The organism is Flavobacterium sp., assembly GCF_049590715.1.
In the GTDB taxonomy this organism is placed as follows: domain Bacteria; phylum Bacteroidota; class Bacteroidia; order Flavobacteriales; family Flavobacteriaceae; genus Flavobacterium.
On sequence record NZ_JBAWDL010000132.1, the window covers coordinates 1 to 56,473 of the forward strand.

Consider the following 56,473-nt stretch of genomic DNA (forward strand, 5'->3'; position numbering starts at 1 on the left):
GGAGGGGGCGTAGCGTTTGCAACGCGGTTTAATATGAGAATTAACGTCATTAATAAAATAAATCCCCTAGCCCAGATTACAGCGGCATCCTTTTTATTTTTTCTTTAAAAAAATAAAAAGATAGAGCGGAAAGCTGGAAATAGCTCCAAGAAAAACAATAACTCATTCTTATTTCTCGCTAACTTTTGTGTTTGCTTCCACTAAGTAATTATTAGTTTTTATTTTAAAATCATTTTTATGAATAGTTTTTTGCCAAATCCCTTTTGTTAAGTTACTTTTGCATCAGTTTTATAAAACTTAATGAAAACGGCATTGAATACGGCTACAAATACATTTTCCCTTAAAACGGTTTTCACGGATTTTAAAGAAATCACTAAAGCAGGTTTAGCTATTAGTGTTTTGTTTTCTTCGATTGCGGGATACCTATTGGGATTCAGTGAGGAGCATCCTTTTCAATGGTCGGTTTTGATCATGCTTTGCATTGGTGGGTATTGTATGGTTGGGGCTTCAAATGCTTATAATCAGGTTATTGAGAAAGACTTGGATAAATTGATGGATCGAACTAAAAATCGTCCAGTTCCTTCGGGAAGAATGTCTTCGAGAAATGCTTTGATTTTAGCCAGTTTGCTTACTTTGATAGGATTGTCATTATTGTATATGATTAATCCCAAGTCGGCTATGTTTGGTGCGATTTCGATTTTTCTATACACAAGTGTTTATACGCCTTTGAAAACAGTGACTTCGTTGTCGGTTTTTGTGGGTGCTTTTCCAGGAGCGATTCCTTTTATGTTAGGATGGGTGGCTGCTACGGGAGATTTTGGAATTGAAGCGGGAACGTTGTTCTTAATTCAGTTTTTCTGGCAGTTTCCTCATTTTTGGGCTATTGGTTGGTTTTTGTATGAGGATTATGAAAAGGCGGGTATTTTTATGTTGCCTACTGGAAAAAAAGATAGAGGAACAGCTATGCAAGTTATCTTGTATACCGTTTGGTTGATTATAGCTTCTTTGTTGCCATCACTGGGATATACAGGGCAACTTTATATAGGTACAATTGCTTCAGTTTTAGTGTTTTTATTAGGATTGTGGATGTTGTATTATGCTGTTAATTTGTATAAATTGAGAACAGCTAAAGCGGCAAGAACATTGATGTTAGTTAGTGTTTCTTATATTTCATTATTACAGTTAGTGTATATATTAGATAAATTTTTAAGATAATTATGAGTATGACAATGAGTGTTAGTGAACACCAAGAAAGAACGGCAAGATCATATAAGATGATTTTGTTATTTGCTATTATTAGTATGGTAATGATGTTTGCGGGACTTACAAGTGCGTTCATCGTTAGTAAGTCAAGAGTAGATTGGTTGAAGGATTTTAGCTTCCCTTCGGCTTTTTTTGGAAGTACAGCTGTAATTATAGCTTGTAGTGTGGCAATTCATTTGGCTAAAAAGGCGATCCAAAAGGATAATCGTCAGCAAACAACAGTTTTTTTATTAGCGACATTGGTGTTAGGGTTACTGTTTGTTGCTTTGCAATTTACTGGGTTTTCTCAGTTGATTGCTATGGGGTACTATCCTACAGGAGCATCGAGTGTTATTACTACAACTTTTATGTATGTAATCGCTTTTGTGCATCTATTGCACCTTGCTGGAGGGTTAATTTCATTACTAATTGTAATTTATAATCATTTTAAACAAAAGTACAATTCAACTCAAACTCTTGGTATAGAACTAGCTGCAATCTATTGGCATTTTCTAGATTTATTATGGGTGTGTTTATTTGTATTTTTATATTTCTTTAAATAAGAAAAAAACGTAAATTTGGAAACTTTTTAACGAATAACTTTTATGGGAGCGACAGTTACTACTGCAAATAGTCAAGACAAAACATGGGGAGGCGGAGCTAACGAGCCAATGGGAGCGAGTTATGGTAAATTAATGATGTGGTTTTTTATCCTATCAGATGCCTTAACATTCTCTGGATTTTTAGGAGCCTACGGTTTTTCTAGATTTAAATTTATTGAAACTTGGCCATTGGCCGATGAAGTGTTTACACACTTTCCATTTATGCATGGGGTATCTGCTCCAATGTATTATGTAGCATTAATGACTTTTATTTTGATTTTTTCATCTGTAACAATGGTTTTGGCTGTTGATGCAGGGCATCAATTAAAGAAAAATAAAGTTGCTGTTTACATGTTTTTAACCATCATTGGAGGTTTTATCTTCGTTGGCTCTCAAGCTTGGGAATGGAAAAATTTTATTAAAGGTGAATATGGTGCAATCGAAACGCATGGTGGTAGCTTATTACAATTTGTTGACAAGGAAGGGAAGCGGGTAGCTTTGGCTGATTTTGCAGCAACTTTGCCTGAAACGAGAGAGCGTCATGCATCAAATAATGGAGCTTGGTTTGTGAGTGAACCAGATTTACCTTCTTACTCAGTTGAAGAAATTCAAGCAGGTTTCAAAGCACATCCTGATTTGTTGATTAGAACGGAAGTAATTTATGAAGCTGATGCCGCTTCTGCTGCAGATCCTAAAATCAATCACGATTTAACTAAGATAAAACATAAAACAGTATTGACAAGAGCTGAGTCTGAAGTGAGATTAGATCAAGCACAATATGTTGTTGAAGGAGCTAGTTTAATCAGAAATGAGTACGGTAGTAAATTATTTGCTGATTTCTTCTTCTTTATTACTGGTTTCCACGGTTTCCACGTATTTTCAGGAGTAATTATCAATATTATTATTTTCTTTAATGTTTTAATAGGAACTTACGAAAAACGTAAAAGCTACGAAATGGTTGAAAAAGTGGGGTTATACTGGCACTTTGTAGATTTAGTTTGGGTCTTCGTATTTACAGTTTTCTATCTAGTTTAATTTTTTTAAAAGTATTATTATGTCAGACGCACATGAATCTAATATAGGTCTTATCTGGAAAGTATTCGGGATATTATCTGCGGTAACGATTGTAGAAGTAATCTTAGGTATTTATAAGCCAGAATCTTTACACTTGAATCATTTTTTAGGAATGAATTTGTTGAACTGGATTTTTTATATTTTAACCATATTTAAGGCTTATTATATTGTATGGTCTTTTATGCACATGGGTGGAGAGAAGAAAAGTTTACAATGGGCAGTTGTGTCGCCATTGATTTTCTTAGTTTTATATTTGTTATTTATCCTTTTAACAGAAGGTGATTATATTTATGGGGTTTTTAAAGATTCAACAATTAAGTGGAATTTTTAACACTATATTAATTCAAACTAAAGGTATTCGTTTTTCGGATACCTTTTTTTTTGTTTACTTTTGCCAAAGAAAAGCTTGAGCTAAAAGAAATATCCGGAAATTCGCAGATTTTTTCTTTAATACTTATGTTTTGTAATTGTAGAGTAAATTTGCGCTATTAATGTTTTAAGTGGCAGTATTTGCCTTTTATTTTTATTATAAAAATTAGCGAATCTGCGGTTGAATAATTATGCGTTTATCTGTCCTTGTTAGCTATTAATTTTTTTATAATGAAAAAAAATATTGTTCTTTTTGTCCTTTTTGTTTTGCCCATTGTTGCTTATTTGTTCTTTGCTTCAGGGGTCAATAGTTTTACAAAACTACCTGTGATTTCAAATAAAATTCCTGATTTTGGACCATGGGAGTCACTTCGAGGAGAGAAAGTAAGTTTGGATAAGAAAATTACAATTCTAGGTTTTGGTGGTGCGGAAATTTTGAAAAACCGCGGTAACCTGTTTAACTTAAATGAAAAAATTTATCAACGTTATCATACTTTTAATGATTTACAATTCGTAATGGTTTGTCCACTTGGTACCGAAGAAGATATTAAGCACATTTTAGATGCCTTAGACGAATTTACAGATGTTTCAAATTGGCATTTTGTATTCACTTCGCCTGAAAATATAAATAATTATTATAGTCAACTAGGTTTAAAAGGTACTCTTGATGCTCATTCAGGGACTCCAAATGTTTTTATCGTGGATAAAGAAAGAAATATCAGAGGCCGAAATGGTACCGATGATTATAAAGAAAGTTACAATACTTTTCATCCAGCTGATTTGAGTAATGAAATGCTTGACGATTTCAAAATTTTACTTTACGAATATCGTGCAGCACTTAAGAAGAATAATAACGCTTCCAAGCAACTTTAATTTATTACTATGTTTAAAAATAAATCCTATATAGGAATTTCATTTATCATTTTAATTTTCGGTATTTATGCTGTTCCTAAAATTATAGAAAGACTTCAATCAGGCCATGTCATCAAAGGGAATAGATTAGATAATGTTAATTCTGGTTCTAATACAGGGGATAAATTAGTTGAAATTGGTTCTGCTCCAAAGTTTGAGTTGGTAAATCAAAATAATGTCAAGATCAGTGATAAAAATTATTTAGGGAAAGTGTATGTTTTAGAGTTTTTCTTTACAACTTGTCCTTCGATTTGTCCAAAGATGAATCAAAGTATGTTAATTCTTCAAGATAAGTTTTTTGGGAATCCTAATTTTGGAATCGCTTCAATAACGATTGATCCAGTACATGATACTTCCGAAGTTTTGAAATCACATGCTGAATTACTAGGGGTTAAATCATCCAATTGGCATTTTTTAACAGGGGACAAGTCACTGATTATGAATTTAGCTAATAAAGGTTTTAATCTCTATGCTGCCGAAAATGAGAAAGTAGCTGGAGGTTTTGAACATTCTGGGCTTTTTGCTTTGATTGACAAAAAAGGAAATATCCGTTGTCGTAAAGATGAATTTGGTAATCCAATTTTATATTATGATGGATTAGAAAAAACTGGAGTAAGAGACATACAGCAAGATATTAGCATATTATTAGCAGAATAAAGTATTTGAAATGAAAAATCAAGATTTAGAACAAAAGTATAATAAGTGGATTGTTACTTTATCAGTTGCTATTCCATTAGTGGTGGCTTTACTTTTTGGAGTGAATTTAAGAAAGTTAGGCTACGATGTAGAACCGTTGTCTTTTCTGCCACCTATATATGCAACTGTAAACGGAATTACAGCAGTTGTTTTAGTTCTTGCTGTAATGGCTATTAAAAAAGGAAATCGTCGTTTACATGAGAATTTAATGAAAACGGCTATTGGCTGTTCGATTGCTTTTCTAGGAATGTATGTTGCCTATCATATGACTTCTGACTCTACTAAATTTGGTGGAGAGGGGATGATTAAATATGTATATTATTTTATTTTAATAACGCACATTATCCTATCTATTGTTATTATTCCTTTAGTCTTGATTACTTATGTTAGAGCATTGGCTCAGGTTTTTGATAAACATAAAAAGATAGCTAAAATTACTTTTCCTATTTGGTTGTATGTAGCAGTAACAGGTGTGATTGTTTATTTAATGATATCTCCTTATTATGTTAACTAAAGTTAGAAGTCAGAAGTTAAAAGTTAGAAGTGAAAATAGTAAAGTGAAAATTCTATTTTCTATTTTCTTTTTTTTGTTTATTGAGATTTCATCTTATGCGCAATGTGCAATGTGTAGAGCTGCATTAGGGGGTGACGCTAATAACGCTCAAGCCGAAGCTGTAAATGACGGAATAGTGTACTTAATGGCTATTCCTTATTTATTAGTAGCTGGAATTGGTTATGCTGTTTATAGAATGAGAAAGAAATAAAAAGTAATTTTTATTTTAAACCATCAATGTGAATGTTAATAGCCCCATTGATTTTTATGAATGCAAGTATAGCATTGTTGGTTAACTGCATTTTTTGGAATTGAATATCTTCCATTTTTCCATTCACATAAACTCCTGTCATTGGGGAGTAATTATTAAGATAGCTCATTATAGATTTTTTGCCTTCCTCTAAATTTGGTTTTATAGAGTAGCGACAACTTTCTTGGATTTTTCTCAAAATAATACCTTGAGCTAGCCAATTTGCAGTTCTCATTACTTTACTTTTAGTGTCTAGAACATAATCTAAATTGTCAAAGTATATTTCTTTTTTCTCTTCATTGTATTTAGGTAGTCCTGCTAAATAGATTGAGCCATTTACTGACCCTAAAACATCTAATGCAATGATCATTTTGCCGTTTTTATGCCAAATGTTCACTTCTTTGACTTTTATTTTTTTACTTCCAGATCCAAATTCTTGTCCTGAAAAATTTTTAGTTATTATTTTGGATGCATCATAATAGCTTGAAATAGCAATGATATTGGCTGTGATTTGATTCGGAATTTTGGTAACTGCTTTTAAGATTATTTTTGAACCATCAAATTTTGTCTCTGGTTTTGAACCAATAAGTGTTTCTATATGGCATTTTAATCCCATATCTAATATGAAGGAATCATTTTTTAATTTGCTGTCACTAGCATAAATTTCGATAGGGTTGATTCTTGACCAGGTTTCATAAGCTTCATTTATTTGAAATGGTTCGCTAATTTTCTGTAAAGCAGAAATAATATTTGGTTTAAAATCCATTGATTTTTCAATTGCCTCGTCTATTTTATTTTCAATTTTTGTTTTGAATAATTTTATAGTTGGATTAATGAGGTAATTAATGGGTATGTTTTTGCCAAAAACACTCATAGTTGGATTTTCGTTCCAATCTAGAGATTTTATTTCGGTTTTTGTTTTTAGTTTCCAGTTAGTAAGTGCTACGGTACTGGATAAAGTGATTTTTCCATTTAAGTTGAATTCTCGTATATTGTACATTTCTACACCTACTTTTTTAGTACCTAGTCGGTATTTTACTTGAAGTTTTAAAGGGATTACAGTTGTTATTGTGTTTGTCGTTGATGCAGTATTTTCGTTTCGGATGCTTATAGGCGCTTGTTTCCATATTTTTATTTGCAAGTCATCGTCTTCAATAGAGTTGTCTTCGTAGATTAGCCCATTTAGGTAGTTGTTGACACTGTTTTCAATATCTTTTAATTTGACATTAATAGGCATGTTTATAAAAGATGGGGTGTTTTCGTAGACGATGGGACTGGCATCATCTGGCTCAGGTTTTAATGCATTTATTTTGTTAGTTGTACTACAGGATACTATTAATATTGAGGTAACGATAAAGAGTAGTATATAATTGAATGATTGCATTTTTTATGATTTAAGGTATCAAAATTAGCTATTATAACAGTATATTTTAGTTTTTATTTGATACTTTTTTATTTTACATCTAGCCGTTTGGGATTTTGTTTATTCTGTGATGAGTAAATCAATTTTCTTTCTAAATAGTATTTGATGTTTCTTGTTATTTATGTTAATTAAGCAAGGTTAATATGGTAGTAGCGTAAATACAATGTTTTTCATCTACGTTAATTGTTTTTAATCGATTGTTTTTAAATATCACTAAAACTGGGTATTGTAGTTGTGTAAACGAATGCTAATCTTTGTTGAAAAAAACTTCGTTTTGCCTGCTGTTTTGATTGAAAAAAATGAATAAATTGTAGGTATAATAGAAAGGTTTATCTGTTGGTTAAACTTTACCATATTTTTAAAACCATTTTGAATTAGTAAGCTTGAAATATCTTTTGACTTTTTAGTAAGGATTTTGATATTTTGTTGGTTTTAGACTTCCGTTTAGTTTTCTAAACGGAAGTTTTTTTTAGTTTTCATCTTGTGTTATGTTCATTTTTGTATGAAGATTAGTTCTAGATCTTACAAATAATTAAATTTGTTAAGTATCTTTGAGCTACTTCGATTTAATAAAAGCATGAAAAAAAAATTTTTATCCATTTCGTTTTTACTTTTTGCATTTCACCTTACGTTAAATGCCCAATCTAAAAAATGGTCTTTAGGAGACTGTGTGAGTTATGCTTTAGAGAATAATATTTCTATTCAACAAACAGCATTAGATAATCAAACAGCTTCAATAGATAAAAAGCAAACATTTGGAAGTTTTTTGCCCTCTTTAAATGCTGCAGCATCTCATTCTTGGAACATAGGTTTGAATCAAGACATTACCACTGGAATTTTACAAAATAAAACAACTCAGTTTACTTCTGTGAGCGGATCTGTTGGTATTGACATATATAAAGGTTTGCAAAATCAAAACAACCTTAGAAAAGCGAATCTTTCCATTATAGCAGCACAGTATCAGTTAGTCAAAATGAAAGAAGATATTGGGCTTAATGTTGCCAATGGATATTTGCAGGTTCTTTTTAATATAGAAAATCTAAAAGTTCAAAAAGAACAATTAAGGATTGATGAAGAACAATTGTTACGTACTCAAGAATTAGTAAAAGCAGGTACACTTCCTCGTGGTGATTTGCTGGATAGTAAAGCTACCATAGCGTCGGATAAACAAAAAATAGTCAATGCCGAAAATTCACTTTTAATCTCGAAATTAAGCTTAACGCAATTATTACAATTAAAAGATTTTGTAAATTTTGAAGTAGTTGAAGAAAATACTCTTAAAACAGAGAATAGTATTTTGATAAATACCCCAGCAGTAATACTTGAAGTTGCGAAAGAGCAAAGAACGGAGTTGAAAATTGCTCAGACTAATTTGGCTATAGCCGAAAAAAACTTGGTTATTGCTAAAGGAGGTTTTCAGCCCACATTAAAAGGTTTTTATAATTTTAATACAAGAATTTCATATGCTGATATTGCATTAAGAGATGTTAATGGTGCTGTCATCGGAGTTCAAGGTGCACCTCCTTTTTTTGATCAATTTAATGATAATAAAGGTCAGTCTTTTGGAGCGCAATTAAATGTGCCTATTTTTAATGGCTTTTCTGTTCGAAGTAATGTAGAGCGTTCTAAAGTGAGTCTGGAAAAATCTAAAATTGCCTTAGAGCAACAAAATTTAGATTTAGAACGTAATGTGTATACCGCATTTACAGATGCTAAAGGAGCTTTGCAGTCTTATGAATCAGCATTAGAGGTGTTTCAAGCAAGAAAAGAATCCTTTCGCTATGCGCAAGAGAAATTTGAAGTAGGTTTGATGAATTCCTTTGAATTAAGTCAGTCACAAAATTTATTTACCAATGCTCAGTCAGAAGTATTGAGAACTAAATACGATTATATTTTTAAAACTAAAATATTGGAATTCTATTTTGGAATCCCCATTGTAAAAAAAGAATAAATCATGTCAAAAAAAACAGTATACTATTTTTTAGTCATTGCAGTTGTTGTTATTGGTGTTTTGTTATTTCTTGTTAAAAAAGGAATAATAGGAAACAAAGATAATGGAAAAGAGGTAGAAATTATAACGGTTAGTCATAATACAATTGTTGAAAAAGTAGCAGCGACTGGCAAAATTCAGCCCGAAATCGAAGTGAAAATTGCTTCCATGGTTTCAGGTGAAATTATTGATTTGCTTGTTAAAGAAGGACAATTAGTAAAGAAAGGTGAGTTGTTAGTTAAAATTAATCCCGACTTATACACTTCAAGTTTAAATAGAACCAAAGCAGGACTTTCTTCATCAAAATCAAGTTTGTCACAAACTGATGCTCAGTTTAAAGAGTCAAAATTGAGTTATGAGCGTAATAAAACTTTATTTGAAAAAGGAATTATTTCCAAAGCGGATTGGGACAAGTCTGTTGCTACTTATGAAGTAGCAAAGGCGACTAAGCAAGCCGCTTATTTTAATGTACAAAGTGCTTTAGCGTCCGTAAACGAGGCTCAGGATAATTTAGGTCGTACTTTGATTTATGCGCCTGCTACAGGAACGATTTCGATGCTGAATGTAGAATTAGGCGAGAGAGTGTTAGGAACGCAACAAATGGCTGGAACGGAGCTTTTGCGTGTGGCTAATTTGAATAATATGGAAGTTGAAGTGGATGTTAATGAAAATGATATAGTCAAAATAAAGGAAGGCGACGATGCAACGATTGAGGTTGATGCTTATTTGAAAAAGAAATTTAAAGGGGTGGTTACTAGTATTTCTAATTCAGCAAGTAGTACTTTGTCAGCCGATCAAGTAACTAATTTTAAAGTCAAAGTTCGAATTGTAAAAGAGTCGTACCAAGATTTATTAGTAGGAAAATCAGCAACCTATTCCCCTTTTAGACCTGGAATGACAGCTACTGTAGATATTGTAACCAAAACGAAATCGAACGTATTGAATGTACCGATTAGTTCCATCGTAGTAAAATCAGATACCACTTCTACGAAAGTTTTAGAAAAAGAATCGGTGCCTTCTAACGATGAAAAAGTAGTAAAAAAAGATAGAAAATTAGAATGTGTTTTTGTGAAAACGGGTGATAAAGCCAAAATTCGAATTGTGAAAACAGGGATTCAAGATGATTCCAATATAGAAATACTTAGTGGATTAAAAAAAGGAGAGGTAGTTATTACGGGGCCTTATAATACAGTTACTAAGGACTTGAATTCCGGAGATAAAGTGTTGATGAAGAAAAAGAATGAGGCTAAATAAGATTATATTTGCCGTCTTGTTTAAAAAAAAGAAGAATGAGTTATATTCTAAATATTGAAACTGCTACTAAAAATTGTTCTGTAGCTCTTAGTAAAGAAGGGAAAACAATAGTATGTTTTGAAACGGCCGAGGAAGGTTATTCTCATGCCGAGAAATTACATGTTTTTATAGAACAAAGTATTAAAGAAGCTGGAATTGATTACAAAGATTTATCTGCTGTTGCCGTGAGTCAAGGGCCTGGTTCTTATACGGGACTTCGTATTGGAGTTTCTGCAGCTAAGGGACTCTGTTATGCCTTGGGTATTCCTTTAATAGCAATTGATACGTTGCAGTCATTAGCGTCACAAGTAGGTGTTAAAGATGGCTTAATTGTCCCAATGCTTGACGCCCGACGAATGGAAGTGTATAATGCCATTTTTACTTCCAACTTAGAATATATTAGAGCTACTCAAGCAGAGATAATTACGGAGGAATCTTTCAGTGCAATCCATGAGAAAATATATTTCGTGGGCGATGGTACTCAAAAATGTATGACTGTTTTAAAAAAGGATAACTTCATTTTTATAGAGGGTGTGATTTTTCCTTCAGCAAAAGAAATGTGTGTTTTGAGTTATCAAAAATATTCTCATAACGACATTGTTGATGTGGCATATTTTGAACCTTTTTATCTGAAAGATTTTATGGTTACTTTGCCTAAATCTAAATTATGATTTAGCTGCGGCTGACATTTCTCTGATAAAAGGTTGAAATGGAATTCCAGCATTATCTAAAGCAGTTTTGCAGTTTTCTAGAGTTTGAGTGAAGACAATTCCATAATCCTCATTTTTAGCCCAGGGTCTTACAGCTAGTTCAAGGGCGCTATCTGTTAAGTTTTTTACAAATACTTCGGGCTTAGGGTTTTGAAGAACATTAGGGTTGTTGTTTAATAAATCCAGAATAATATCTTTTGCTTTTTTTACATCTGCATTATAGGAAATCGAAAAAGTCAAATCTGCTCTTCGGTAGCCTAGCATGGAGTAGTTTATGATAATTCCATTTGATAAAATGCTATTGGGTATAAAAACCACTTGGTTATTGGCGGTGATGAGTTTGGTTACAAAAATCTGAATTTCGGTTACAGTTGCAATAGTTCCTTGTGCTTCAATCAAGTCACCATCTTTAAAAGGTTTAAATACAATAATCAACATCCCGCCAGCAAAATTAGATAGAGAACCTTGGAGTGAAAGTCCTACAGCAAGTCCCATTGCTCCAAGAATAGCAACAAAAGATGAGGTTTCAATTCCTAGTTTTGAAATAAAGGTTACAAATAGTAAAATACGCAATGCCCAAAGGATAATGTCTGATGTAAATTGAGTTAAAGTTATATCTAGATTCCTTTTCAGCATTATTTTTTTGACTAATCTGTTGAGGAATCGAATGACATATAAACCAATAAAAAGAATTAGAAATGCAGATATTAGTTTGGGGGAATAGGCAATTATTTCGTTGATTATGTTGGTGCTATAATTGGCGATGTAGTTTGGATCTAAATTCATTTTTTTTGCTAATAAAAAACCTTCTGCAAGAGAAGGTTTTGAGTTTGTATTACAAAAGTAATAATTCGTTTCTTTAATTGTCATTATTAAAACCTAAAATAAGCTTTCGGATTTAAACAGACTCTACGTTTATTTTTTCGTCATTTAGCATGCTTCTTAGCATGTTTTCGATTCCACTTTTTAAAGTAAATGTAGATGAAGGACATCCGTTACAAGCGCCTTGCATAATTACTTTTACGGTTCTTGTAGTTTCGTCATAAGAATCAAAAGCAATGTTTCCGCCATCAGCAGCAACAGCTGGTTTTACAAATTCTTCTAAGATGTTGATTATTTTTTGAGAAGTTTCATCCAATGAGTCAAAGTTAGCTTCTTTAGTAGCTTCGTCTTTTATTGTATTTGGTATGAAGGTTTCATCCAACACGGTGCCTCCGTTTTCAATGTATTCTTTGATGAAAGTTCTTAGTTCTAAAGTGATCTCGTCCCAACCAATAAAGTCATATTTGGTAACGGAAATATAATTTTCATCGATAAAAACTTCTTTTACATAAGCATATTTGAATAGTTCGTTGGCTAGTGGTGAAGCTTCTGTTTGATCGATGTTTTTAAATTCAACCGCATTTTTAGTCAGCATTCTACTAACTACAAATTTTAATGCGGCAGGATTAGGGGTTGATTCTCCATAGACTGTAATAGGTTGTTTTTTAGGCTTGTTTTCTTCTACATTGATGACAGCACCGCCATTTGTAATAAACTTCTCTATTTGTTCAGCTACTGCTTCTTTAACATCTTCCCATTCTACAATGCTAAATTTTTCTATAGCAATAAAATTACCTGAGATGTATACTGTCTTTACAAATGGAAGGTAAAACAATTGCTGTGCTAGTGGAGATGCTTTAGCTTCATCAATATTTTTGAATTCAAAACTTTCATTTTTAGTAATGAAATTTTCAAACTCAAATTTTAATATAGTTGGATTTTGTGTTTCTTTGATAAGAACTTTTGTCATGATTATTAAATTTTTACAAATTTACTAAAGTTATTTTCTATGTTTAACTATATTTGGGAAATTAATAGATAAATTAACTTTTTTTGTTGTTTCATTATCTTTATCATTTTTTGTGTATTTCAAAGTAGTCATTTTTTTAAAAAATAGTATCAATGTTTCTAAAATTTAAATTTGTTTTTGTTTTATTGTTAATGTCAACTTATACTTTTTCGCAAGAAGGAATTGCGGTATATTCGGACTATTTAGCGGATAATTATTATTTAATCCATCCCTCAATGGCTGGAGCTTCTAATTGTGCAAAAGTGAGATTAACTGCGAGGAAGCAGTGGTTTGGTCAAAATGATGCTCCAGAACTTCAAACATTAAGTTTTAATGGGAGGATTACTGATAAAGCAGGAGCTGGAATTATAGTGTATAATGATAAAAACGGGTATCATTCTCAAAAAGGAATTAAATTGAGTTATGCTTATCATTTAATGTTTTCAAGAGATCGAGTGGATTTGAATCAATTATCTTTCGGGATAAGTGCAGGTTTAGTGCAAAGTCAGTTGGATGAAACTTCTTTCAGGAATTCATCTAACTTTGATCCAATTGTCAATGGCACTATCGTGCAAAAAGATTCGTATACTAATTTTGACGCTGGAGTTTCTTACAATTATTTAGATTTTTATGCTCATGCAACGATTAAAAACCTTATTGAAACAAGAAGAGATATTTATACGGAATTTGAAAGTGATAATCTTAGGAAATACCTTCTTAGTGCAGGTTATGTTTTTGGAAATAAAGATGGCGTTTTATGGGAACCTTCAGCTTTGCTACAGTATACAGAAAAAACCAAAGAAAAATCATTTGATGTAAATATGAAAGCATATAAAAATATGGATTTTGGAACTATTTGGGGTGGACTATCTTACCGTAGGAGTATTGATGCACTTTCTTCTTCTCAACATCTTCAATATATTACGCCAATAGTAGGTGTTAATTATAAAGATTTTATGTTTGCTTATACATATTCGAATCTTACTGGAGCAACTAATTTTGATAATGGAGGGTATCATCAAATTACTTTAGGTATTAACTTATTTTGCAAACGTGAGCGGTACGATTGTAATTGTCCAGCGATTAATTAAACTTATTTTTTGTTATGTTGATTAAAACGGTTAAAGGTAAAACACCACAAATACCAGAAGATTGTTATGTAGCTGAAAATGCAACTATTGTTGGTGATGTTACTTTTGGCGCCTCTTGTAGCGTTTGGTTCAATGCCGTCATTAGAGGTGATGTTAATTTTATTTCTATAGGGAACAAAGTAAATATCCAAGATGGTGTAGTTGTTCATTGTACCTATGAAAAACATCCAACAATTATAGGGAATAATGTCTCCATTGGTCATAATGCTATTGTGCACGGTTGTACAATTCAAAATAATGTATTAATAGGAATGGGTGCCATTGTAATGGATAATTGCATTGTTGAAAGTAATTCCATAATTGCTGCAGGTGCAGTTGTGACTCAAAATACTATTGTAGGTTCGGGTTCGATTTGGGCGGGTGTTCCTGCTAAAAAAGTAAAAGACATAAACGAATCTGATTTTGCTGGTGAAATAGAACGTGTTTCTAATAATTATGTTTTGTATTCGAGCTGGTTTAGAGAGGACTAACTGTTTGTTCAACTTCTTAATTTGAAGTTTGGAAGAGTTATTTAATCATATTCTATCATTCATTCATAGTTGTTTTCTTTTGCATTATCTTGTTTGTTGTAAGCTTGGTGTGTTAGTGCAAGCTTGTTAATCCGTTAATAAAATTTTAAAACTCCATAATATATTGTTGTTAAGTTAAATTATACTTACTTTCACGCCAAATACATTAGCCTTAAATAATCTACAATGAATAGTTTTGATTGGAAAAATTTAATAGACCCTCTTTTTTATATCCATTTTGATGTAAACGGAATAAAAATGGGTATTTACATAGTGTTGTTTATCGTCTTCGCTGAAACAGGTCTTTTTGCTGGTTTCTTTTTGCCTGGTGATAGTTTGCTTTTTCTTGCTGGAATATACAATCGAGAATTGATAGAAAATATATTTTTTATTAAAAGTGATTTTGTAAATGTTTTTCTATTATCAACCTTTGTTGCATTGGCTGGGATTCTAGGAAATGTAATTGGATACTGGTTTGGAGCTAAAAGCGGATATTATTTGTATAACAAAGAAGATAGTTTTTGGTTTAAAAAGAAATATTTAATTCAGTCTAAAGATTTTTTTGAAAGACATGGCGGGCGAGCGATTATATTTGCACGTTTTTTACCTATTTTTAGGACTTTTGCTCCTATTGTAGCTGGTATTGTTACAATGGAGAAGAGAAAGTTTATGTTCTTTAATGTAGTGAGTTCTTTTCTTTGGTCTTTTACATTGATTTTTTCAGGGCATTATTTGTATGGTTTCTTATTAGAACATTATCAAATAGATTTAAAAAAACATATAGAAGTAATTGTAATAGTACTTGTATTATTAACCTTGTCTCCAGTATTATTAAAATTAACTAAAAAATCCACTTCTACGGAAGAATAAAAACACATTATATAAAAGAATATAGAAGCTGGCTCAAAATATAATTTTGAGTCAGCTTTTTTGATTTAAGTTTTTTGTTTTATTCAAAAGGTAAATTTTTAAGTATTCATTCTCTTTCTTAATTTGTAGACAAAGTTTTTTTTAAGCTAAGCTCTAATTATGTTTTTTATCTTTATGAAAAGAGAAATTGCTCATAGTTCATAAATCCCTACAGAGTTTTGCTAATGTAGGTCTTATATTGATAGGGCGCTATTTGTTTTCTTGAAATAACGATGTAAAAAAAGGTAATGATCTTTATAAATCACTACCTTTTTTATTTTAAAATTCTGGTTTATTCTTGAATTGGCACTTTTACAAACTCTGAAATTAATTTGCCATCTTCTGAGAATCCTTCTATTAAGACTTGGATTTCTCTTTGAGCGGCTTTTGGAAATTTAAGTTCATAAGTAGAACTGTCTTTTATCATTATGGTTGGAGTCCAGTTGAGGGTTCCGAAATGAAAGAATTCTTTTTGAGTTTCGAATGTGGCATTTTTAAAATTAATATTCTTAGTAAAACCAGTAGTTACTATTAATGAGGTGTATTTTGCTCTAAAATAATCATTCTTTTTATTGGCACCTTGTTTGAGAAATATTTTGATGCTGCCTTCTGCACTTGCGGAGGTGTCAGATGATCCTGTTTTGTCAATGTAAATTTCATCTACATCCGTTAAGTCTAAGCTGTATAAGAGGTTGAAGTCAAAAACTAATATATTGTCTAAATAAACTGCGGGTGGATTGTCACTAAATGAACCTCGAGTATTTCGTATATAGGCTGTATTTTCTTCGGGGTCTATTCCTGTTCTATAACCATTTCTACCAATGAAATCAAGTACGTTTCCAAATTCAGAATCATCAATTTTGAATGCTGTTGCATTAATACCCATATCATTTTTATGGTTGAAAACTTCTTTTTTGAATGTGTTTTTAATAGTTACTCCTTCTAAGTTTATTATATCTTCATCAAAAATAGATTTTGTAAACGTAAAATTATTTTCAGATTTTTTTTCTATTGGACATGGATTTTTTTCAAATCGAAGAGGTAGCATAAACTGACTCTCATTTGGTTTAACCCTAGCTTCCATTTTAGTGTATTTAACAACACTTTTTTCGTTAATCATCTGCAAAAGAAAAACGGTAGAATCCTGAGCAAAAAAGTTATCAAACTTAAATTCACCATTAGGCTCAATATTAGATTCTTCAAAAACATTGTCTTTTAAAGAAATAAGAGAAATTTTATATTTAGATTTTGAGTTTATTTCTTTTTCAACTTTACCGCTAATCGTAACTCCTTTGTTAAAGCTGAAATTTATATTAGGAATTTTATTTTTGATGTTGTTCCAAACAAATTTATTTTGGATTTGGTTGATCATTAATGCTTCCATATCTTGTTTTCGATTCTCATTTTTTGGGTCGAAATAGGTGTAATTATCTTCTTCAGGTTTTTCTAAATAGGCATTAAGATTAAAGGTTCCTTGAATTGTTTTTTTATGTGTGACACAATTATTAGTTTCAGGAAGTATACTAATACTTATGTTAGCTTGTTTTGCATCTGTTTTTCCTAATAAAATAATACTGTCATTAGCAATAGTTTTTGCTTCAAAACTAGTAGTCGTTTTTTCTGTATTATAATGATAAATGAGTCTTTGTGTAACTTCATTCAGATTTTCGTCAATTAATCGGATGCTGTTTACTCCATTAGCCAGGTATTTTTTGTCAAACAATAAAACATGTTCAGGTTCATCGTTATTGAATGTAAATTCTTTTTGGATTGATTGAGCGTCTTGGTGAATCAGGATAATATATTTTTTATTTTTATAAAGTTCTAGTCCTTTTTCATTTGTTTTTATAGCTACCGCAAGAATGTTTTTAGGTAAGTTGTTGTTGTAACTTATTGTGATTCCTGTTTCCTTTGAAATAGGTAAAGGTTGGGAGATATTTAGCTTGTCGGTTTTTATTTTTAAGCTATAGGTTTCGTTTTTATCTGGAATTAAATAAAATATACCATTCCCCATTTTATTAGTACTAAAATGAGAGATTTCATTTGATTTGGAATCTAAAATAACACCATCTTTTACTTCAATCCCTTTTTGATTACAGTCTACAATCTTTACCCCAATAGTATTGTTTATTTCATTAATAATACTGCCACCTTCTGGAAAAAAAGCAACGGTAGTTGTTTTCCAGTTCGGTTCATTAGATGGCATATTGTATGGTTCGTCTTTATTAATGATTTCAACTGCTTGTGTGAAAGAGTCATCTTCATTAAAATTGTTCATCCAATTGGTGTAAAAATGGAAGTGGTATTTTCCTGACTTGAATTTATTACTTAAATGAATTCCTCCTGCAAAAGTACCTTTGGTTGTAAAGAGTAATTGTTTTATTACAATTTGATCTTGTTCGTCATATATGACTAATTGTACATTCGTTGTATTAGGATTTGGGATATTGTTATTTTTGCTTAAGACGTATCCTTTAAAAGCAATATCTTCATTGGTTACATAAATGTCTTTGTTAAACTGTACGTGAATGTTTTCTCGGTCATACTTGAAATAGGTTTCAATGATGTTTTTAATTTTTTCTGGATTATTTGGGGGTGTTTTAATTTGAGAGTATGATTGTGAAAATAACAATAAACATAAGAATGTAATACTTAATTTCATATGATATAGAAGGATATAGTTTATAATGGCGAAATATAGGATTTTAAAGTAAATTTAAATGGATTTTAATAGCTGTCTTGTTAAAACAATCTTAATATTATTATTAATAACTGAAAGATTGATACACTAAGATATTAAATATGAAGAAAGGTTTAAGTATAAATTTATTATTTTTTAGGTCAAAAAAAATCCGTTCAAAAATGAACGGATTTTAATGTGATTCTATTTTTAAAAAATATTACATCATACCTGGCATACCGCCACCATGAGCATGACCCGATGGGCCTTCTTCTTTAATGTCAATCAATGCACATTCTGTTGTTAAAATCATACCTGAAACTGAAGCTGCGTTTTCAAGGGCAACACGAGTTACTTTTTTAGGGTCAATGATTCCTGCTTTCAACATATCTACGTATTCATTTGTTTTAGCGTTGTATCCAAAATCCCCTGATCCTTCAGCAACTTTAGCTACTACTACAGAACCTTCAAGACCTGCATTCTCAACAATAGTTCTCAACGGAGATTCAATTGCACGAGATATGATTTGGATTCCAGTAGCTTCATCAGCGTTTTCTGCTTTAAGTCCTGACAAGGCAGCTTTTGCTCTTAATAGAGCAACACCTCCACCCGCAACAATACCTTCCTCTACGGCAGCTCGAGTAGCGTGTAAGGCATCGTCAACACGGTCTTTTTTCTCTTTCATTTCTACTTCTGATGCAGCACCTACATAAAGTACAGCAACACCACCAGCTAATTTAGCCAAACGCTCTTGTAGTTTTTCTTTGTCATAATCAGAGGTAGTTACTTCCATTTGACCTTTGATTTGGTTAACACGATTTTTAATAAGTTCAGCCTCACCAGCACCGCTTACAATAGTTGTGTTGTCTTTATCAATTGTTACTTTACTACAAGAACCTAACATTTCTAAAGTAGTGTTTTCTAAAGTATAGCCTCTTTCTTCAGATATAACTGTACCGCCTGTTAAGATGGCAATGTCTTCTAACATAGCTTTTCTTCTATCTCCAAAACCTGGTGCTTTTACAGCAGCAATTTTTAAGGCTCCACGTAATTTGTTTACTACTAATGTTGATAATGCTTCACCATCAACATCTTCAGCAATAATCAATAATGGTTTTCCTGATTGTGCAACTGGCTCAAGAACTGGTAACAATTCTTTTAATGAAGAAACTTTTTTGTCGTATAAAAGAATGTAAGGAGACTCTAGTTCTACTTCCATTTTTTCAGAATTAGTTACAAAATATGGAGAAAGATATCCTCTGTCAAATTGCATTCCTTCTACAACGTCTACAAAAGTATCCGTTCCTTTAGCCTCTTCTACAGTAATAACACCTTCTTTTCCCACTTTTGCGAAAGCAGCGGCGATTAATTCACCAATAACTTCATCGTTATTAGCAGAAATAGAAGCGATTTGTTTGATTTTATCAGAATCAGAACCTACTACTTTAGCTTGTTTTGCTAAGTCAGCAACAATAGCCTCAACAGCTTTGTCAATTCCTCTTTTTAAATCCATTGGGTTAGCTCCAGCAGCTACGTTCTTCAATCCTTCTTTAACGATAGATTGAGCTAAAACAGTTGCTGTTGTAGTTCCGTCACCTGCTAAATCATTCGTTTTAGAAGCAACTTCTTTAACCATTTGAGCTCCCATGTTTTCTAATGGGTCTTTCAATTCGATTTCTTTTGCAACCGAAACACCATCTTTAGTTACCGTTGGTCCACCAAATGATTTTCCAATAATTACGTTACGACCTTTTGGTCCTAAAGTTACTTTTACAGCATTTGCTAATGCATCCACACCACGTTTTAATCCGTCACGTGCTTCTATATCAAATTTTATATCTTTTGCCATTTTGTTTTTTTGTTTTCCCCACCCCGCCCTCCCGAAGGGGAGGGAGCCGAGATGGGTGTTGTTTGTGTTAATTTTATTGAATGGACAGGTTCCTGTCCAAACTTTTTTATTTAGTCTCCCTCCCCTTGGGGGAGGGCTGGGGAGGGGATTTAGATTATCGCAAGAATATCGTCTTCACGCATAATCAAGTAATCCGTGCCTTCTAATTTTAACTCTGTTCCAGCGTATTTTCCGTAAAGAACAGTGTCTCCTATTTTTACAGTCATTTGGTGATCTTTCGATCCATTTCCTACAGCGACAACTGTTCCTTTTTGCGGTTTTTCTTTGGCAGTATCTGGAATAAAAATTCCTGACGCAGTTTTAGTTTCAGCAGCTACTGGCTCAATAAGAACACGGTCCGAAAGTGGTTTAATATTTAATGCCATGATTTTTATTTATTTTAAAAGTTTAAAAATTATTTTGATTGCTTTTTAGTGTTCAGAAATTGTGCCACTCCATTAGAACTGACATTTTTTCTTAAAGAAAATGCCAGCTTTGACAGGCTGGCATTTTAATTTGAATATGTATATTATTATTTTGCAGGAGCAGGAGTTACTGGTGCATTCTGAAGTGGTGCAGCAGCTTCCGTGTTGTCAATGATTTTTGAATCTGTGTCGCTTAGACTTCCTGTGAAACTCAAACTTGATAATAGAATTAAAGCAATTAAAACAGTTGCTAATGTCCAAGTACTCTTGTCTAAAAAGTCTGTTGTTTTTTGTACTCCACCCATTTGAGTAGAACCACCTAATGTAGATGATAATCCACCACCTTTAGGGTTTTGAACCATAATTACTACGATCAATAAAAAGCAAACTATTGTGATTAAAACTAAAAAAATTGAAAATGTGCTCATTGTATATTTAATTATTTTGTTGTAAAATTTTAATATCCGAAATACGGTCTGCAAAGAAACTACTTTTTTCTGGATATTTCAAAATTAATATTTCATAAGCTTGAATTGCTTTTTGATATTTTTTTTGTTCCAAATAAACCCTAGCCAATGTTTCGGTCATTAAGTACGAATGATCCTCTTTATTAATGTCTATCTGTATGTTAGGTGTACTGCCACCTTTGACAGGAGAAATCTTTGGACTGGTTTCTATAAACTTATCTATTATAGCCGCTTTTTTCTTTTTTTCTTCGGTTATTTCTGGTGTTTCTGGTGTTGTTGGAGTTTTATTTTCTCTATCAATAGGTTGTATTGAAGAAAGTTGTAGCCATTCTTGAAAAGAGTGTTTCTCAGATTTAACAAATTCAAGCGGCGTTCCTAACGCTAATTTTTCTTCGGGTGTCGGAGGTTCGGATTCTTTTATAGAGTTTAAAAGGGAATCTTCTAATGTATTGGTTAGAGTCTTTTTCTCCGTTGAAACAATCTCACTATCGACTTTTGGGATGTTTAAAAGTTCATCTACTTTGTTAAACAATTCTTGCTCAATTACTGTAAATGAATCCGAAGTAATGAAGTCAAACAAAACGCTTCTGTCAGTCGTATGTGCTGCTGTTACTTTTAAAGCGTAATTGTACTTAAAGCTATTTTGATTATATAATCCTTTTAACCGAAGTGCTCTTGCACTTTGAAAATAAGGGAATTCATCTAATACATTTTGCAATATTAAAGTTTCCTTTTCAGCAATGGTATTGGGTTTGTTTAGTAAATAAGTATAGTCAGTTACGTTCATGAGTATTGTGCTCGTTTGTTTTATTAACAATTAGTAACGTTAATTACCACTTAGCTAATGATTCGTTGAAAATATCTTGTGTGATTCTTTCAAAAATATCTTTCAAAGCATTGCTTAATGTTGCTCCAGTGAGTTGTGTTGTTGCAGGATAATCAAAATAAAACTCAAAAGTTTTTTCGAAATCATCTTTTTCCGTTTTCTTGTTCCTGAAACGTACGTTTATTCTAATTTTTAAACGGTTTTGCGATGCTTGTTGATCAGCAGTGGCAGTCATAGGACTGATGCGGTAATCTACAATTTCACCTTCATAAGTAAGATCAGCTCCGTTTTTTACTAGTGTTAAGTTGGTTTGATTTTGAATTAAATCCTGTAAGGTTAATGTGAAAGTCCGGTCGATTCCAGGTTCAATTAAATCCGCATTGTTTTGGAAGAAATTTACTTGGAATGTTTTAGCATCTATTTTTCCTGTCCCAGTAAAGTTGTAAACTGAACAACTATTGAAGGTGAAAAGACAAATGATGGCTAGTATAGAATATATTTTTTTCATAAAATTTTTCATAAAATTTCGATATCCAAGTTTTTGAGATCGTATATTCTAAATCTCAAAATTCTGGTTTTTTTTAATTCTTCAAATATAGCAAATTGGAATTTGGATTTTTATAGCTTGATTTTGTTTTTATAAATCAAATTGTTTGATCTTTCGGTACAGTGTGCGTTCTGAAATTCCAAGTTCTTCGGCAGCTGCTTTTCGTTTTCCTTTGTTTTTTTCTAATGATTTTTTGATCATTTCAATTTCCTTCTGTTCTAATCGTAAAACCTCTTCCTCTTCAATGGTTTCAGCAAAAAGATAATTATCCTCTGGTTCTTGGTATTGGTTATCTGTGTTTTGAGATGGAATGATAGCAGTTCTTGGTTGTTCTTCAAAGTCGATTTCACTTTCGTTTTCGTTTGAGCCATATATTTTCTGTATCAAACTAGGATTAATGTCTTGCGTTTTGGCTGTCCCGTTTTTCATTAATTCTAAAGTCAACTTTTTCAAATCATTCAAGTCACTTTTCATGTCAAAAAGAACTTTGTATAAAATATCTCTTTCGGTACTAAAGTCGCTATCAGTTTTTTTATCATTAATGACTGATGGTAGATTGCTTCCCTCGGTTGGTAAATAGGATTGTAATGTTGAAGCGCTAATATCTCTATTCGTTTCTAAAACGGATATTTGTTCAGCAACATTTCGTAATTGACGAATGTTACCGCTCCATCGAAACTTTTGCAAGATTTCGACAGCATTATCATCTAGTTTCAAAGGAGGCATTTTGTATTTATGGGCAAAATCAGCTGCAAATTTTCTAAACAACAAGTGAATGTCATCTTTTCTATCTCTCAAAGGGGGCAATGTTATATCTACGGTACTTAAACGATAGTATAAATCTTCACGGAACTTTCCTTTTTGTATCGCATCAAACAAGTTAACATTCGTAGCTGCTACAATACGAACATCCGTTTTTTGAACTTGTGAGGAACCCACTTTTAAGAACTCTCCATTTTCAAGAATACGCAACAAACGCACTTGGGTAGTCAACGGTAATTCACCTACTTCATCTAAAAAGATGGTTCCGCCATTAGCCACTTCAAAATAACCTTCACGAGTACTAGTAGCACCTGTAAAGGCTCCTTTTTCGTGTCCAAAAAGTTCACTATCAATTGTTCCTTCGGGAATCGCACCACAGTTTACGGCGATGTATTTCCCGTGTTTACGATGCGAAAGGGAATGTATTATCTTAGGGATACTTTCTTTACCCACACCACTTTCTCCCACGACCAATACCGAGATGTCAGTAGGAGCTACCTGAATGGCTTTTTCTATGGCGCGATTGAGCTTCGGTTCATTACCGATAATCTCAAAGCGCTGTTTTATTGATTGTACTGATTCCATTAATTTTTTGTTTAAAGTTTTCTTAGTTTAAAGTTTCAAGTTCATTAAGAACGCTACTTTGAAAAACGATTAACTTTTGGGTATTTATTCTTTATTATGAGTCAAAGTATCTTTGACTGTATTTGTTTTTTCTACTTTTTGTTTAGGGAAAAACGTCCTCATAATGTAAAATGTCCCACCAAATGCAAGGATAAAAGTAGCTATGGTGATGAGTATTTGTCTCTTCGTCATTTTTATTTTTTTTTTAGCTAAATATTATAATGATGTTATTTAGCTCTATAATTATATTTTATAAATGAATACTCTTTATTGTCCGTAGTTGACCTTGTACTCATTCTTGTAGGTTTATTGTTGGTAGGATCGTATTCATAAATATTCGTATATTTTATAATAGGATTGCCAACTGGAGTAGTGGTCAACTCAAAATCATAAATAGTTTTCTTTAAGTTGTTATACCCAGTCCATAGCATGCGGTCTTGGTCACTTTTTATACTATAACTAAAAGGATATACATCAATTAAGGAATAGTTTAAATAGTGATTCATGTAAATTGGATAAATTGGATTCGGATTGGTGTCGTATTCAAAGTAAACAATTCCTGTATTGGTATAATTGGGGTCTGGGCTATCGGGAAGATCGTGAGTTGCTTTATCAGTTGCTTTAAATGTGATAAGATTTTTATTGGTGTCGTATTTTAAGGTTAAGTAACTTACTGTTCTTGAATAAGCAGGAGTTCTAGTGTTTTCTACGTAATTATGAATAATCGTAATAAGTCCTTTGTCATTTAATGTGTATTTTGTTATCGTTTTTGAAAACGGGTATAAATCATTTTTTAATGTTTTTAATATTGTGTTGCCATCATAAGTAATATCCCACTCCTGAGTTGTTATAGTAGTGCTATAAACACCATTAGTAAATGTATTTGTTTCGCCTTCTTGTTTAATTTTTTCTATTTGCCCTTTTGTATTGTAATAAAAATAATAATCTCTTTTAGCACCATTTGTATATGAAATAGAAGTCATTTTGTTAGCAGAGTCATACTTGAAATCCACATAAATTTGACCATCAGGAGAAACGATTTTTTGATATCTATTGCCATTGTCTTCAAAAAAATGTTCATATAGTCTGTTTCCATCACTAACAGTATAATAACTAACTAAGATGTCATTTGATTGATTCTCAGTAGTAGGTGTTTCAGTACTAGTTATCTCAGTTTTGGGTTCTTCTGTAGCAATTGCTTTCTCTGGAGTACATGAGAAATTTAAAATCAACAACGAAATCAATAATGTAATCTTTTTCATTTTTATGTAATTTATGTTAAATAAACTTAATTCATCTCACTATACCCCACAGCTTCTCCTTTCAAAGTTCCACTTGTACAGCTTATAATTTTTACATTAACAAAATCCCCAATCTTATACTCTTCCTTCGGGAAAACAACTGTAATACTTTGTGAATTTCTTCCTGAAAACTCTTCCTTAGATTTTTTAGAAACCTTTTCGATTAACACTTCTACTGTTTTACCAATAAATTCTTCGGATCTAAACCAAGCGTGTTTTTGTTGTAAGTCCACAATCTCTTGCAAGCGTCTTGCTTTAATTTCTTCAGGAACATCATCTTCCATTTTTCTTCCTGCCAACGTTCCTGGACGTTCTGAATAGGAATACATGTATCCAAAGTTGTATTTTACATATTCCATCAAGCTCATGGTGTCTTGATGATCTTCTTCCGTTTCTGTAGGGAAACCAGCAATCATATCTTGAGAAATAGCGGCTTCTGGAATAATGCTTCTGATTTTGTCAATCAAAGTCATGTATTCTTCGCGGGTGTGTAAACGATTCATTTCCTTTAAAATTCTGTTGCTTCCTGATTGTACTGGCAAGTGAATGTGTTTGCAAATATTAGAATGTTTAGCAATCACGTGTAACACACTTTCATGCATGTCTTGTGGGTTTGAAGTAGAAAAGCGAATACGCATTTTAGGAAAACCTACCGCCACCATTTCAAGCAATTGGTCAAAGTCAACAGCAGTCGCTTTTTGCATGTCCGAAGCATTGTCAAAATCCTTCTTCAATCCACCACCATACCATAGATAGCTGTCCACATTTTGTCCTAAAAGCGTAATTTCCTTAAACCCTTTGTCCCATAAATCCTGAATTTCACCTAAAATACTTTGCGGTTCTCTACTGCGTTCGCGACCTCTAGTAAAAGGCACTACACAAAAAGTACACATATTATCACAACCACGAGTGATTGAAACAAGCGCTGTAATTCCGTTACTCATCAAGCGAACAGGGGAGATGTCTCCGTATGTTTCTTCTTTAGATAAAATTACATTAATTGCATCACGACCTTCTTCGACTTCACTTAATAAGTTGGGTAAATCCTTGTATGCATCAGGACCTACAACTAGATCTACTATTTTTTCTTCATCAAGAAATTTTTCTTTCAATCGTTCCGCCATACAGCCCAGAACACCCACTTTCATCTTAGAGTTAATACGTTTTACCGCATTGTATTTCTCCAATCGCTTGCGAATTGTTTGCTCAGCTTTGTCACGAATCGAGCAAGTATTTACTAAAACCAAGTCGGCTTCTTCCAAAACCTGCGTCGTGTTGTATCCATTGCTCGACAAAATCGAAGCAACGATTTCACTATCCGAAAAGTTCATGGCGCAACCATAACTCTCAATAAATAGCTTTTTAGTATTCTCGGGTTTATTTTCTAGAACAAGGCTTTCACCTTGTTTGTTTTCATCGATAATTTTTTCCATAAGGCACTTTCAAACAGAGTGAATTTGTGAGCCGCAAAGGTATATTATTTTTAAGACATATGACAAGTTGTCAGCCTAAGAATTAACAAAAATTAAGGGTTTTAGTATTTATGGATATATAAATCCGAAATTGATAAGCTAGTTTTTATTTTTAGTCTTTAACACTAAATAAAATCCGTAATCCAGAATTAAAAACGATTAGGAGCAAATTCCAGCTTTTCGTTTCAAGTCCTCGGCACAAAAGCAAAGTTTCTATTGCTTCATAAAGAGCTTCCTGCGGTCGCTTTTATGAAGCAAGAAACTTAGGCTTTTTTGCCTCCGGGCTTTCCACTTCAATCTGGGCTAGTGAAGTTCGTATTATATTAAGGTGTAAAATATTTTAGGTTAATAGAATCGTAGATTTTAAAAAAGTGCTTCATTCATGGGTATCTATATGGATGTGGTTATCCACACTAAGCTTCTTCAGGTCAAAGGTGTTTCGGTCTTGATTAGTTGCGTTGTTTTGCGATTTAATAATTTTAAATAAGTCAAAAATAAAATCAAAACCCTTTCTATTTAAAAAAATCTTCTACTTTTGCCTTAGAAAAATAGAGCAATGGCAAAGAATTTAGTTATAGTAGAGTCCCCTGCAAAGGCGAAAACAATCGAGAAATTTCTAGGAAGTGATTACCAAGTAGAGTCAAGTTATGGGCATATTGCCGACTTGCCTTCAAAAGAAATAGGAGTAGATGTAGAAAATGGTTTTAAGCCAAAATATGAGGTTTCTGCTGATAAGAAAGCACTGGTAACTAAATTAAGAGGATTGTCTAAGAAAGCTGAAATGGTTTGGCTAGCTAGTGATGAGGATCGCGAGGGAGAAGCGATATCTTGGCACTTAGCAGAGGAATTAAAACTAGATGCTAAAAAAACGAAACGTATTGTTTTTCATGAGATTACTAAAAATGCTATCTTAAAAGCAATTGAAAATCCTCGTGAAATTGATTATAACTTAGTAAATGCACAACAAGCCCGTCGTGTTCTGGATAGATTAGTAGGTTACGAATTGTCACCTGTACTTTGGAGAAAAATCAAAGGCGGACTTTCGGCAGGTCGTGTACAATCTGTTTCTGTTCGTTTGATTGTAGAGAGAGAACGGGAAATTCAAGATTTTAAAGCGGTTGCGTCTTATTCTGTTGTGGCTGAGTTTACTAATGAAGCAGGGAAATCGTTCAAAGCTAAATTGCCTAAAAATTTCAATACTAAAAAAGAAGCCGAGGATTTTTTAAATAAAAACATAGGTTCTAATTATAAGGTTTCGGATTTAGAGACAAAACCAACAAAGAAAACACCAACTGCGCCTTTTACAACTTCAACTTTACAACAAGAGGCTGCTCGTAAGTTGTATTTGCCAGTAGGAATCACAATGCAATTAGCACAACGTTTGTACGAGGCGGGATTGATAACTTATATGAGAACGGATAGTGTCAATTTATCAAAAGAGGCAATGGATGCAGCGCAAGCCGAAATCATTAAGTCTTATGGAAAAGAATTTTCGTTTCCAAGAACTTTTACAAACAAAAGCAAAGGAGCACAAGAAGCTCACGAGGCGATTCGTCCTACGGATATGTCCCGTCATACGGTGAATATTGATAGAGATCAAGCGCGATTATATGACTTGATTTGGAAAAGAACATTGGCTTCTCAAATGAGTGATGCTAAGTTAGAGCGTACGAATGTAAAAATTGAATCAAATAATCATAGTGAAGTCTTTACAGCTTCTGGTGAGGTATTGCTTTTTGAAGGTTTCTTGAAAGTGTACTTGGAAGGTCATGACGACGATGAAGAGGAGCAAGAAGGAATGTTACCAGCAATGAAAGTAAACGAAAAATTAGCGAATAATTTCATTACCGCAACAGAGCGTTATTCAAGACCGCCAGCCCGTTATACAGAGGCTTCTTTAGTGAAGAAATTAGAAGAGTTAGGTATTGGTCGTCCATCTACTTATGCGCCTACGATTTCAACTATAATCAATCGAAATTATGTTGAAAAAGGAACTTTAGAAGGAAGTGAGCGAAATTATACTCAGTTGACTTTGCAATCTAGTAAAGTAGCTGAAAAATTATTGAAAGAAAATACAGGTTCTGATAAAGGGAAATTAGTACCGACGGATATTGGAACAATTGTTACGGATTTCTTAGTAAAGAATTTTGGAAATATATTAGATTATAATTTTACTGCCAAAGTAGAACAAGATTTTGATGAAATTGCCGAAGGAAATATCGAATGGGCAGTGATGATGAAAGAATTCTATGATCAATTTCATCCTACTGTAAAAGATGTTGAAGCAAATGCTGACAGAGAAAGTGGTGAGCGTATTTTAGGTACTGATCCAGCTTCAGGGAAGCCAGTGTCTGTTCGTTTAGGGAAATTTGGACCGATGGCTCAAATTGGCGATGCTGAAGATGAGGAGAAGAAATTTGCTAGTTTGATGAAAGAGCAAAACATTGGCAATATCACTCTGGAAGAGGCTTTGAATTTGTTTTTGTTGCCAAAAGCATTGGGGACTTATAAAGATGAAGAAGTTGAGGTAAGTAATGGTCGTTTTGGCCCTTATGTACGTCATGGAAGTGTTTTTATTTCATTGCCAAGAGGTGAAGATCCTTTGGAAGTAACCAAAGAAAGAGCGCAAGAATTGATTGATGAAAAAATAAAAGCCGATGCACCAATTGCCACTTATAAAGGAGAAGGGGTGCAAAAAGGAACGGGACGTTTTGGTCCTTTTATCAAATGGGATGGTATGTTTATCAATGTGAATAAAAAATATGATTTTGATAATTTATCACAAGGAGATATTGAAGCATTGATTGAAGATAAAATTCAAAAAAACATTGATAAAGTTATCCATAATTGGGATGAAGAAGGCATTTTGGTTGAAAAAGCAAGATGGGGACGCTCAGTGATTACCAAAGGAAAAATAAAAATAGAATTAGGGAAAGATATTGATGCTGCAAAATTAACACTTGAAGAAGTTCAAGAAATGATTGCACTTAAAACTCCTGCAAAAAAGACATCTGCTAAGAAAGCGCCTGCAAAAAAAGCAGTTACCAAGAAAACAGTAGCGAAAAAACCAGCACCAAAAAAGAAATAAGATGGAATTTGAGTTTTTACAGCCATTAGGAGGAGATTTTGTAGATTGGATGCAAAAACTATCTTTTCAGCAATTGGGAAGTAAGGTTGTTTTTCATACTAAAGATCAATTTCCTAATATTGATAAGGTTGCTGTAGCTGTTATTGGTGTTTTAGATAATAGAGGAGATAAAAAAGCTATTGCTAATGTTAATTTGTTGCCTGTTCGAAAAGAGTTGTACAGTATGTTTCCAGGTAATTGGGATGCTACTATAGCTGATTTAGGTGATATTGCTGCCGGCAATACGATTGAAGACACCTATTTTGCTTTGCGAAAAGTTGCGACGACTTTGATTAAAAATAAAGTAATACCAATAATTATTGGAGGTTCTCAAGATTTAACGTATGCTTTGTATAGAGCTTATGATGAATTAGAACAAATGGTTAATTTAGTTTCTATTGATAATCAATTTGATTTTGGTAAAGATGAAGAGTCTATTTCGGCTTCGTCTTATTTGACTAAGATTATTGTAGATGAGCCTAATAACCTTTTTAATTACTGTAATATTGGATACCAAACCTATTATAATTCTCAGGAAGAAATTGATTTAATTGAAAAGTTGTTTTTTGATGGGTATCGATTAGGTGAAATGTCAAGTAATATTGCCTTGGCTGAACCTGTTTTTAGAGATGCTGATATTGTTAGTTTGGATTTGAATTCGATAAAATCTTCGGATTCAGGGAATTTTATTTCTTTTGCTCCTAACGGTTTTAATGGTAAAGAAATTTGTTCTTTGTCAAGATATGCAGGGATTAGTGATAAAGTATCTATGTTCGGGTTGTTTAATCATAATAATTCAAATCAAGAAGCTGTTTTGATAGCTCAAATTATTTGGTATTTTATTGAAGGGTATCATTATCGTTCTAATGAATATCCTTTTGGTAGTAGGGAGAATTATATCAAGTTTATTGTTCCTCTTGATGAGGAGGTTTTGGTTTTTTATAAGAGCGATAAAACAGCACGTTGGTGGATTGAAATTCCTTTTATTTCAAATGGAAGTAATAAATTAAAAAGAAATACGTTATTACCCTGTTCTTATGAAGAATATTTAGGTGCATGCAATCAGGAATTGCCTGAAAGGTGGTGGAAAGCACAGCGCAAAAACATTATATAAGCGTAGAATTATCTAAGTAATTTTTATAATTTAAAAAAAAAAAAGTTGTTTGGCCTAAAAATTTGTTTTTTAAGAAAATAATAAATAGGTTTACACACTGAAAGAATAATGAATATATAATCAATTTTATATGAAGAACTTCATTGCATTTATGGCAATTTTGACACTGTTAGCTAGCTGTGGTAAGTCAAGTGATAAGGGAGAATTAGTAGGGATAAAAGGGGCGAAATGGCACCCAGAGAAACCTTATGGAATGACTTTAGTTCCAGGTGGGTCATTTATTATGGGTAAATCTGATGATGATGTTGCTGGTGTTCTTGATGCACCAACTAAAACAGTTACTGTAAGGTCGTTTTATATGGACGAAACTGAAATAACAAATAGTGAGTACAGACAATTTGTTGAGTGGGTTAAAGATTCAACAATGAGAGTTCGTTTAGCTATTCTTGCTGATGAAGTAGGTGTGAAAGCTGGAGACGGTAAAGGAAAAGATGCTGGAAGTATCGGTGATTTCGCTTTTAATGACTCTGACCCTGAAAAAATGACTGCTTATGATAAATATATGTACGATAACTATTATAGTGTAGGTACAGATGATAATCCATATGCAGGGAGAAGATTAAATAAGAAAGTTAAGTTGATTAGAGATCCTAAGAAGTACCCAGATGAATATTATGTTGAGGTAATGGATTCTATGTATTTACCTGCTGAAGCATCATATAATGGATTACGTTCAATTGATGTTGATAAATTAAAGTTCCGTTATTCATGGATGGATATTCAAGCTGCTGCTAAAGCTAAAGTTGGGAAAAGAAAAGATTTTGTAAAAACAGAGGAGATTAAGATTTATCCTGATACAACTGTTTGGATTAAAGATTTTTCATACTCATATAATGAGCCTATGCATAATGATTATTTTTGGCATAAAGCATATGGAGATTATCCAGTTGTAGGTGTTAAGTGGACTCAGTGTAAAGCTTTTTGTGCATGGAGAACATTGAATAAAAATTCTTACATTAAATCTAAATCTAAAGGTCATGATTTAATTAATTCATTTAGATTGCCAACTGAGGCTGAGTGGGAGTATTCAGCAAGAGGAGGATTACAATCGGCAACTTACCCGTGGGGAGGTCCATATACGAAGAGCGATAGAGGCTGTTTCTTGGCTAATTTCAAACCAAGTAGAGGAGATTATGCTGCTGATCAAGCATTGTATACTGTTGAAGCTAAGTCGTATGAGGCTAATGGATATAACCTATATAATATGGCTGGAAATGTATCAGAATGGACAGATTCTTCTTATGATCCAAATGCTTATGAATACGTTTCTTCAATGAATCCAAACGTATTAGATTCGTCTAATAAGCGTAAGGTTGTTAGAGGTGGATCTTGGAAAGATGTTGCTTATTTTTTACAAGTTAGTACGAGAGATTATGAATATGCTGATTCAGCTAGAAGTTATATCGGATTCCGTACAGTTCAAGATTACATGGGATTACAAACAACTGGGAATGGAACTAGTGCTAGAAGAAATAGATAGTTAATAATTAAATCCCCAAAATTTAACCAAATTAAACCTAATATAAAATTAACAAAAAAAACAGATTTATGGCATTACTTAGTAAAAAAGCAATGAATTTTGCTTATGGTATGGGAGCTGCGGTGGTAATCGTAGGAGCATTATTTAAAATTACTCACATTGAGCTAGGTCCTTTGACAGGAAATAGAATGTTGACAATTGGACTTTTAGTTGAAGCTGCAATTTTTGCTCTTTCCGCTTTCGAACCAGTGGATAATGAATTAGACTGGACTCTTGTTTATCCAGAGTTAGCTAATGGTCAAAGTGGAGCAAAGAAAGATGTAAGGGTTAAAGAAGAGTCTCCTACTGAAGCACAAGGTTTATTGTCTCAAAAATTAGATTCAATGCTTAAAGATGCTAAGATTGATGGTGAATTGATGGCAAGTTTAGGAAACAGTATTAAGAATTTCGAATCTGCTGCAAAAGGAATTGCTCCAACCGTAGATTCAATTGCTTCAACAAAAAAGTATAGTGATGAATTAACTTTGGCTGCTTCTCAAATGGAGTCGTTGAATAGCTTGTATAAAGTGCAACTACAAAGTGCTTCTAGAAATGCACAAATTAATGAAGAGGTTGCTGAAAATAACTTAAAATTAAAAGATCAGATGCAGTCTTTGACTTCTAATTTGTCTTCATTGAATAATGTTTACGGAGGTATGCTTACTGCAATGAATAATAAAGGATAATTAGTTTCGAACTATTTAAAAAAATAATTAAACTAATTATAAAAAACTATTATGGCAGGAGGAAAACTAACCCCTAGACAGAAGATGATTAACCTAATGTATTTGGTTTTCATCGCGATGTTAGCATTAAACGTTTCAAAAGAAGTAATATCAGGTTTCGGATTAATGAACGAAAAGTTCGAAGAAACAAATACAAATGCACTAGTGTCTAATGCACAAATGTTATCCGCTTTAGATGCAAAAGCCTCTGAAGCTAAAGGTGAATTTGAATTAGCTTCAAAGAAAGCACATAAATTAGAATCAGTAAATAAAAACTTTTATAATTATATTGATGTTATAAAGAAGGAAGTACTTAAACATACTCAGGTAGATCCAGAAACAGGAAAACGTCCTTATGAGGAAATGGATAAAGGAGAGGTTTTAGATAATCTTTTTTTTGGTTCTGACGGCTATTCTGCTAAAGGAAATGAGGTAATTGCTACTATTGAAAAATATAAAGCTGATGTGAAAAACATTTTAGGATCTGATAAAAAATTTCAATCTATTATAAATGAATTGAATAAGAAATTGGACGTGTCAGATGTAGCAAACAAAGATGGAATCAAAATTAAATATTTAGACTATCACTATAAAGGATTTCCTGCTATAGCCTCAGTTGCTAAATTGTCTTCTATTCAAAACGATGTACAAAAAGTAGAAACTGATGTTTTTAATACTTTGTTAGGGAAAGCTGCTGTTGCTGCTGCTTCTTATAGTAATTATCAAGCAATAGTTGTTTTGGATAAAAATGCATATTTTCAAGGTGAGTCAGTTACAGGTAAGGTTGTTTTAGGAAGGTATGATGAAAATACGGTTCCTCAAAGTGTTACTGGAGCTGTTTTAGATAAAGCTACTGGACAAGCTAGAATTAGCTTAAGTGCAGGTGGTATTGGAGAACAATCTATTGGTGGTCAATTTACATTTGTAGAGGATGGAAAAACTATTAATTTGCCATTTAAAGGGAATTATGTAGTTGTACCAAGACCTAATTCAGCGACGATTTCTGCTGACAAAATGAATGTAGTTTATAGAGGGGTTGTCAATCCAATTTCTGTTTCTTTTGCGGGTATTTCAGCTGATAAAGTTTCAGCTTCTGGTCCAGGTTTAAGTTCAGCTGGAGGTAAAGGGAAATATAATATGGCACCTCAAGGTGGTTCTGAAGCAACAATAGTTGTGACAGGTACGTTGCCAAATGGAGAAAGAGTATCTGATAAGAAAACTTTTAGAATTAAAGGTATTCCAGGTCCTACAGGAACTATTAGAGGGGAGACAGGTGTTGTAAAAGGACCTAAGTCTAATCTTGAAATAGCTACTATTGGGGCTAAACTAGAAGATTTTGATTTTGATGTTGACTTGAATGTTGTTGGATTTAATTTAAAAATTACTGGTCAACCTACTGTAGTTGTTCAAGGTGATAGATTGAATGCTCAATGTAAATCAGTATTATCTAAGGCTGGAAGAGGAGATCAAGTTACTATATCTGAAATTAAAACAAAATTGGTTGGAGCAGGTAGTTATTTATTACCTAGAACTGCACCAGTAATTTTTGAAATACAATAAAATAAGTAATTCTCTATAAGAATTTAATATTACTTAATGATGTTATGATGAATGTAAGAAATTTTTTAATGATAATGTTTTCTCTTTTAGTGGGAGCAGCATCTTATGCACAATCTAATTTGCTAAATGCAAAAACTCCAGCGGAGATAGGTTTAAAAACAGCCGCTCAATTGATATCGGATAACGATAAACCGTTAGCTTATGGTTATGTTCATGATCGTGATATTTTGATGGGAAAAACAGTATGGGAAATCATCGATTTAAGTGAAAAGATTAATTTTCCTTTGTATTTTCCAATTGATGAAAACATCGGTTCAGATAGAAAATCGCTTTACACTGCTTTAACAAATGGTATTAAAAATGGAAAAATAACTGAAGTTTATGCTGATAGTTATTTTAATACCAAAAAGTCATTTAAAGATATTGAAGCTTCTTTATCTCGTATTGACACTACTGATGCGGGTAGAGAACAAATTAATGCAGGTAAAAAAAGTGTTTCTGATGAATATATCTTACGTTCTGATTTAACTGCTCAAGATGTAACACAATATAAAATAAAAGGGTTTTGGTATTTTGATAAACGTCAAAGTGAATTGAAATATCGTTTATTGGGTATTTGTCCAGTTACTCCTGATGTTTACACAATGAACAGTGATGAAAAAGATTATATTGAATTGTTTTGGGTATTCTTCCCTGACGCAAGAAATGTCTTGCATGAAGCTACGGCATTTAATGATAAGAATTCTTCAATGCCTGTTTCATTTGATCAAATCTTAAATTCAAGACGTTTTAATAGCGTTATTTATAAAGAAGAGAATGTTTATGGTGATCGTGAGATAAAAGAATATATGCAAGACAATGCTTTAAATCAGCTGATAGAGGCTGATAGGGTAAAAGAAAAGATTCGTGATTTTGAATCAGATATGTGGAATTACTAATTCTTCTATTATTTATAGCAAAAAAACTCTTACTGTTTAGTAAGAGTTTTTTTTGTTAGTAAACTAATTGATTTTAAAACTATAAAATATGATTGATTATTTGATTGTTGGTTCTGGTTTAGCTGGTATTTCATTTTCTGAAGTAGCGTTGTTTAATAATAAAAGTATTTTCGTAATTGATAATGATTCGCAAAGTTCTTCTAAGATAGCTGGTGGTCTTTATAATCCTGTTATCTTAAAACGTTTTAGCGAAGTATGGAAAGCAAAAGAACAATTAGAGTTGATGGTCTCTTTCTATAGTCGCTTGGAATACAAATTAGGTATGCAAATTGATTTTAAGAAACCTATTTTGAGAAAATTTTTTTCAATCGAAGAACAAAATAATTGGTTTTCTGCATCAGATAAACCAGGTTTAACTCCTTTTTTATCTTTGAATTTAATTACTAAAAAGTATTTAGGAATTGATTCGCCTTATAATTATGGAGAGGTTTTGTGTACTGGATATGTTGATACAGCTATTTTGCTTGAAAACTATCGTGAATATCTTAAACTCAATGATTGGTTTCGAAATGAAAATTTTGATTATACTGCTTTAGAAATTAAAACAAATTATATTAAATACAAGGATTTAGATGTTAAAAATATTGTTTTTGCTGAGGGGTTTGGAATGAATGCTAATCCTTATTTTAATTATTTACCACTTGATGGAACTAAAGGTGAGTTGTTTATCATTAAAGCTCCAGAACTTCAGTTAGATGTCATTATTAATACTAGTGTTTTTATTTTACCATTAGGTAATGATTTGTTCAAAGTAGGTGCAACTTATAATTGGAAAGACAAAACAGATCTACCTTCTGATGAAGGAAGAAATGAATTAATTGATAGAATAAAGGAAATTTTAAATTGCGAATTTGAAATTATAGAGCACTTTGCAGGTGTCCGACCAACGGTTCGTGATAGACGACCATTAGTAGGGTCTCATTTCAATTTTAAAAATATACATTTACTAAATGGTTTGGGTACAAGAGGTGTAATGCTTGGACCATCAATGGCAGAAGCATTGTTCGATTTTATTGAAAACGGAATACCATTGGATAAGGAGATTGATATCCAGCGAATCAAAAAAAAAAACTATAGGTAAATTATTTTTTTATTGTTGCATCTTTTTCATAAGAAACAAACATGTTGATGTATATGTTTCTTGACCATCGTAAAACAAAAGGTCCAGCTAAAATAAGAGTTACAATTATAGCTATAAAGGAATTTTTGATAGTGGTATTCAATAGAACATTGGAAATAATAAATGTTCCAATTCCAATGGCAACATTGAGTCCATAACTGACATACATTGCCCCATAAAAGAAGGATGGTTCAATTTGATAATGAAATCCACAATGGCTACAATCTTGGTGCATTTTTAATACGGAACTTAAATGTAATGGGTTTTTTTCCAGATACATGCTCTCATTTTGACATTTCGGACAAGTTCCTGTTAAAATGCTATTTAGTTTGGATCCTTTTTTTAACATTTGCAAAAAATTTGTTTTTAGGCTTTTTTTATGATAAGACAAATTTACAATTAATATGATTGGGTTTAAGTTAAATTAGATTTGATTTTTGAAATAAATATAGATTGAGCTTAAAACATTAAATAAAAACACAATGCTTAATATACACAATTTATCGGTTTCGTTTGGGGGTACTTATTTGTTTGAAGAAGTAACATTTAGGTTAGGGGCAGGAGACAGAGTAGGTCTTGTAGGAAAGAATGGTGCTGGTAAATCAACGATGCTAAAAATGTTGGCTGGTGATTTTAAACCAGATTCGGGTGTTATATCACAAGAGAAAGATGTTCGTATGGGGTTTCTTCGTCAAGATATTGATTTTGAGCAAGGGAGAACGGTTCTTGAAGAAGCTTATGAAGCTTTTACAGAAATCAAAATTGTTGAAAAAAAATTAGAAGAAATTAATCATCAATTGGTCACTCGTACTGATTATGAAAGTGAAGAATATTCTAAAATTATAGAAGATTTATCGGATTACACCCACCGTTTTGATCTTCTAGGCGGGTATAACTATGTAGGAGATACTGAAAAAATTCTGCTTGGTTTAGGTTTTAAAAGAGATGTTTTTAATAACCAAACTGAAACTTTTTCGGGGGGGTGGAGAATGCGAATTGAATTAGCTAAATTACTTTTGCAAGCTAATGATGTGTTACTTCTCGATGAGCCTACCAATCACTTGGATATTGAGAGTATCATTTGGTTAGAAAGCTTCTTACGAAATTACCCTGGTGTTGTGGTGATTGTATCACACGATAAGATGTTTTTGGATAATGTGACAAATAGAACCATTGAGATTTCTTTAGGTAAAGCATACGATTTCAACAAACCGTATTCGCAATACTTAGAATTACGTCATGAAATACGTGAGAAACAATTGGCGACACAAAAAAATCAAGCTAAGAAAATTGAAGAAACGGAGAAGTTAATTGAAAAATTCCGTGCCAAAGCTTCCAAAGCTTCTATGGCGCAGTCTTTAATTAAGAAATTAGATAAAGTAGAACGTATTGAAGTTGACGAAGATGACAATTCAGTAATGAATATCTCTTTTCCTGTTTCCAAGGAACCTGGTAGAGTAGTTGTCGAAGCTGAAAATGTAACCAAAAGTTATGGTGATAAAACGATTCTTAAAGATATCAATTTATTAGTAGAAAGAGGAAGTAAAATTGCTTTTGTTGGTCAAAATGGTCAAGGTAAATCTACTTTTATCAAAGCCATTGTTGATGAATTTGATTACCAAGGAAATATCAAATTAGGACATAATGTACAATTAGGATATTTTGCTCAAAATCAAGCGGAATATCTAGATGGCGAAATTACACTTCTTCAAACTATGGAAGATGCTGCTGCTGACACTAACCGTATGAAAGTTCGTGATATGTTAGGGTCTTTCCTATTTCGTGGTGATGATGTAGAGAAAAAGGTAAAAGTCCTTTCAGGAGGGGAACGTAACCGTCTAGCGCTTTGTAAATTATTGTTGCAACCTATCAACGTTTTATTGATGGATGAGCCTACGAATCACTTGGATATCAAATCCAAAAATGTATTGAAAGCAGCCTTGCAAAAATTTGGAGGAACTTTATTACTGGTATCGCACGATAGAGATTTCTTGCAAGGAATGTCAAACCTTGTTTACGAATTCAAAGATCAGAAAATCAAAGAATATTTGGGTGATATTAATTACTTTTTAGAACAACGTAACCTTGAAAATATGCGTGAAGTTGAGAAAAAAGACCTTCAAAAAGCCGCAGCTCCTAAAGAAAGTAATAAAGCCTCATACGAAGATCAAAAAAAAGCAAAAGGTTTAAATAATAAGTTGAGCAAAATTGAAAGTCAAATCAAGCAATTAGAAAAAGATATTCAAAATAATGATAAAATGCTTGAATCTAACTACGACAAACATATCGAAGATGCGGCCTTTTTTAAAGCATACAATAAGAAAAAAGCTGATTTAGACCAATTGTTATTAGATTGGGAAATGGTTCAAGAAGAGATTGATAATTTGTAGCTAATCCAGCTTTCCGTTACAATCTTTTACTCAAAACACATTTTTTGTAAACTACTGGCAGGAGCTTCCTCTGGTCGCTCTGCCAGCAGTACAAAAAAACAGTGTTTTTTATAAAAGGATTTTCACTACTATCTGGGCTATTCCTTTTATATAAAACGTTTTTTTAATCAATTAAACCAATGGCTTTAGAGTGTTCAATGGCTTCAGAACTATCTTTAAAATAGCATACTTCAACGTTTAGACTGCTAATATTGTTTAAAATTTTAGTTACAGACTCTTTAGAACCTCCAGTCTGACGAATGTATACCGCTTTAATACTAAGCGGGAATATTTTGCAAATTGCCTCATATAAGTAGGCATCTTCTTGAGTATCATCGCCTAATAAAACATATTTTAGATTAGGATAAAATTCGAGAACATGTTTTATTTTTTCAAATTTATGATTGTGTTTTTTTCCTCTTCCAGTCCAAAAAAAACTCCCAATACTGGTTTTAATGTCTTTTAGTAATAGAACAGCTTTGGGTAATTGGTGAATCTCGGTAAATTTGACAATAAATCGATACAAGTTCCATTCGCTACTAGAAACATAAAAAAAGGTATTGTATTCGTTAGGGTTTTTTCTCCCAGCAAGGCTTAAAGCTTGGTAATGGTGAACAACATCTTCAAATATTTTCCGCTTCGTTACATTTTTAAATAATAAATGATAGATTTTTTTGAGAGGGTTCTCCGTATAAGATACGAGGAAGGTGTCGTCAATATCTGATATTATTCCTAAATCCCCTTCTTTAGGCCGATTATAACTTTCTTTACTTATAATAGTTTTATCCTTGTACACAATGCTAACTTCATATTCAATCCAGCCATGATCTTTTTGCACCAATGGAATACAAAATTTAAAATAACCGTCGTCAAGTGTTTTTGTATGTATTTTTGTGTTATTGTGCAAAAGAAAAACATCTGCATTAGCATGTGTTTTAATTCGAAACATATTGATGGTTGCTTTGGCATTTTTAAATTTTTTAGATAGAAAATCATAATCCTTTCTATTAGTAGGTTTAAAAACGTGTCCCATGACAATTAATTCTTGCTCATTAGCGTAACCTCGGTATAGTTTTAGTATAGGTTTCATAAAGATGTTACTTTTTTGAAGTACAATGAAAATTAGTTAATTTTAAGCAATAATTGAAATAAAATGATGAAAAAGAATATTCTATTGATTGTTAATCCTGTATCAGGTGGATTAGGTAAAGCAGATTATGTAAGGGCTGCTAAGAATTTTGTTTCGAATAAAGAAATTAATTTAGTTCTCTATAAAACTACAGGTATAGATGACCTTGAAAAAATACGTGAATTGTATTCAGGATTTAAACCGGAACGCATTATTATTGCTGGTGGTGATGGTACTATTAAATTAGTTGCTGATGCTGTAGCAACTAAGGATGTAATTTTAGGAATATTACCCGCAGGTTCTGCGAATGGTTTAGCGGTCGAATTAGATTTATTAAAAACAATAGAAGAAAACTTAGAGATTGCTTTTCATCACGATTATCTCGAAATTGATATGGTGGTTATTAATGGTAGAAAAAGTTTACACTTGAGCGACATTGGATTAAATGCAGAACTAATTAAAAATTATAAAAAAAGTAAAAATCATGGTAAGTGGGGGTATTTTGTGCAAGCCTTAAAAACATTTGTTAAAACGCCTAAACCTTTTCGTGTAACAATTGAAACATCAAGTACTAGAATTGAAACAGAAGCCAGAATGATTGTTATTGCTAATGCTCAAAAATATGGAACAGGAGTAGTAATTAATCCATTAGGGACATTAAATGATGGTAAATTTGAATTGGTGGTTTTGAAGAAAATAAGCCTAGGGGTGCTTAGCAAAATTATTATAGGAAACTTGCCTTTAGTACATAAGGACATTCAAATCATATCAACGAATGCTGCAACAATAAAAACCAATTTCCCTGTAGGTTTTCAAATTGATGGAGAATATATAGGGAGAGAGAATGAATTATCTGTTTCAATTTATTCAGAAAAAATGAAAGTGGCTGTGCCTTAATTTTATATATTATTAAATGGATTTCGTTGTTTCCATTCTGTTTTAGGTTCAAAATAGGTAAAGCTTTTAGCCATTAATAAATTTAAAAAATAATTCTCATGGCAAATTAAACCATTCATTTCTATAGGGATAGCGCCAACAGAACTCTTGATCTCTAATGCTGTTCTTGCAAAAATAATACGTTTGAACTTTTTCTTAATAGAAAATGAAATCATGTCATAAAGCATATTAAGATATAACATTTTGTCTCTTTGATGTTTGTCATCATAGCCTAAAAAATAAGTATCGATGTCTTCGCCATTTTTAATTAAAGTATTGAATCCAATAAGTTTGCCGTCAAAAAAATAGCCGTAAAAAAGAAAGTTATCATGAAGTTTTTGTTTAAAAACTTCAAAATGCTTCTCACACAAATAAAAAGTATTGAAAGGGGCATTTTTAGCAACATTTAAATACAGTTCATTAATTTCAGAATGGTATTCCGAGATTTCAGTAAGAGATAATTTTCTTTTTTCAATACTTTCCGATTTTTTTCGGGCTCTTTTGTATTGATCTCTGTATTTTTTGTTCAAATTGCTTATATAGTCATCAATAGAATGCCATGACTCTTTGATGTTAAAAATCATATTGGGTTGTGTATTGAAATGATAATATCTTTTAAATTCAGGAATTTTAAATGTATTGCAATCAGTAACTAAGAAATCTTTAAAAACGGTAAGATGTATCTTTATGTTTTGTTTTTTAAATTGAATAGTCAATTCTTTAACTGCATTATTTAGTTGTATGAGACCTTCTTTTTCGGATATAGCACTGCTAAAACAATAACAATTTTGACCAGTGAGCATATTGTTTCCAATAATAAGAACATTGGAAATTAATTTTTTGAATAAGAAATTTTTGATCAGGGTCTTAAAGCATTGATCACGATCTCCTAATGAATTTACTTTACTTAAATTGATGTATTGGGATAAAGAGGTGCCGACTAATTCTTCTCCTTTGAATATTCCAATAAAATGACAAACCATATTTGTAGGCGCGGCTTTTTCGAGTATACTTAAATATTCTTTGGTAAGAAAGATGTTCTTTGAGGTCAAATTATCCCATTCAAGAGGGAGATCGTTTGTTGAGGAATAGATTCGAAAAGAAAAAATATCTTTCAAGGGCAGGATTTATTTAGAAACCAAAATTACTATTTAAACTCAAATGGCAGTCTTATTGATTAAAATTTAACTAATTTTATAGAAATAAAAATATTACTATGAATACTTATGACCAGCATACAGCGCAACCGTTATTAATTAATTTATTAGACTGGGAATTTAATAGTAACGGAATTGAAAAGAAATTTATGTTTAAAAATTTCAATCAAGCATTAGGTTTTATCGTGCAAATAGGAATTTTGGCTGAAAAAGTCAATCATCATCCTGAATTATTTAATGTGTATAATAAAGTAAATATTAGGTTGTTTACTCATGATGCCAATGGTGTAACGGATAAAGATTTTAATATGGCCAAAGAAATAGAAAAGCTTTTAGAACAATAACTCGTCTCATTTTAAGACGAGTTATTATTTGTTTATGACCATGCACAAATAATGCCTCCCATAAGCATGAAGCTTACTACCCAGTATCCTCCAGAAATTAATACATATTTCCAGCTTCTTCTTTCATAGAGAGCTGTGGTTCCAATTATAGGAATAGCCATGAAGATTCCTGTGAGTAATCCGTGAAAAGCACCATGTTTAAAGGTGCGAAAATTAGTGCCATAATCAGTCATAAAAGCGTCATAAGATGGTTTAGCTATACTTGGATCTCCACCTACCATACTAACCGCTCCCCATTGATGGATAGTTAGCATTTGTAAAACTAATGAGATTAAGAGCGCATAAAAGATTGACATACCAAAGATAAGCGCCATGTTAGTGCCCTTCATTTTTTCTTCTGTCATTCCAGATTCTCTCATCCAAATAGATCCAAAAACCTTTGGATTATACCAAATAAAGCCAACTACTAAAGTTGAAGTGGCTGCGACTAAAAGAACTAAAAAATTAATTTCCATATTAATACTTTAAGATTTGTTATTCAAATATAATTCTTTTTTTGATATTAATAGTTGTTTTATTTATAAGTAAAATCTTCTTTAATATTATTTTTATGTGTACTTAATCGTTTTTTTTTGTGTGTAATCGTTATTTTGAACTATATTTATAGTATTAATTTATTGGGCTATGAAAAATATATTCACTTTTGTATTTACTGTTTTAACTTCTTTAGTGATGTTAGCAGAAGTTTCCTCATCTGATAAAGCAGTATTGATAAAATTATACCATCAAACCAATGGGGATAATTGGACTTCAAAATGGAATCTTAATGCTTCTGTAGATACTTGGTATGGTGTCAAATTAGATGGTAATAAAGTGGTTTCTATTGATTTAAGTGATAACAATTTAGTTGGTGAATTACCTGCTGAAATTGTTAATCTTGTAGATTTACAAGAATTAGTTTTACATAAAAATCAATTATCAGGCTCTATTCCTAATGATATAGGGAGACTAAAAAACTTATATATCCTAGATCTTTCATTCAATAAATTTAAAGGCAGTATACCTACTTCAATTTGTGTATTGAATAATTTAAAAGAAGTTATATTGTATATGAATACTTTGGTTGGTGAATTGCCAAATCAAATAGGGGACTTAGAAAAATTACAAGTTCTTTCCGTTTTCAATAATCAACTTAAAGGAGAAATTCCAACGTCTCTTTATGAAATGACATCATTAAAAACATTGCTTTTAAATAGTAATAGTTTTGTAGGTAAATTGAGTCCAAAAATTTCGGAACTAGCTAACTTAGAAAATTTAAGTTTATTTGATAATAAATTTGATGGACAAATACCATTTGAATTAGAGAAATTAAAACATCTGAAAGAAATGAATATATCTCACAACATGTTTAGTGGTTTGACTTCTAGTAGATTGGCTTTGTTGGATGCCTTAAATATGACTATGGTTAATGATAAAGGAATGGCAGTTCTTTTGCATGTTACTATGGAAGTACAAAAACCAATAGTTTCTGAGGAATAATTTTTTTTCATTTTATAATTATTTAATAAATAATTAGTTTAAAGAGGTTTCTAATATATCGGCCTTTTTATAGGTATTAAATTTTTAAAATCTAGATAAGAATATTTTAAAGAGGACTTAAAAGCAGCTATTTTTAGCTTACTTTTTTAATTTGGTATTCATAAATATTATAAGAATCATCATTAAAAATTTTAATAGTTTAAGGCAGTTTTAATTATTTAAAATCGAGTTCTTGATGTAGTTGTATGTCAAGTGTTACAGTGTACTTCGACCAAGTTATCTATAATTTTTAATTCTTGTACGTAATGGTAAACTTACTGTAGAGCCGAATTGATACACACGGTTTCTTGATGTTCTAATTCTGTTTTTCTAAGATTTTATCAAACTTATATTCATAAACAATCAAATATTTTAAGGCTTCAAACTTATTCTTTACCTGCATTAGAAACAAAATTCCTTGAAAAGGAATAGTTACGATTTTATGTTATTGTGTCGACGTAGTCAATAGAACATTCTAACTGCAATAGTTTCATCGTTGAGTACGTGTAATAAGCCAAACTCATTTCTATCGGCATTGCAATAATTTATAAAACTAAAGTTGTATCTGCTATAACTTTGAATGTAGTGATTATTGTTATGTAAATTTACGACGTATGTTTACGTAGTACTTAATTTATAATAAGGAAAAGGAGTTGAGGGTAAAGAGATGCAAAGTAAAAATAATAGATTAGCTATTTTTTAATATTCGAGATTTCATTTTACTAAAAAATTCAGGAGTGACTCCAATAAATGAAGCAATTTGTTTTTGAGGAATTCTGTATTGTAAGTCTTGGTATTTGACTTGAAATTTTTCATAACGTTCTTCGGCGGATAAACTTAAATTATCCATTAGACGTTCTTGATTGGCAACTAAAGAATTTTCGATTAATATTCTAAAGAAGCGCTCGAGTTTTGGAATTTCATGATATAAAATTTCTTGGTTTTCTTTCGAAAGCACCAATATTTCGGCATCCTCAAGAACTTCGATAAATAAGTTTCCTGATTTTCCAGAAAGCAAACTATACATATCACTAATCCACCAACCCGAACAAGCAAAACTCATAATATGTTCGACAATATTATCATTGATGTTAAAACTGCGTAAAATCCCAGAATTCACAAAGTAAGAATCTTTGCAAATCGTGCCACTTTGTTGCAGGATGGTTTTGGCTTTGAGTTTTTTGCTTTCTACTTTAGACAAAAAAAGTTCTTGCTCTTGAGGCGTCAGATGTATGTGTTTTGATAAACTGTCTAGAATTAAAGTCATATTTGTTTGATTAGGTTGCGCATTTCAAATTTAGGTAAAAGGAGTCGCTCTAGGTTACTAACTTAAAAAATAAATTTGAGAATTTGCGGTCATAAAAAAACCGATACTGTGGAGTATCGGTTGGTGTATTAATGAAAATGATCCTCTTCGATTTCAAATTCGGCATCTTTTTCCCAAATTTCCATCTCACAAGGTTTGCAATTGAATTTGAGTTTGTATTCTAATTCACCTTGTTTTAGAACTAATGGTTCTTTTACTTTTTTGTCCATGTTTTCACGATGGTATTTCGGACATCTTTCTAATTCGTATTTGATGCAATATTTGGTCGTCATCACACGTGATTTTCCTGGATCCCATTGCAATTCAAACGCTTTTTCAATTTCAGTAACGCCGTGACGTTCATAGAATTTACGAGCCATTTTATTTGATACGTTGTACATGAAATCTAATTTGCTTTCTGGATACGGATGTGAGGTTTTAACCAATTGGTGTTCCTCACGTTTGTAATTAGCCAAACGAATTTCAGATAATTGTTCGTAAACCGTTCTACGCATTTCATTAATTTTAGAAATCGGTAAAAACCAATTTTCAGAAAACATCACGGTAATTTCATCAGCCGTATAAGGGGTAAATCCTGTTTTAGCCAAATTAATTTTGAAATTCTCAGCGATGGATTCGTTGTTTTTAGTTTGTTCTTTTGGGTGAACCAAAGTAACGATACTTATATAACCATCTTCATCGGTAGCGATTAATTCAAAACCATTTTCATTTTCGGTCAATAATAAGGTCGTGCTTATTTTACGCACGGCACTGTCTTCGCGCTCTACAATTTTAATGAAAGCGGCATCATTGTTACGGTAAATAAACGTATCTGGTTTGATTTCTTTGAGCACATTTGGATAAACCAATCCATTTTCGACTTTGTTTACATAGATTCCTTCGGCTTCGTTATTTTCGTTGATAAAACAAAGTCCATCGCCATTGTTTAGCAAATGACCGTTTTCAATTTCGTAAGCATTAGCGGTGGTTTTAATCAGTTTACCAATGTATTGTCCTTTGGATTTTGGACTTTCCCAAGAACCGATAGATTGGTATCTTTCGTTTACAAAATAATCCGTATAACCTCGGTTGAAACTTTTATTTAAAGCAGAATCAAAGGTATACGTACATTTACCCGAAGAAGCTTTGGCATATTTAGCGCTTCCTTCGTTTTCAAGGAAATGATCTAATTTTTGACGTAAATAAGACACATTATTTTTCACATAGACCACATCTTTTAAACGACCTTCAATTTTAAAGGAGCAAACCCCTGCTTCAATCAAACTTGGGAGTTGATCCGAAACATCTAAATCTTTTATCGAAAGCAAATGTGAATTTTTGATTAAAGTGTCTCCGTTTCCATCAATCAAATTGTATGGTAAACGACAGTTTTGGGCACAAGACCCACGATTAGCCGAACGTTCCCCATTGGCCACACTCATATAACAGTTTCCGCTGAAAGAAACACATAACGCACCGGTAACGAAGAATTCCAATTCAACATTTGCTGTGTCGGCAATTTCTTTAATTTGGTGTAAGTTTAATTCACGTGCGAGAACCACACGTCTCATTCCCGCCTCTTTTAGGAATTTAATTTTGTGAGGATCGCGGTTGTTGGCTTGTGTACTGGCATGTAACACGATAGGGGGTAAGTCCATTTCCATCACGGACATATCCTGAACGATTAAAGCATCGACCCCAATATCGTACAGTTTCCAAATCATTTGACGACAGGTTTCCAGTTCGTTGTCGTAAAGGATGGTGTTGATAACCACAAAAACTTGGGCATGGAATAAGTGTGCATATTGAACCAAAGCAGCTACATCTTCGATGGAATTGGTAGCATTGGAACGAGCTCCAAATTTGGGAGCGCCTACATAAACTGCATCGGCACCTGCGTTGATGGCTGCCATTCCATGAATCAAATCTTTGGCAGGAGCTAGTATCTCTATTTTTTTCTTCATCTATTTTAAGGATGGTAATTTGTTAATTTCTAAAACTTTAGCATATTTGGCTTTCACCTAAAAAAGTTTGCAAAGTTCTTATAAATTATCCAAGATTTCTAATTTGAGGGAAGTTTTTTTGTGGAATTGTTTTCTGCATAAAAAAGTAAAAATAAAACCATTGGTTGCTTCACAAATTATATGACTAGTCATAATACAATGTATATAGAACTACCATCATAAATTTTAGATAACTCATCACAATGAGGACAATTAAATTTTAAGCTTTTTTCATATTCAATAAAAACATCAATCACTTGTGTGGGATGTTCAATATCTATCTTTTTTAAAACCTACTGAGACTTAACTCATAACAAAATTCCTAATACGTCTAATTTCAGGATTTCAAATTAAACTATATTTTAACTTTCCACTAATTTAGACCGAGAGTCTATTTATTAATTGAATCTAATACTTTTTATTTTTCTATTTAGCGTAATATTGATGATAATCGTTGACTTGTTACATTATTGTAATTTTTAGTTCTTGTTTAATGTTTTTTTTGATTTTTATGAAGAGTAATGTTTTATTTTAATCAAAAAAGAATAATATTCCATTACAGTTTTTAAAAACTATTATCTTTGGTTATCGGAGGTTATTCCATATATACATGAAAAGAAAAAATATTCAAAATATCACAATCCGCAAATATATTGGTAAATCTAAATCAGATAGACCAGAAAGTATTTTTACTACTCCAGAAGGGATTGCTGTGCGATCTACTTATTTTGAAAAAGATGTTGAGGATTTAGAACATTTGGATTTTGCTGCGGGTTTTCCGCCGTATTTACGTGGTCCTTATGCAACAATGTATTTAACTAGGCCTTGGACTATTCGCCAATATGCTGGATTTTCAACAGCAGAAGAAAGTAATGCTTTTTACAAAAAAAATCTAGCTGCCGGCCAAAAAGGACTTTCAATTGCTTTTGATTTACCTACACACAGAGGTTATGATTCAGATCACGAACGAGTAGTGGGAGATGTGGGGAAAGCAGGAGTAGCTATTGATACCGTTGAGGATATGAAACGATTGTTTGATGGTATTACGCTCAGTGATATTTCGGTTTCTATGACTATGAATGGCGCTGTTTTACCTATTATGGCTTTTTATATTGTCGCTGCTGAGGAACAAGGAATTGCTCCCGAACAATTATTAGGTACGATTCAAAACGATATTTTGAAAGAGTTTATGGTTCGAAATACCTATATCTATCCACCTAAGGCATCGATGAAGATTGTTTCGGATATTTTTGAATATATCCATAACAAAATGCCGAAGTTTCATTCGATTTCGATTTCGGGCTATCACATGCATGAAGCGGGTGCTACTGCTGATCTGGAGTTGGCTTATACACTCGCTGATGGATTAGAATACATTCGCACAGGATTAGTAACGGGAATGAAAATCGATGACTTTGCTCCTAATTTGTCTTTCTTTTGGGCAATTGGAATGAATCATTTTATGGAAATTGCAAAACTTCGTGCCGCTCGAATGTTGTGGGCCAAATTAATGAAGCAATTTAATCCTCAAAATCCAAAATCATTGGTTTTGAAAACACATTGCCAAACCAGTGGTTGGAGTTTGACAGAGCAAGATCCTTTTAATAATGTAACTCGGACTTGTATTGAAGCAACTGCGGCCGTTTTTGGTGGGACACAATCGTTGCATACGAATGCCTTAGACGAAGCAATCGCTTTGCCTACTAATTTTTCGGCTCGAATTGCTCGAAATACACAATTGTATTTAAGAGAAGAAACTAAAATAACCAAAACCGTTGATCCTTGGGGTGGTAGTTATTATGTTGAAAGTTTGACGAATTCCATTGTTGAAAAAGCTTGGCAATTGATTGAAGAAGTTGAGGCTTTGGGAGGAATGACAAAAGCCATTGAAACTGGAATTCCGAAACAACGGATTCAAGAAGCAGCCGCACGGAAACAAGCCCGAATTGATAGTGAACAAGATACGATTATAGGCGTTAATAAATACCGTTTACAAAAAGAAGAGCGACTAGAAATATTAGATGTGGACAACGAGAAGGTGCGGAATCAACAATTAGAAAGTCTAACTGAAATTAAATCAAGAAGAAATTCTGATTTAGTAAAATTATCATTGGATAAGTTGGTTCATTGTGCACAAACTGGCGAAGGAAATCTATTAGAAATTTCGATTGAAGCAGCAAGAAATCGAGCTACCCTGGGCGAAATTAGTACTGCTCTTGAAACAGTTTACGGTCGTTATATAGCACAGATAAAATCCTTCAGCGGCGTGTATGATAAAGCTATAAAAAAGGATGTTGAATTTGAAAAAGCGAAACAATTAGCAAATGATTTTGCGAACGAAAAAGGAATTCAACCACGGATTTTAATTGCTAAAATGGGACAAGACGGTCATGATCGTGGCGCTAGGGTAGTGGCTACCAGCTACGCTGATGTTGGTTTTGACGTTACAATCAGTCCATTGTTTCAAACTCCTGTAGAGATTGTGAAACAGGCTGTGGAGCATGATATCCATGTTTTAGGTATTTCTTCATTGGCTGGGGCGCATAAAACATTAGTTCCCCAAGTGATTGCCGAACTAGAACATTGCCAACGTGATGATATTATGATCGTTGTAGGAGGTGTGATTCCAACGCAAGATTATCAATTTTTGTTTGATGAGGGAGTCCATTTTATATTTGGACCAGGAACTAAAATTAGTGATGCCGCTTCGACAATCTTACAAAGTCTATTAAAGGAAAACAATAATTATTAAGCCGTTGGGTGAAATTAATAAGATTCACTTAAAAAAGGCAATTCTAATTTAAATCTGAAGTTGTTTATACCCAAAATGTCAGTCTGAGCTTGTCGAAGACTCATATAAGATGCATTTAGACAAGCTCAATGTGACAATAGGTTAAAATTAACTATCAATTTAATTTCACCCAACGGGTTAATTATTAGTTCATAGTAACTACGGCATTATTATTAGCAACAATAAATGAAGTATCGTATCCACCAAAAGCTTTCATGTAACTTCTTACGGAAGTACCATATGCATCTTTTAAAAATCGTTTACCATTACTGCTAAAGAATTTTTTTACAGAACCTGCGCCACCTAAATGAGCAGCGGCCAAAATACCAGATTCAGTTACTTGAATTCCAGCAACTACTTTACCATCATATTTTTCAATAATGTCACGCAAAAGCCATTTGTTTTTTGCTAAAAGTGCCACAAATGCCTTTTCCTGCATTTTTGGACTTTTCAAAAAGGATAGGCTGTCTTTAATTCCAATTGTTTTTAGCGTTTCAACACCAAACTGGTATTTCCCTAAATAACCTAATGAATTAATTTTTTTGTATTTTCCTTGTGATTCTTTGAAGCCGATTGCTTCTTTGAAACCAATAAATAAATTTCCAGTAAAAGGGATATTCAAATTAGTGTAATCTTCTTGTTCTTGTGATGGATATAAGTACTGCGATCCATCAGGGTTTTTTATTATAAACCAATGATTAGTATCAATTTTAAGGGGTTTAAAACCGGCGCTTAAAAAAGCTATAATAATCGCTAAACTTGTATAAAAATACCACTTCTTTCTCATAAATTGTTTTTCTTCAGAACGCTGTCCCCTTCTGAAATTTCTGCATGCAAATATACAACAATTTTTATAAAACTGAAAATCAAGCTGTTAAACTATGTTAAAAAAGGATTGGGTGCACTCTAACTCTCTCGTTAGCTGTGAATTCTATTGATGGTGAAGGAATTTTTAAAGTGTTGAAAATACTAAAAAAAGTTTTTAAAATATGGGATTTTGTATCGATTTTCGTTAGGTCAACGTCTAAGCTGAGGTAAAATTGTCTTTTTTTTGTGGTTTGAAAGCCGGTGTAATTTTTAGGTATTTCTCCGTTGCCTGAAATCATTCCATCGGCTCCGTAACCTAAAGCAAGGTTGATCCATTTTGGAATTTTAGTGTCTTTAGCGAAGGATTTTATATTGAAGGAAAGCCAATAGGTTTGACCGTTGTAATCTTTTAAAATTTGTTGGGTTAAAGTACTTCCTAAAACGTTAGGTCGTTGTGAGGGATAAATGGACTGTTGAAATGAGAATTTTGGAATAATGCGCTGTTCATTCCAGAGTAATTCTTGACTTACATATAGCGCCGTTCCTGAAGCATTAGCTATAATATCACCAACAGAAGCTCCCCATTGGGATGAAAAGCCATCGAGAACTTCAATTGCTGTTTGAAATGTAAATCCTAATCCTGCCCCATAAAGGAGTTGGTCCTTTTTACTAGCGCCACTCCATTGCAGTAATTCGGCACCAAATCGCCCTAAATGATAGGAAGAGTAACTATGTCCCAATTTGTCCATTTGCAACCACTCGGAATTGTCGTTTATAAAATGAAATTTAGAACGAGGATAATCCGCATACCACAATTGATTCAGTCCAATCAAAGTAGCTGTGCCAATTATGGTTTCAGTAAGTATAATTGTTTTTTTTCTATTGAAGTTTAGCGTGTCAGAGGGTTTTAAAAAAGAATCTATTCTATTTTGTGAAAAAGAGATCGTACTCATGATTCCAAAAAAGAAAAGGTGTAATGGTATTTTTTTCCAGTTCAAACCTATCGTTTTACTCCTTGGCTGTTGATCCAATCAGAATATTTTTTTGCATTTTTATTATGTTCTGATAAAGTAGCACCAAAATCATGATAACCAAAACGTTCTACACTAGCACAGAAAAAGATATAATCATGTTTTTCAGGATTTAATACAGCATCCATTGCGGTAATGTCAGGCATGGCAATTGGGCCAGGAGGAAGTCCTGTATTTACATAAGTGTTATAAGGTGATGCCATTATTAAGTCGTTGTAAAAAACTCTTTTTATAACTTGGTCAAAATCATTTGATTTCTTTTTAATGGCATAAATCACTGTTGGGTCTGCTTGAAGAGGCATTCCTAATCGCAAACGATTCAAATATACACCAGCAATACGAGGTCGTTCGTCTTTTTTGACAGATTCTTTATGTACTATAGAAGCTAGAATAGTGGCTTCGACAGGGGTAAGGTTTTGCAGTTTTGCCTTGTTGATTCTTTCGTCTGTCCAAAAATTACGATACTCTTTAATCATTTTGTCTCTAAACTTAATGGACGAAGTATTCCAGTAGAATTCATAGGTATTAGGTATGAACATTGCAAAAACATTCTCTTCGTTAAAACCATTTTCTTTCATGAAAATGGAATCTTTGATGGTTTTAAGTAATGAAATACTATCTGCTTCGATTTGAGAGCTGATACGTCCAGCAAAATTTTCTAATCGTTCTTGATTATTGAAAGCTAATTTCACAGGGACATTTGAGCGCAATGCTTTAACTAATTCGTAACTATTCATTCCTTTTGTAAACAAAAAACGACCTGCTTTTACGTTTTCAGGATAATTTCGTTTGCTTGCGACCATTTCAAAATGATCGATGTTCTCGATATAAGGAGTAAGAATTGCTTTTGCAGCTTCATAATTAGAATCAGTAGGAATATGTATATAAACTTCATTTTCAGAGAATTTGGTGTTTTCAGAGAAAATTTGTCTAATAATAATAAACCCATAAAGGATTAATCCAGAGATGATAACAATGGCTGCTGTCGAAATTATTTTCTTTAAGTTCAAAATCTTATTATTAAAATTGTTGATTGATTAGTTGGTAAATTCCTTCATCTTTATATTTTCCTTGAATAAAATTCCAGTCTTTTTTTATACCCACACATTGGAAACCAAATTTAGTAAAAAGTGCTTTACTGGCACTGTTTTCTTCGCCAATATTTGCATACAATTGATGTAAATTCAAATGTTCAAAAGAATAATTTATCAGGAGTTCCAGTGCTTCTGAACCTATCTTTTGATTTCGATTGCTAAGTCCTTGGATTACAATACCTATTCCTGCTCTATTGTTTTTTGGATCAAATTCAAATAAATCAATAAGTCCTAATGCTGGGAAATCTTCATCCTGACAAATGGCTAATCGCAATTGTTTCGCTTCGTAAATATCTTGATTCGCATTTTCTAAATATTGACGAATTAAAAAACGGCTATATGGAGTTTGTGTATTGCTTACTTCCCAAATGTTTTCATCGTTTTCCATAGCATAAATGAACTCTAAATCATTAGGTTCTAATGCTCGGATGTAGATGTTTTTTCCTTTTAAGGTTATCATTTTGAGAGTTTTTTAAGAGAAATGGATTTATATTTCAATAGTTCCTTCAAATACAAATTCAGCTGGTCCTTTTAGGAATACATTTGTGTATTGATTGTCTTTTTTGTCAAAAGAAACAATTAGTTTTCCTCCTTCAACATTCATATTGATTGAAGTCGCTGTTGTTTCACCAATTGCATTCATGACAATAGCGGCAGCAGTTGCTCCAGTTCCACAGGCTAATGTTTCGTCTTCAACTCCTCTTTCGTAGGTGCGTAATGAAAAAGTAGTATCATTTATTTTTTTGACAAAATTGATATTACTTCCTTCTTTACCGTATAAAGTTCCGTAGCGGATTGCGGCTCCATTATCTTTTACATTATAGTTTTCTAAATCATCTACTATTTGAACATGATGAGGAGAACCAGTGTTTAAAAATGAATATTCTGAATCAATATTTATATTATTTACATCAATCATCTGTAGCGAAACAATTTCGTCATGTCCCACACTGGCATGGTGCAAACCGTCAACAGCGTTAAATGTAGTTTGGTTTTCGATAACATTTATTTTTTTAGCAAAAGCAACTAAACATCTTCCTCCATTTCCACACATAGTACTTTGGTTTCCATCAGAATTATAATAAACCATTTTGAAGTCGGTTTCAGAATCATTTTCTAACAAAATTAATCCATCACCACCAATGCCAAAACGTCTGTTGCATAAATGAGCAATTAGTTTGGTGTTTTCTTTTGGAAAAACACCTAATCGATTGTCTATCATTACAAAGTCATTTCCTGTACCTTGGTATTTATAAAAAGGGATTTGCATTTTTTTAAATTTTAATCATGCAAAAATACGAATTATTAATGAAAAGTTAATCACTGTTAAAGAGCGTTAAACTCCTTTTTAATAATTGATTTTGGCATTATTTTTACAATACAAATAACGTAAAACAAACTTTAATATTATGAAAAATATTTCACAGCTTTTTGTAGTATCTCTTTTGAGTGGAGTACTTACTTTGGGGGCATATAAATTGTTATTTGACAGTAATAGTCCTCTTTCTTTAGAAAAAAAAACACTAACCACTTTGGCAACCGATAACTATTCAAGAAAGGTCGGACTTTCGTCCAATGTATTAGATTTTACCGAAGCAGCTGATAAAACGATTCATACCGTAGTTCACGTAAAAAATGTTTCTCGTAGAACCGTTTCAAACCCAATGTTGGAATATTTTTATGGTTATAAAGGAGGTCAATCACAGGAGCAAATTGGCACGGGATCTGGTGTTATTATTTCAGAGGACGGGTATATAGTTACTAATAATCATGTTGTCAAAGATGCTTCGGAAATTGAAATTACGTTGAATAATAAGAGATCTTATACAGCAAAATTAATTGGAACCGATTCTAAAATGGATATTGCGTTGTTGAAAATTGATGCAAAAGAAAAATTACAGTATACAACTTTTGGTGATTCAGATAATGTAAAAGTTGGAGAATGGGTACTTGCTGTGGGAAATCCTTATAATCTAACTTCGACTGTTACAGCAGGAATTGTTTCAGCCAAGGCTAGAAATTTAGGAGATAACGGTATTCAATCCTTTATTCAAACGGATGCCGCAGTAAATCCAGGAAATAGTGGAGGTGCTTTGGTTGATACCAATGGGAATTTGATCGGAATTAATACAATGATCTCTTCAATGACAGGTTCGTATGTGGGGTATTCGTTTGCAGTTCCTTCTAATATTGCTCGTAAAATTATTGAAGATATTATGGAGTATGGTAACGTGCAACGTGGAATTCTAGGAGTAGAGGGAGGAGAATTAAATTCGTTGGCTTCTAAAGAATTAGGGATTTCTGAGACTGAAGGTTTCTATGTAAATAAGGTTTCAAAGAACTCGGGTGCTGAAAAATCAGGGCTTCAAAAAGGCGATGTTATTGTTAAATTAGACAATCAAAAAATTGCAACTTTTGCTGATCTTTCAGGTTACATCAATACAAAACGTCCTAATGATACTGTAGAAGTTACTTTTCTTAGAAATGGAAACAATAAAATTACAAAAGTCACTTTAAGTAAAAATGAGTTTTTCTCAACTGAATTTAAAGGAATTGAATTGGAAAATATTGATGTTGCTGATAAGAAAAAATTCAAATTAAATTATGGTGTCAAAATAAAATCAATAAACAATGAAAATTTAATGCAATATATGGATGAACTCAAAGGAAATATTATTTTGAGTATTGACAATATTAAAGCAACTAATATTGAATCAGTTTCTAGATTATTAAACAATAAAGATGAGAACCAAAGTGTTCGTTTGGAGATGGTAAATAAAAATGGAGAAATTATTCGGATCATTATTTAATTAACTCTTTAGAAATCAATTAAAACCAGTTAGTGTTTCATAACTGGTTTTTTTATAAAAAAAAAGTATAAAAATATTTTACGAAATCGATTGAAAAAAGTATTTTTGCATCAGATTTTAAATTTTAGTATGGTTTTTAGGATTGTCTATATATTTGAAGTGTTATTGATATACAGGTAGGAATCGCTGCTTTTAATTTTTTAGTTTTTAGTTTTTATTTCAAGTTACAGATTAAGATTTACAGCGGTTTCGCCTGAGATTAAAAAAAAAATCCATTCCCTAATGAATGGATTTTTTTGTTTATTTATTTTTTTTAGCTTTTATCATAG

General features: G+C 32.3%; 51 protein-coding genes. 27 read left to right on the forward strand and 24 right to left on the reverse strand.

The annotated features are described in order from the left end of the window. Positions 1-312: 312 nt before the first annotated feature. From cyoE to WBQ70_RS05785, 8 genes are all read left to right on the forward strand, one after another. Positions 313-1,215: a heme o synthase gene (gene cyoE / locus WBQ70_RS05750; protein WP_423911713.1), complete on the forward strand. Its 903-nt coding sequence runs from the start codon at positions 313-315 to the stop codon at positions 1,213-1,215. Positions 1,216-1,217: 2 nt separating this feature from the next. Beyond that, positions 1,218-1,805 carry a cytochrome c oxidase subunit 3 gene (locus WBQ70_RS05755; protein WP_423911594.1) on the forward strand — a complete coding sequence of 196 codons (588 nt, stop codon included), beginning with the start codon at positions 1,218-1,220 and terminating at the stop codon, positions 1,803-1,805. A gap of 42 nt (positions 1,806-1,847) precedes the next feature. Further along, complete coding sequence (locus tag WBQ70_RS05760) at positions 1,848-2,879, forward strand: cytochrome c oxidase subunit 3 (RefSeq protein ID WP_423911596.1); 1,032 nt, start codon at positions 1,848-1,850, stop codon at positions 2,877-2,879. A gap of 19 nt (positions 2,880-2,898) precedes the next feature. Further along, positions 2,899-3,249, forward strand: coding sequence for a cytochrome C oxidase subunit IV family protein (locus WBQ70_RS05765; RefSeq protein WP_423911599.1), 351 nt, complete (start codon positions 2,899-2,901; stop codon positions 3,247-3,249). Between the two features lie 269 nt (positions 3,250-3,518). Then, a complete protein-coding gene (locus WBQ70_RS05770) occupies positions 3,519-4,160 on the forward strand; it encodes a hypothetical protein (protein WP_423911601.1) in 642 nt (213 codons plus the stop codon). A gap of 9 nt (positions 4,161-4,169) precedes the next feature. Beyond that, a complete protein-coding gene (locus WBQ70_RS05775) occupies positions 4,170-4,856 on the forward strand; it encodes an SCO family protein (protein WP_423911603.1) in 687 nt (228 codons plus the stop codon). Between the two features lie 10 nt (positions 4,857-4,866). Next, the gene (locus tag WBQ70_RS05780) at positions 4,867-5,409 is read left to right on the forward strand and encodes a DUF420 domain-containing protein (protein WP_423911605.1); all 543 of its coding nucleotides are present in this window, start codon (positions 4,867-4,869) and stop codon (positions 5,407-5,409) included. A gap of 43 nt (positions 5,410-5,452) precedes the next feature. Beyond that, on the forward strand, positions 5,453-5,659 hold the full coding sequence (locus tag WBQ70_RS05785) for a hypothetical protein (protein WP_423911607.1): 207 nt from the start codon (positions 5,453-5,455) through the stop codon (positions 5,657-5,659). Positions 5,660-5,669: 10 nt separating this feature from the next. Here the strand turns inward: WBQ70_RS05785 and WBQ70_RS05790 are convergent, their stop codons facing one another. Further along, complete coding sequence (locus tag WBQ70_RS05790; protein WP_423911610.1) at positions 5,670-7,082, reverse strand: DUF4403 family protein; 1,413 nt, start codon at positions 7,080-7,082, stop codon at positions 5,670-5,672. A 616-nt stretch (positions 7,083-7,698) separates the two neighbouring features. Between WBQ70_RS05790 and WBQ70_RS05795 the strand changes: the two genes are divergently transcribed. The 3 genes from WBQ70_RS05795 to tsaB are packed head-to-tail and all read left to right on the forward strand — an operon-like array spanning position 7,699 to position 11,075. Beyond that, positions 7,699-9,072: a TolC family protein gene (locus WBQ70_RS05795; protein WP_423911612.1), complete on the forward strand. Its 1,374-nt coding sequence runs from the start codon at positions 7,699-7,701 to the stop codon at positions 9,070-9,072. Positions 9,073-9,075: 3 nt separating this feature from the next. After that, on the forward strand, positions 9,076-10,365 hold the full coding sequence (locus WBQ70_RS05800) for an efflux RND transporter periplasmic adaptor subunit (RefSeq protein WP_423911615.1): 1,290 nt from the start codon (positions 9,076-9,078) through the stop codon (positions 10,363-10,365). A 35-nt stretch (positions 10,366-10,400) separates the two neighbouring features. Next, positions 10,401-11,075: a tRNA (adenosine(37)-N6)-threonylcarbamoyltransferase complex dimerization subunit type 1 TsaB gene (gene tsaB, locus WBQ70_RS05805; protein WP_423911618.1), complete on the forward strand. Its 675-nt coding sequence runs from the start codon at positions 10,401-10,403 to the stop codon at positions 11,073-11,075. Here the strand turns inward: tsaB and WBQ70_RS05810 are convergent. Both WBQ70_RS05810 and WBQ70_RS05815 read right to left on the reverse strand, forming a co-directional pair. Further along, complete coding sequence (locus WBQ70_RS05810; protein ID WP_423911620.1) at positions 11,070-11,900, reverse strand: mechanosensitive ion channel family protein; 831 nt, start codon at positions 11,898-11,900, stop codon at positions 11,070-11,072. The genes tsaB and WBQ70_RS05810 overlap by 6 nt on opposite strands. Positions 11,901-12,012: 112 nt before the next feature. Next, on the reverse strand, positions 12,013-12,906 hold the full coding sequence (locus tag WBQ70_RS05815) for a NifU family protein (protein WP_423911623.1): 894 nt from the start codon (positions 12,904-12,906) through the stop codon (positions 12,013-12,015). A gap of 152 nt (positions 12,907-13,058) precedes the next feature. On the opposite strand from WBQ70_RS05815, the gene WBQ70_RS05820 reads away from it, so the two are divergent. The 3 genes from WBQ70_RS05820 (at position 13,059) to WBQ70_RS05830 (ending at position 15,475) form a co-directional block, all read left to right on the forward strand. Beyond that, positions 13,059-14,036, forward strand: coding sequence for a PorP/SprF family type IX secretion system membrane protein (locus tag WBQ70_RS05820; RefSeq protein WP_423911626.1), 978 nt, complete (start codon positions 13,059-13,061; stop codon positions 14,034-14,036). A gap of 14 nt (positions 14,037-14,050) precedes the next feature. Continuing rightward, positions 14,051-14,566 (forward strand): gamma carbonic anhydrase family protein, encoded by a 516-nt coding sequence (locus WBQ70_RS05825; protein WP_423911629.1) that lies wholly within the window; start codon positions 14,051-14,053, stop codon positions 14,564-14,566. A 225-nt stretch (positions 14,567-14,791) separates the two neighbouring features. After that, positions 14,792-15,475: a DedA family protein gene (locus tag WBQ70_RS05830; protein ID WP_423911632.1), complete on the forward strand. Its 684-nt coding sequence runs from the start codon at positions 14,792-14,794 to the stop codon at positions 15,473-15,475. 331 nt (positions 15,476-15,806) lie between these two features. Here the strand turns inward: WBQ70_RS05830 and WBQ70_RS05835 are convergent, their stop codons facing one another. The 10 genes from WBQ70_RS05835 to miaB form a co-directional block, all read right to left on the reverse strand. Further along, a complete protein-coding gene (locus WBQ70_RS05835; RefSeq protein WP_423911635.1) occupies positions 15,807-18,176 on the reverse strand; it encodes a hypothetical protein in 2,370 nt (789 codons plus the stop codon). 238 nt (positions 18,177-18,414) lie between these two features. Next, on the reverse strand, positions 18,415-20,043 hold the full coding sequence (gene groL / locus WBQ70_RS05840) for a chaperonin GroEL (RefSeq protein ID WP_423911638.1): 1,629 nt from the start codon (positions 20,041-20,043) through the stop codon (positions 18,415-18,417). Positions 20,044-20,192: 149 nt separating this feature from the next. Further along, on the reverse strand, positions 20,193-20,468 hold the full coding sequence (locus WBQ70_RS05845; RefSeq protein ID WP_423911639.1) for a co-chaperone GroES: 276 nt from the start codon (positions 20,466-20,468) through the stop codon (positions 20,193-20,195). A 146-nt stretch (positions 20,469-20,614) separates the two neighbouring features. Next, complete coding sequence (gene secG, locus WBQ70_RS05850; protein ID WP_423911642.1) at positions 20,615-20,935, reverse strand: preprotein translocase subunit SecG; 321 nt, start codon at positions 20,933-20,935, stop codon at positions 20,615-20,617. A 7-nt stretch (positions 20,936-20,942) separates the two neighbouring features. After that, a complete protein-coding gene (locus WBQ70_RS05855) occupies positions 20,943-21,761 on the reverse strand; it encodes a tetratricopeptide repeat protein (protein ID WP_423911645.1) in 819 nt (272 codons plus the stop codon). 43 nt (positions 21,762-21,804) lie between these two features. Then, complete coding sequence (locus WBQ70_RS05860) at positions 21,805-22,308, reverse strand: LptE family protein (RefSeq protein ID WP_423911648.1); 504 nt, start codon at positions 22,306-22,308, stop codon at positions 21,805-21,807. A 129-nt stretch (positions 22,309-22,437) separates the two neighbouring features. Further along, positions 22,438-23,694 carry a sigma-54 interaction domain-containing protein gene (locus WBQ70_RS05865; protein ID WP_423911651.1) on the reverse strand — a complete coding sequence of 419 codons (1,257 nt, stop codon included), beginning with the start codon at positions 23,692-23,694 and terminating at the stop codon, positions 22,438-22,440. Between the two features lie 84 nt (positions 23,695-23,778). Continuing rightward, on the reverse strand, positions 23,779-23,925 hold the full coding sequence (locus WBQ70_RS05870) for a hypothetical protein (RefSeq protein WP_423911654.1): 147 nt from the start codon (positions 23,923-23,925) through the stop codon (positions 23,779-23,781). A 35-nt stretch (positions 23,926-23,960) separates the two neighbouring features. Continuing rightward, complete coding sequence (locus tag WBQ70_RS05875) at positions 23,961-24,995, reverse strand: hypothetical protein (RefSeq protein WP_423911656.1); 1,035 nt, start codon at positions 24,993-24,995, stop codon at positions 23,961-23,963. A 26-nt stretch (positions 24,996-25,021) separates the two neighbouring features. Continuing rightward, positions 25,022-26,467 carry a tRNA (N6-isopentenyl adenosine(37)-C2)-methylthiotransferase MiaB gene (gene miaB / locus WBQ70_RS05880; protein WP_423911659.1) on the reverse strand — a complete coding sequence of 482 codons (1,446 nt, stop codon included), beginning with the start codon at positions 26,465-26,467 and terminating at the stop codon, positions 25,022-25,024. 595 nt (positions 26,468-27,062) lie between these two features. Here miaB and topA point away from each other — a divergent pair. The 7 genes from topA to WBQ70_RS05915 all read left to right on the forward strand — a co-directional run bounded on the left by topA (position 27,063) and on the right by WBQ70_RS05915 (position 36,690). Next, positions 27,063-29,594 carry a type I DNA topoisomerase gene (gene topA, locus WBQ70_RS05885; protein WP_423911660.1) on the forward strand — a complete coding sequence of 844 codons (2,532 nt, stop codon included), beginning with the start codon at positions 27,063-27,065 and terminating at the stop codon, positions 29,592-29,594. A gap of 1 nt (position 29,595) precedes the next feature. Further along, positions 29,596-30,747, forward strand: coding sequence for a formimidoylglutamase (locus WBQ70_RS05890; protein ID WP_423911663.1), 1,152 nt, complete (start codon positions 29,596-29,598; stop codon positions 30,745-30,747). Positions 30,748-30,877: 130 nt separating this feature from the next. Next, positions 30,878-32,287, forward strand: coding sequence for a gliding motility lipoprotein GldK (gene gldK, locus WBQ70_RS05895; RefSeq protein WP_423911666.1), 1,410 nt, complete (start codon positions 30,878-30,880; stop codon positions 32,285-32,287). Between the two features lie 68 nt (positions 32,288-32,355). Next, a complete protein-coding gene (gldL, locus tag WBQ70_RS05900) occupies positions 32,356-33,012 on the forward strand; it encodes a gliding motility protein GldL (protein WP_423911669.1) in 657 nt (218 codons plus the stop codon). 51 nt (positions 33,013-33,063) lie between these two features. Further along, positions 33,064-34,611 (forward strand): gliding motility protein GldM, encoded by a 1,548-nt coding sequence (gene gldM, locus WBQ70_RS05905; protein ID WP_423911671.1) that lies wholly within the window; start codon positions 33,064-33,066, stop codon positions 34,609-34,611. 47 nt (positions 34,612-34,658) lie between these two features. Then, complete coding sequence (gene gldN / locus WBQ70_RS05910) at positions 34,659-35,549, forward strand: gliding motility protein GldN (protein ID WP_423911715.1); 891 nt, start codon at positions 34,659-34,661, stop codon at positions 35,547-35,549. A gap of 88 nt (positions 35,550-35,637) precedes the next feature. After that, positions 35,638-36,690 (forward strand): NAD(P)/FAD-dependent oxidoreductase, encoded by a 1,053-nt coding sequence (locus WBQ70_RS05915; RefSeq protein WP_423911672.1) that lies wholly within the window; start codon positions 35,638-35,640, stop codon positions 36,688-36,690. 1 nt (position 36,691) lies between these two features. Here the strand turns inward: WBQ70_RS05915 and WBQ70_RS05920 are convergent, their stop codons facing one another. Beyond that, positions 36,692-37,078: a DUF983 domain-containing protein gene (locus WBQ70_RS05920; protein WP_423911675.1), complete on the reverse strand. Its 387-nt coding sequence runs from the start codon at positions 37,076-37,078 to the stop codon at positions 36,692-36,694. A gap of 133 nt (positions 37,079-37,211) precedes the next feature. On the opposite strand from WBQ70_RS05920, the gene abc-f reads away from it, so the two are divergent. Next, positions 37,212-39,119: a ribosomal protection-like ABC-F family protein gene (gene abc-f / locus WBQ70_RS05925; RefSeq protein WP_423911677.1), complete on the forward strand. Its 1,908-nt coding sequence runs from the start codon at positions 37,212-37,214 to the stop codon at positions 39,117-39,119. 163 nt (positions 39,120-39,282) lie between these two features. On the opposite strand, the gene WBQ70_RS05930 is transcribed toward abc-f, so the two are convergent. Then, positions 39,283-40,248, reverse strand: coding sequence for an App1 family protein (locus tag WBQ70_RS05930; RefSeq protein ID WP_423911679.1), 966 nt, complete (start codon positions 40,246-40,248; stop codon positions 39,283-39,285). A 63-nt stretch (positions 40,249-40,311) separates the two neighbouring features. On the opposite strand from WBQ70_RS05930, the gene WBQ70_RS05935 reads away from it, so the two are divergent. Then, positions 40,312-41,184 carry a diacylglycerol/lipid kinase family protein gene (locus tag WBQ70_RS05935; protein ID WP_423911682.1) on the forward strand — a complete coding sequence of 291 codons (873 nt, stop codon included), beginning with the start codon at positions 40,312-40,314 and terminating at the stop codon, positions 41,182-41,184. A gap of 2 nt (positions 41,185-41,186) precedes the next feature. On the opposite strand, the gene WBQ70_RS05940 is transcribed toward WBQ70_RS05935, so the two are convergent. After that, a complete protein-coding gene (locus WBQ70_RS05940; protein ID WP_423911685.1) occupies positions 41,187-42,341 on the reverse strand; it encodes an 8-amino-7-oxononanoate synthase in 1,155 nt (384 codons plus the stop codon). A 98-nt stretch (positions 42,342-42,439) separates the two neighbouring features. On the opposite strand from WBQ70_RS05940, the gene WBQ70_RS05945 reads away from it, so the two are divergent. Further along, positions 42,440-42,724: a 4a-hydroxytetrahydrobiopterin dehydratase gene (locus WBQ70_RS05945; RefSeq protein ID WP_423911688.1), complete on the forward strand. Its 285-nt coding sequence runs from the start codon at positions 42,440-42,442 to the stop codon at positions 42,722-42,724. A 32-nt stretch (positions 42,725-42,756) separates the two neighbouring features. On the opposite strand, the gene WBQ70_RS05950 is transcribed toward WBQ70_RS05945, so the two are convergent. Then, positions 42,757-43,239: a DUF1761 domain-containing protein gene (locus WBQ70_RS05950; protein WP_423911691.1), complete on the reverse strand. Its 483-nt coding sequence runs from the start codon at positions 43,237-43,239 to the stop codon at positions 42,757-42,759. 169 nt (positions 43,240-43,408) lie between these two features. Here WBQ70_RS05950 and WBQ70_RS05955 point away from each other — a divergent pair, with 169 nt between their 5' ends. Beyond that, the gene (locus WBQ70_RS05955; RefSeq protein ID WP_423911693.1) at positions 43,409-44,263 is read left to right on the forward strand and encodes a leucine-rich repeat domain-containing protein; all 855 of its coding nucleotides are present in this window, start codon (positions 43,409-43,411) and stop codon (positions 44,261-44,263) included. A gap of 727 nt (positions 44,264-44,990) precedes the next feature. On the opposite strand, the gene WBQ70_RS05960 is transcribed toward WBQ70_RS05955, so the two are convergent. Together WBQ70_RS05960 and WBQ70_RS05965 are read right to left on the reverse strand one after the other, a co-directional pair. After that, positions 44,991-45,569, reverse strand: coding sequence for a Crp/Fnr family transcriptional regulator (locus WBQ70_RS05960; RefSeq protein WP_423911695.1), 579 nt, complete (start codon positions 45,567-45,569; stop codon positions 44,991-44,993). 128 nt (positions 45,570-45,697) lie between these two features. Then, the gene (locus tag WBQ70_RS05965; RefSeq protein ID WP_423911696.1) at positions 45,698-47,572 is read right to left on the reverse strand and encodes a peptidase U32 family protein; all 1,875 of its coding nucleotides are present in this window, start codon (positions 47,570-47,572) and stop codon (positions 45,698-45,700) included. Between the two features lie 649 nt (positions 47,573-48,221). On the opposite strand from WBQ70_RS05965, the gene scpA reads away from it, so the two are divergent. Next, positions 48,222-50,363, forward strand: coding sequence for a methylmalonyl-CoA mutase (scpA, locus tag WBQ70_RS05970; protein WP_423911698.1), 2,142 nt, complete (start codon positions 48,222-48,224; stop codon positions 50,361-50,363). 184 nt (positions 50,364-50,547) lie between these two features. Here scpA and WBQ70_RS05975 read toward each other — a convergent pair whose 3' ends face one another. The 5 genes from WBQ70_RS05975 to dapF all read right to left on the reverse strand — a co-directional run bounded on the left by WBQ70_RS05975 (position 50,548) and on the right by dapF (position 54,604). Continuing rightward, positions 50,548-51,189 carry a peptidoglycan-binding protein LysM gene (locus tag WBQ70_RS05975; RefSeq protein ID WP_423911700.1) on the reverse strand — a complete coding sequence of 214 codons (642 nt, stop codon included), beginning with the start codon at positions 51,187-51,189 and terminating at the stop codon, positions 50,548-50,550. Positions 51,190-51,286: 97 nt separating this feature from the next. Beyond that, on the reverse strand, positions 51,287-52,240 hold the full coding sequence (locus WBQ70_RS05980) for a DUF2279 domain-containing protein (RefSeq protein ID WP_423911702.1): 954 nt from the start codon (positions 52,238-52,240) through the stop codon (positions 51,287-51,289). Continuing rightward, the gene (gene mltG / locus WBQ70_RS05985) at positions 52,210-53,250 is read right to left on the reverse strand and encodes an endolytic transglycosylase MltG (protein WP_423911705.1); all 1,041 of its coding nucleotides are present in this window, start codon (positions 53,248-53,250) and stop codon (positions 52,210-52,212) included. Before mltG ends, WBQ70_RS05980 begins: the two co-directional genes overlap by 31 nt. Before the next feature lie 10 nt (positions 53,251-53,260). Continuing rightward, complete coding sequence (locus WBQ70_RS05990) at positions 53,261-53,794, reverse strand: GNAT family N-acetyltransferase (protein WP_423911707.1); 534 nt, start codon at positions 53,792-53,794, stop codon at positions 53,261-53,263. Positions 53,795-53,821: 27 nt separating this feature from the next. Then, on the reverse strand, positions 53,822-54,604 hold the full coding sequence (gene dapF, locus WBQ70_RS05995) for a diaminopimelate epimerase (RefSeq protein ID WP_423911709.1): 783 nt from the start codon (positions 54,602-54,604) through the stop codon (positions 53,822-53,824). Positions 54,605-54,743: 139 nt separating this feature from the next. Here dapF and WBQ70_RS06000 point away from each other — a divergent pair, with 139 nt between their 5' ends. Then, positions 54,744-56,144: a trypsin-like peptidase domain-containing protein gene (locus WBQ70_RS06000; protein ID WP_423911711.1), complete on the forward strand. Its 1,401-nt coding sequence runs from the start codon at positions 54,744-54,746 to the stop codon at positions 56,142-56,144. Positions 56,145-56,473: the final 329 nt, after the last annotated feature.

Excerpts from the sequence above, each read along its gene's own strand:
- WBQ70_RS05755 (WP_423911594.1), top strand. The coding sequence starts at position 1,218 with ATGAGTATGACAATGAGTGTTAGTGAACACCAAGAAAGAACGGCAAGA.
- WBQ70_RS05760 (WP_423911596.1), top strand. The coding sequence starts at position 1,848 with ATGGGAGCGACAGTTACTACTGCAAATAGTCAAGACAAAACATGGGGA.
- WBQ70_RS05765 (WP_423911599.1), top strand. The coding sequence starts at position 2,899 with ATGTCAGACGCACATGAATCTAATATAGGTCTTATCTGGAAAGTATTC.
- WBQ70_RS05770 (WP_423911601.1), top strand. The coding sequence starts at position 3,519 with ATGAAAAAAAATATTGTTCTTTTTGTCCTTTTTGTTTTGCCCATTGTT.
- WBQ70_RS05775 (WP_423911603.1), top strand. The coding sequence starts at position 4,170 with ATGTTTAAAAATAAATCCTATATAGGAATTTCATTTATCATTTTAATT.
- WBQ70_RS05780 (WP_423911605.1), top strand. The coding sequence starts at position 4,867 with ATGAAAAATCAAGATTTAGAACAAAAGTATAATAAGTGGATTGTTACT.
- WBQ70_RS05790 (WP_423911610.1), bottom strand. The coding sequence starts at position 7,082 with ATGCAATCATTCAATTATATACTACTCTTTATCGTTACCTCAATATTA.
- WBQ70_RS05795 (WP_423911612.1), top strand. The coding sequence starts at position 7,699 with ATGAAAAAAAAATTTTTATCCATTTCGTTTTTACTTTTTGCATTTCAC.
- WBQ70_RS05800 (WP_423911615.1), top strand. The coding sequence starts at position 9,076 with ATGTCAAAAAAAACAGTATACTATTTTTTAGTCATTGCAGTTGTTGTT.
- tsaB (WP_423911618.1), top strand. The coding sequence starts at position 10,401 with ATGAGTTATATTCTAAATATTGAAACTGCTACTAAAAATTGTTCTGTA.
- WBQ70_RS05810 (WP_423911620.1), bottom strand. The coding sequence starts at position 11,900 with ATGAATTTAGATCCAAACTACATCGCCAATTATAGCACCAACATAATC.
- WBQ70_RS05815 (WP_423911623.1), bottom strand. The coding sequence starts at position 12,906 with ATGACAAAAGTTCTTATCAAAGAAACACAAAATCCAACTATATTAAAA.
- WBQ70_RS05820 (WP_423911626.1), top strand. The coding sequence starts at position 13,059 with ATGTTTCTAAAATTTAAATTTGTTTTTGTTTTATTGTTAATGTCAACT.
- WBQ70_RS05825 (WP_423911629.1), top strand. The coding sequence starts at position 14,051 with ATGTTGATTAAAACGGTTAAAGGTAAAACACCACAAATACCAGAAGAT.
- WBQ70_RS05830 (WP_423911632.1), top strand. The coding sequence starts at position 14,792 with ATGAATAGTTTTGATTGGAAAAATTTAATAGACCCTCTTTTTTATATC.
- WBQ70_RS05835 (WP_423911635.1), bottom strand. The coding sequence starts at position 18,176 with ATGAAATTAAGTATTACATTCTTATGTTTATTGTTATTTTCACAATCA.
- groL (WP_423911638.1), bottom strand. The coding sequence starts at position 20,043 with ATGGCAAAAGATATAAAATTTGATATAGAAGCACGTGACGGATTAAAA.
- WBQ70_RS05845 (WP_423911639.1), bottom strand. The coding sequence starts at position 20,468 with ATGGCATTAAATATTAAACCACTTTCGGACCGTGTTCTTATTGAGCCA.
- secG (WP_423911642.1), bottom strand. The coding sequence starts at position 20,935 with ATGAGCACATTTTCAATTTTTTTAGTTTTAATCACAATAGTTTGCTTT.
- WBQ70_RS05855 (WP_423911645.1), bottom strand. The coding sequence starts at position 21,761 with ATGAACGTAACTGACTATACTTATTTACTAAACAAACCCAATACCATT.
- WBQ70_RS05860 (WP_423911648.1), bottom strand. The coding sequence starts at position 22,308 with ATGAAAAAAATATATTCTATACTAGCCATCATTTGTCTTTTCACCTTC.
- WBQ70_RS05865 (WP_423911651.1), bottom strand. The coding sequence starts at position 23,694 with ATGGAATCAGTACAATCAATAAAACAGCGCTTTGAGATTATCGGTAAT.
- WBQ70_RS05870 (WP_423911654.1), bottom strand. The coding sequence starts at position 23,925 with ATGACGAAGAGACAAATACTCATCACCATAGCTACTTTTATCCTTGCA.
- WBQ70_RS05875 (WP_423911656.1), bottom strand. The coding sequence starts at position 24,995 with ATGAAAAAGATTACATTATTGATTTCGTTGTTGATTTTAAATTTCTCA.
- miaB (WP_423911659.1), bottom strand. The coding sequence starts at position 26,467 with ATGGAAAAAATTATCGATGAAAACAAACAAGGTGAAAGCCTTGTTCTA.
- topA (WP_423911660.1), top strand. The coding sequence starts at position 27,063 with ATGGCAAAGAATTTAGTTATAGTAGAGTCCCCTGCAAAGGCGAAAACA.
- WBQ70_RS05890 (WP_423911663.1), top strand. The coding sequence starts at position 29,596 with ATGGAATTTGAGTTTTTACAGCCATTAGGAGGAGATTTTGTAGATTGG.
- gldK (WP_423911666.1), top strand. The coding sequence starts at position 30,878 with ATGAAGAACTTCATTGCATTTATGGCAATTTTGACACTGTTAGCTAGC.
- gldL (WP_423911669.1), top strand. The coding sequence starts at position 32,356 with ATGGCATTACTTAGTAAAAAAGCAATGAATTTTGCTTATGGTATGGGA.
- gldM (WP_423911671.1), top strand. The coding sequence starts at position 33,064 with ATGGCAGGAGGAAAACTAACCCCTAGACAGAAGATGATTAACCTAATG.
- gldN (WP_423911715.1), top strand. The coding sequence starts at position 34,659 with ATGAATGTAAGAAATTTTTTAATGATAATGTTTTCTCTTTTAGTGGGA.
- WBQ70_RS05915 (WP_423911672.1), top strand. The coding sequence starts at position 35,638 with ATGATTGATTATTTGATTGTTGGTTCTGGTTTAGCTGGTATTTCATTT.
- WBQ70_RS05920 (WP_423911675.1), bottom strand. The coding sequence starts at position 37,078 with ATGTTAAAAAAAGGATCCAAACTAAATAGCATTTTAACAGGAACTTGT.
- abc-f (WP_423911677.1), top strand. The coding sequence starts at position 37,212 with ATGCTTAATATACACAATTTATCGGTTTCGTTTGGGGGTACTTATTTG.
- WBQ70_RS05930 (WP_423911679.1), bottom strand. The coding sequence starts at position 40,248 with ATGAAACCTATACTAAAACTATACCGAGGTTACGCTAATGAGCAAGAA.
- WBQ70_RS05935 (WP_423911682.1), top strand. The coding sequence starts at position 40,312 with ATGATGAAAAAGAATATTCTATTGATTGTTAATCCTGTATCAGGTGGA.
- WBQ70_RS05945 (WP_423911688.1), top strand. The coding sequence starts at position 42,440 with ATGAATACTTATGACCAGCATACAGCGCAACCGTTATTAATTAATTTA.
- WBQ70_RS05950 (WP_423911691.1), bottom strand. The coding sequence starts at position 43,239 with ATGGAAATTAATTTTTTAGTTCTTTTAGTCGCAGCCACTTCAACTTTA.
- WBQ70_RS05955 (WP_423911693.1), top strand. The coding sequence starts at position 43,409 with ATGAAAAATATATTCACTTTTGTATTTACTGTTTTAACTTCTTTAGTG.
- WBQ70_RS05960 (WP_423911695.1), bottom strand. The coding sequence starts at position 45,569 with ATGACTTTAATTCTAGACAGTTTATCAAAACACATACATCTGACGCCT.
- WBQ70_RS05965 (WP_423911696.1), bottom strand. The coding sequence starts at position 47,572 with ATGAAGAAAAAAATAGAGATACTAGCTCCTGCCAAAGATTTGATTCAT.
- scpA (WP_423911698.1), top strand. The coding sequence starts at position 48,222 with ATGAAAAGAAAAAATATTCAAAATATCACAATCCGCAAATATATTGGT.
- WBQ70_RS05975 (WP_423911700.1), bottom strand. The coding sequence starts at position 51,189 with ATGAGAAAGAAGTGGTATTTTTATACAAGTTTAGCGATTATTATAGCT.
- WBQ70_RS05990 (WP_423911707.1), bottom strand. The coding sequence starts at position 53,794 with ATGATAACCTTAAAAGGAAAAAACATCTACATCCGAGCATTAGAACCT.
- dapF (WP_423911709.1), bottom strand. The coding sequence starts at position 54,604 with ATGCAAATCCCTTTTTATAAATACCAAGGTACAGGAAATGACTTTGTA.
- WBQ70_RS06000 (WP_423911711.1), top strand. The coding sequence starts at position 54,744 with ATGAAAAATATTTCACAGCTTTTTGTAGTATCTCTTTTGAGTGGAGTA.